Raw genomic sequence first — 56907 nt, forward strand, 5'->3', positions numbered from 1 at the left:
GAAGACCGGACACTCGGCAAACGAGGCGGGAGGGGAATTCTATGGATGCGCTGCTCGCGCAATATCTGCTCAACTGGCTGGTGTTGGCCAGTATCTATGCCTTGGTGGCCTTGGGGTTCAGCCTGCTGTTCGGCGTGCTCAATGTCATCCATTTCTCGCATGGTGACGTCTCGATCACCGCGCCCTTCGTCGCCCTGGCGATGATCCAGATCCTGACCGGCGGCATGCTGGGCTTCGATACCGTGCCGGCCGCCCTGATTGCCTGCCTGATCGCGATCGCCTTTGTCGGCCTGCTCGGCGTGCTGCTCGACTGGCTGGTGATCCGCCGCTTTCGCAACGCCCCGGCCATGATGGCCCTGGTCGCCACCGTGGCGCTCGGCACCGTGGTGCGCGAGCTAATCCGCACTTTCTATCCGCAAGGCAGCAACCCCAAGCCGTTTCCCGCTTTGGTGACGGGCGAAATCTCGCTCTTTGGCCTGACAGTACCGGCCTTCAGTCTCACCGTGATCGTCCTCTGCATCGCGATGGTGGCGGTCCTGTTTGCCCTGATGCGGCATACGCCGCTTGGCATGCGCATCCGGGCCGTCGCCGAAGACCGCAACACGGCGCGCCTGATGGCGATCAATCCGAGCCGGATGTTCGCCGCCACCTTCCTGCTCGCCTCGGCGGTCGGCGCTATCGGTGGCCTGTTCTATGCCAGCCATGCCGGCGTGGTGCGCTTCGATTTCGGCATCCAGCTCGGCCTGATCGGCTTTTCGGCGGCCGTGATCGGGGGCCTCGGCTCGATGCAGGGCGCCATCCTCGGCAGTCTCCTGATCGCCGGCATCGAGATGCTGGCGCAGGCTTTGCTGGCGGATGGAGCCTCCTATCGCCTGGTGTGCATTTTCGTCCTGGTGATCTGCGTGCTGGTGTTCAAACCCTCGGGCCTGCTCGGCAAGCCTGTCTTCGAGAAGGTGTGAGCCATGGCCGCCACCACGCATAATCTATCGCAGGCGCGCGCCGGCACTTCCTTCGGCGCCTTGGTTATCGTTCTCGGCGTCGAACTCATCGGGGCCGTTCTGCTCGGCACCTTGCTCCTGGCCGAACGGACCTCGATCATCGTCGCCCTGTTGGCCTTGCTCGGGGCCGGCTTCGCCGCCCTGCAGCTCAGGCCGCAGATCGAGGAGCATATCATCGTGGCCTTCCGGCGCTATCGCACCAGCGCCACCGTCCTCGGCATCGCCATCGTCCTGGCGTTTCCCTTCTTCATGCAGGGCAGCAGCTACGCGCTGCATCTGCTCATCGTTGCCCAGCTTTATTCGGTGCTGGCACTCGCCCTCAATTTCCAGCTCGGCAGCGCCAATATTCCGAACTTCGCAACGGGCGCCTCCTATGGCATTGGTGCCTATACTTCGGCGCTGCTGGCGATCAATTTCGGCATTTCCTTCTGGCTGACCCTGCCGATCTCGGCGGTGGTGGCGACCTTGTTCGGCTTTGCGCTCGGCTTCCCCTCCATGCGGACCAAGGAAAGCTACCTTGCCCTGGTAACCATCGCCTTCGGCATCGTCGTCCAGCAATTGCTCAACAACCTGTCGTGGACAGGAGGGCCCAACGGCCTGGTCGGCATTCCCGCGCCGACCTTCTTCGGGCATTCCTTCATCAAGCCCCTCTATGTCTTCGGCTACAAGCTGCCGAGCCAGGCCAATTTCTACTATCTCTCGGCGGCGCTGGTGGGTCTTGCCATCCTCTCGGCGGGACGCCTCCACCACAGCCGGGTGGGCCTGGCCTGGAATGCCTTGAGGGCCGACCCGCTCGCGGCGCGCTGCCAGGGCATCAACGTGGTCTGGTACAAGATCCTGGCCTTCGGCGTCGATGCTTTCCTCGCCGCCTTCGCCGGCACCGTCTACGCCTTCTATGTGAGCTACATTTCGCCCGACAACTTCACCTTCGTGGTGTCGGTCACCATCATGACCATGGTGATCGTGGGTGGCATGGACAACACGCTCGGCGTGATCATCGGTGCCTTCCTGCTGACGCTGCTGCCTGAAAAGCTCAGGGTGTTCTCCGACTACCGCCTGCTCTTCGTCAGCATCATCGTGATCGCCTTCTTGATCCTGCGGCCCCAGGGCCTCTTCCCGCAGCGCGCGCGCAACTATGGGGGCCAGCCATGAGGGAGCCGGTCATAAACCAGACGCTTCTGGAGACCCGGGACCTGACCATCAAATTCGGCGGGCTGACGGCGGTGGACGGGGTCGACCTCCGGCTCGATCGCTCGGAGATCCTGTGCATCATCGGGCCGAACGGGGCGGGCAAGTCCACCCTGTTCAACGTCATCACCGGCATCTACCGGCCCTCCAAGGGCACGGTGGCGCTGGAAGGACGCGACATTACCGGCAATCCCGCCCACCGCATCGCAGCCGCGGGCATCACCCGTACCTTCCAGTCGAGCCGGCTGTTCAACGACCTGACGCTGGTCGACAATGTGGTGATCGGCATGCATTGCCGCACCCGCACAGGCGTGCTCACGGCGCTGCTGCGTCCGGGCAAGGCACGCGCCGAACTCGACGAGGCTGCCGAGCGCGCGGGCGAATTGATCCGCTCCATCTCGCCCGACCTTTACGAACGGCGCCATACCTTGGCAGGCACGCTGCCCCAGGCCGACCGCCGCCGCCTGGAAATTGCCCGAGCGCTTGCTTCCGACCCGAAGGTGATCCTGCTCGACGAGCCTTCCTCGGGCATGGACGATCGCGACACCGATGCCTTGATGGCAAGCATCCGCTCCGTGATGGCCCGGCGAGCCGGCCTGTCCTTCCTGATCATCGAACACGACATGCGTCTGGTCAGGGCGCTGCCCGACCGGGTTGCCGTCATCGATTACGGCCGGAAGATCGCCGACGGCGACTTCCAGGAGGTGCGGCAGCTGCCGCGCGTCCAGCAGGCTTATCTCGGACACAAGGCCGGTCATGCTTGAACTCAAATCCGTCTCGACCAGCTATGGGCCGGTGCCCATGCTCCGCAATGTCTCGCTTCAGGTGAACAGGGGTGAACTCGTCTGCCTGCTCGGGCCGAACGGTGCCGGCAAGAGCACGACCTTCAATGCCATCTGCGGCCTCCTCAAGCTCGACACGGGCTCGATCGGCATCCTGGGCAAGGACGTGGCCGCGGTTGGCACCGAAAGGCTGGCGTCGCTGGGAGTCGGCTTCGTCCCCGAAGGGCGCCGACTCTTCCCGACCCTCAATGTGCGCGAGAATCTCAAGCTCGCCTTCGACGCTGCCAGATGCCGGGTACCGTTCGGGGACAGGCTGGAGGCGATGGCCGGCCTGTTTCCACGCATTCGCGAGAGGTTGACGCAGGGAGCGGGGACGATGTCGGGCGGCGAGCAGGCCATGGTGGCCCTGGCCCGCGCCTTGATCGGCGATCCGCAGCTGGTTGTGATGGACGAGCCCTCGCTCGGCCTATCGCCGAAGCTCATCGACGAATATTTCGACATCGTCGGGCGCATCCGCGACCAGGGCAAGACCGTATTGCTGGTCGAGCAGAATGCCGAGACCGCGCTGTCGATCGCCGATCGCGGCTATCTGCTGGTGCGCGGCCAGATCGCAGCGAGCGGTACCAGCAAGGACCTGCTCGCCAACGACACGGTACATCACCTCTATCTCTAGATCGGCTTTGACCAGTCCGGATCGTCGTGCTGCGGCTTTTCCGAACCCGTGCAGCGGAATTCCATATTTTCCAGCGCCGACGATTTCCGGAAGGATCGATCGGCGGAAGGCCGGGGTGACACCGGCTTCAAGACCAACAGGAGAGCGCGGATGGGCGTGGAGATCGATCCAAAGGTGCGCGAGAAATTCCTCGGCGGCATGAGCCAGGCCGCCTGCACCGTGAACGTGGTCTCCACCGACGGGCCGGCCGGCCGGGCAGGGGTGACCGTCTCGGCCATGGCCTCCGTCTCGGCGGATACGGATCTGCCCACCATGCTGGTCTGCGTCCACCATCTCAGCCCGGCGGCGGCCAAGATCGTCGAGAACGGCGTTTTGTGCGTCAACGTCCTGCGGGACGACCAGTCCTATATCTCGGATGTCTTCGCTGGCCGTTTTCGCGACGAGATCGGCGACAAGTTCGAATGCACCGAATGGGTGACCGCATCGACCGGCGCGCCGCGCATCGCCGATCCCTTGGTGGCGTTCGACTGCAAGCTCTTATCGAGCGAGAAGGTCGGCACGCACCACATCTTCTTGTGCGAAGTGCGCGATATCCATCTCTCCCGCCACGGTTCGCCGCTGATCTATGCCAATCGTTCCTATGGTTCGTCGAACCGGATCGAAGGGGCGAGTTCGCTGCGCGCGGGGCTGGCGGGCGAGACAGCCCGGCTGGTGATTGGCTGCTTCCACACGTTCGGGCCCTATCTCATGCCCTCGCTTATCCGCGAGATGGGCGGCATCGGCGTCAAGCTGATCGAAGGCGATCATCGGCGCCTGCGCGAAAGCCTGCTGGCGGGCGAGAGCGAACTGGCACTGCTTTATGATTTCGACCTGGGCGGCGAGTTCGAAAAGCTATCCTTGGGCGAGTTGACACCCTATGTCCTGCTCTCAGCCAATCATCCGCTCTGCCATCAGAGCGAGGTGGCGCCCGAGGATCTCGCCGCCGAGCCGATGATCCTGCTCGATGCCCCGCCCAGCCGGGACTATTTCACCGGCATTCTGGAAGACGCCGGCATCAAGCCGCTGATCGCCTATCGCTCGATCTCCTTCGAGATGGTGCGCGGCATGGTGGCCCATGGCCTGGGCTATTCGATCCTGGCGACCAAGCCGGCCTCGGACATGAGCTATGACGGGCTCAATCTGGTGACCCGCCCTCTGACCGGCAAGCACCGCGAGAACCGCATCGTGCTGGCCCATCGTGCCGAGCGCGAGCTTTCGCCTGCGGCCCGGCATTTCGCCGATCTGTGCGCGAAGCGTTTTGCAAAGCGGTGAGATAGGACGAAAGGCGCGACGCCGGTGGTCCTTCGCCCCGTTTTCGGGGAGAAGGAACGATGAGGGGTTGCGCGACCTTACAGATTGAACGCTTGCTGCTGTCCCTTAGCTCTATCCCGGTCCATTCCAAAAGGAATGGACGATAGCCGTAAACGGGGAGAGGCGGCACAAGCATCGTGCTTACCTGCTGGATTGATCATCTCGCTCTACCGTCATTTTAAAACGTTGCCTTCCTACGGCGTGATCAGGATGGCCCCGACGACCTGGCGGGCCTCGGCGGCTTCATGCGCTATGGCGATCTCATCGAGCGAGAAGCGTTGCCCGATATCCACGCTCACATGCCCCTTGGCGACTGCATCGAAGAAATCGGCCGCGTTGGCACGGAAGCTGGCGCTGTCGGCATTGTGGGCGAAGATCGACGGGCGGGTGATGAACAGACCGCCCTTCTTGTTGAGAAGGTCGAGGTCGATAGCGGGGGCCGGGCCGGAGGCCGCGCCATAAGAGACCACCAGCCCGAAGGGGGCGGCGCATTCGAGCGACTTGATCAGCGTATCCTTGCCGACGGCGTCATAGACCACGCGGGCTTTGCGGCCGCCGGTCGCCTGGAGGAAGGCCTCGGGCCAGGCGGGGTCGTTGAGATCGATCACCGCCTTGCATCCGGCGGCGAGCGCGGCCTCGCGCTTGCTGGGCGAGCCGGTGGTACCGATGACGGTCGCCCCCAGTGCCGTCGCCCATCGCGTGAGGATCTGGCCGACACCCCCGGCAGCCGAGTGGACCAGCAGGAGATCGCCCGGCTGGACTGCGTAAGTCTTGCGCAGCAGATATTGCGCCGTCATGCCTTTGAAGAACAAGGTCGCGGCCGCCTGGTCGCTGACCGAGGGAGGTAGGATCGCCAGCTTGTCGGCCGGGACATTGCGCCGATCCGCATAGGCACCCAGGCCCGCATTGATATAAGCAACCCTGTCGCCGGCCTTGAGGTCGCTGACGCCGGGGCCGACCGCCTCCACCACGCCGGCAGCCTCGAAGCCGAGCCCGCTCGGCAATTGCAGCGGATAGATACCCTTGCGCTGGTAGATGTCGATAAAATTGAAGCCGATCGCCGTGTGCCTGACCTGAACCTCGCCGGCGCCGGGCGCGGGCAGGTCCCGCGTCTCGAGCTTCATCACGGTGGGCGCGCCATATTCGCTGACGACGACTCTGCGTTGGACGGACATGAACGGTATCTCCTGAGTGGACGATATTGCGGTGTCGCCGTCCTTTATGATCTCACTTCATTTCGTGATAAATGGGGAGCTGATCGCTAGACTTGAAACGAATGGTTTCAAATTAATGGACCGCTTTACCAGCATGGGTGTGTTCGCCAGGGCCGTGGAGGCGGGGTCCTTCTCGGCGGCCGGCAACGCGCTGTCGATGTCCTCGCAGATGGTGGGCAAGCATGTACGCCTGCTGGAGGACCATCTCGGCGTCAAGCTGATCAACCGCACGACCCGGCGCCAAAGCGTCACCGAGATCGGGCGCAGCTATTACGAGCGGGTTCGCACCATCCTGGCCGAGGTCGAGGCGGCCGAAGTGCTGGCTGCCGAGACGCGCGGCACCCCGCGCGGTCAGATCCGGGTGAACGCCCCGGTGACCTTCGGCGCGCATGAACTCGCCAATGCCCTGCCGGACTATCTGGCTGCCCATCCCGAAGTCGATGTCGAGCTCACACTGTCCGATCGCGTCGTCGACCTCATCGACGAGGGGTATGACGCCGTGTTTCGCGTTGGCCCTCTTGCCGATTCGAGCCTGATAGCCCGGCCACTGCGGCCCATGACGTTCACTGTCTGCGCGGCGCCGGCCTATCTTGCTGCGCATGGCCATCCCGAAAAGCCGGCCGACCTCGATAAGCATGAGAGCCTCGGCTTCATGCATGGAAATACGCGTGACCAATGGCGTTTTGCCGGTCCCGAAGGCTTGGAGACGGTCGAGCTGTCCTATCGCTTCCTAGCCAATAATGGCCAGGCCCTGCTCACGGCCGCATTGGCCGGCCTCGGCATCATGCTCCAGCCGGCGTCCCTGGTGCGGAGCGACATCGAAGCCGGACGCTTGATCCGGCTGCTGGAGGGCTACGAGCCCCCATCTCGGGTCATGAACATCCTCTATGCTCCGGACCGCCGCATCACCCCGAAGCTGCGCTCTTTCGTCGACTTCGCCATCGCCCGTTTCGGGTGAAGGCAGCACAAATCCTTGTACATCTTGCTTTAAGACGCGATCGGGAAGTGGCACGCGACCTTGCGACCGGGGCTGTAGTCCCGCATCTGCGGGCGCTCCGAACGGCACAGGTCCTGGGCGACCGGGCATCTGGGGTGGAAGCGGCAGCCCGGCGGCGGGTTGAGCGGGCTTGGCACATCGCCGGTGAGGATGATGCGCTTGCGCGTTCCGCTCGGCGTGGTCTCCACGATGGGAACCGCCGAAATCAGGGCCTGGCTGTAGGGATGGGCCGGCGTGGCGAACACCTCTTCGGCCGGACCTTCCTCGACGATGGAACCCAGATACATCACCGCGATGCGGGTCGAGACCTGGCGGACGACAGAGAGGTCATGGGCGATGAAGATATAGGTGAGGTTCAGCTTCTCCTGCAGGTCGGCGAGCAGGTTGACGATCTGTGCCTGCACCGAGACGTCGAGGGCCGAGACCGGCTCGTCCAGAACCACAAGGTCCGGATTGAGCGCGATGGCGCGGGCAATGCCCACGCGCTGGCGCTGGCCGCCGGAGAACTCGTGCGGATAGCGCATGACGTGATCCGGGAGCAGCCCGACGAGATCGAACAGCTCAGCCACGCGCTTGGCGATCTGCGCCGACGACAGTTTGGTGTGGATGCGCAGCGGCTCCGCCACCAGATCGCCGACGCGCCGCCTCGGGTTGAGCGAAGCCGATGGATCCTGGAACACCATCTGCAGCCGGCGCCTCAGCGGCCTGAGCTTGGCCAGCGACGTGCCGGTAATGTCTTCGCCTTCGAAGATGAGCTGGCCCTCGGAGATGTCGTAGAGCCGGACCAAGCAGCGAGCCAGCGTGGACTTGCCGCAACCCGATTCGCCGACGAGCCCGACGGTCTCCCCGTGTCCCACCGTCAGGGAAACATTGTCGACCGCATGGACTGTGCGCTTGCCCTCGGCGGAAAAGCGGCTGCCGATCGAGAAGCGCTTGCCGAGCGCGCGCGTTTCGAGGATCGGCCGATTTTTTTCGATCATCTGTCCGCTCATGCTTGCGCCACCCGGAAGCAGGCGGCGGCGTGGGTGCCGCTGCCGAGGCTGGGCTTGTCCATCAGGCAGGGTTCGTAGCGCGCCGGGCAGCGCGGACCGAAGGCGCAGCCCTCAGGCAGCCTGAGCAGCGAAGGCGGTGAACCGGGAATGGCCGGCAGGCGGCGCGGCTTCTCGCCGGTCAAAGGCGGGATCGAACCCAGGAGCGCCCGCGTATAGGGGTGCCGCGGATCGGAGAACAATTCCGCCCGGCTGCCGCGCTCCACCACCCGTCCCGCATACATGACCATGACCCGGTCGGCGAGCTCGGAGACCACGCCCATGTCGTGCGTGATGAAGACGACGGCCGAATTATGGGTCGAGCGCAGCTTGCGCACGAGATCGAGGATGCCGGCCTGCACGGTAACGTCGAGCGCCGTGGTGGGCTCGTCCGCCACCAGCAGGGCCGGGTCGCAGGACAAAGCCATAGCAATCACAGCCCGCTGGCGCATGCCGCCGGAAAGCTGGTGGGGATAGCGCGACATCGCTTCGCGCGGATTGGGGAAGTTCACCTCCGCCAGCAATTCCTCCACACGCTCGAGCGCCTTGGCCTTGCTGATTTTGCGATGCGCCTGGATCTGCTCGGCGATCTGCCAGCCGATGGTGTAGACCGGCGTCAGCGCCGTCATCGGATCCTGGAAGATCATGGCGATCTCGTTGCCGCGCAGGCGCCGGAGTTCGCGCGCGGGCAGGCCCACCAGTTCGCGGCCCTTGTAGCGGATCGAGCCTTCGATCCTCGCGTTGGGATCGGTGATCAGGCCCATCACCGCCAGCAGCGACACGGTCTTGCCGGAGCCGGATTCGCCGACGACGCCGAGGATCTCGCCTTCGGCGAGGTCGAAGGAAACCCCGTCGATGGCGCGCACCAGGCCGTCATCGGTGCGGAAGGAAACCCGAAGATCGCGTACGGACAGCATCATGACGTCCTCACGCGCGGATCGAGAAGGATATAGACGAAATCGACCACGGCGTTGGCCACGACCACGAACATGGACGCATACATCACGGTTGCCATGATCATCGGCAAATCGAGGTTCTGCAGGGCGTCATAGGTGAGCTTGCCGATGCCATGCAGGCCGAACACCACCTCCGTCAGCAAAGCGGAGCCTCCCACCAGCGCGCCGAAATCGAGTCCGAACAGGGTGATGAAGGCAATCAGCGAGGTCCTGAGCGCATGGCGCAGCAGGATGCGCGTTTCCGACAGGCCCTTGGCGCGAGCCGTGCGGATATAGTCCTCCTGCAGGGATTCGATGATCGCCGCCCGCAGCACGCGCCCGTAGATGCCGATATAGAGCACCGCGAGCGTGACCCAGGGGATGACCAAAGTGAGGAACCAGCCCTTGGGATCGTCGAAGAAATTCTTGTAGCCGAGCGGCGGCACCCAGCCGAACAGCCAGGTGTCGTGATAGCGGCTCTGGGTGATCAGGTTCATCACCTCGCCCAGCCAGTAGACCGGCATGGAAATGCCGATCAGCCCCGCCGCCATCAGGAGCCTGTCGATCCAACTGTCACGCGTGGCGGCGGCGATCATGCCGATGATGACGGAGACCACGACCCACAGGATCGCCGCCCCGAACACCAGCGAGAGCGTGACCGGGATGGAGTCCAGTACCGCCGGCACCACCTTCCAGCCGCGATTGACGAAGGAGGTCAGGTCGCCGGTGACGAAGATCTTCTTCATCATCAGGCCGTACTGGACATAGAGCGGCTGGTCGAAGCCGAAATTGTGGCGCACGGCCTCCAGCACCTCGGGCGAGGCGTTGCGGCCGGCGATGCGAGCCGCCGGATCGGCACCGGGCGTGGCGAAGAAGATCAGGAAGACGATGACCGAGATGCCGAACATCACGAACAGCATCTGGCCGAAGCGGCGCAGGATGGCATAGATCATTAGTCGCGCCCCAGTCGAACTTTGGAACGCGGGTCGAGCGCGTCGCGCAGGCCATCGCCGAAGACGTTGAGCGCCATCACCGAAAGGGCGATCGCGATGCCCGGCGCCAGCGCCACCATGGGGCGCGTATAGAGCAGCGCCTGCCCGTCCTGGATGATGGTGCCCCAGCTCGCGGCGGGCGGCTGCACGCCGATCGACAGGAAGGACAGTGCCGATTCGGTCAGCATGTTCAGCGCCATCATCAGCGGCACGAAGACGATCAGGGTGGTGGTGATGTTGGGCAGGATGTCACGCCACAGGATACGCCGTCCCGGCACGCCCAGATTGATGGCGGCGAGCACGAATTCACTTTTGCGCAGCGACAGCACCTGCCCGCGAATGGGGCGCGCCACATAGGGCACATAGACGATGCCGATGATGATGATCGGCAGCCACAGACTGCCGGATTCGATCACGATCGGCCCGATCGAAATGCCCTGCGCGATGGTGACGATGGAAAGTGAAATTGCCAGCAGATAGATCGGAAACGCCCAGAGGACGTCGAGGAAGCGCGACAGGATCGTGTCGACGATGCCGCCGAAATAGCCGGCGATCAGGCCCGCGGCCGTGCCGAAGATCAGCGTGAAGATGGTGGCGGCCCCCGCGATCATCAGCGAAGAGAGGCCGCCATAGAGCATCCGGGCCATGACGTCGCGCCCCTGGCTGTCGGCGCCGAGGAAATAATTGCCGAGCCGCCAGGTCGGGCCGAGCGGCGTGTAGCCGAGCCCGAGCCCCTCTGTCGACTGCTCCATCACCGGTACCTCGGCGCCATCGATCTGGATGACGGCGTCGAGCGTGGAAGCGAACGGATCGACCCCGGCCCAGCGCGCATAGAGCGGTGCGCTGAGACAGGCAGCCACGATCAGCAGGAACAGCCCCAGGGATGCCATGGCCGCCTTGTTGCGTCTCAGCTTCACGAAAGCGAGGGCCCAGGGCCCTCGCGATCGGCGTGGCATGGCGACGACGTCATTCGCCACGGAGGTTTCCTCGAAGTGTGTCACTGAACCCAGGCCTGCGTGACCATCCAGTTGAACTGCGGGTTGAACTTGAAATTGCCGACGCGCTTGCTGACGAAGTCGAGGCGCTTGGGCGTGAAGAGGCCGACGGCCGGCGCCTTGTCGGTGATCTGCCTGTCGATCTCGGCCCACATCTTGTCGGCAGCCTTCTGGTCGGTGACACCCAGGTCCAGCGCCTTCTGCATCTTGGCGTCGATCTCCTTGTCGCAGAAACCGGAGATGTTGATCGAGGCGTCCGAGCCCTCACGGAAGGAGGCGCAGCCGAACAGGATGTTCAGGAAGTCCGAAGCCGCCGGATAATCCTTGTACCATTGGCTGACCGACATCTGCACCTTGTTGTTGGTGTTCTGGATGTAGGTGAACTGGATGTTGGTCGAGATCGGCTTGACGTCCGCGACATAGCCGATGCTGGTCAGCACGCTCTGCAGATAGACGCCGATGGAGCGCGAAATGGCAGTGTCCTCGACGATGATGGTGACCTTCTGGCCCTTGGTGCCGGATTCCTCGACGAGCTGTTTGGCCTTGTCGAGATCGGTGGCCGACCATTTGGCGCCGGGATTCTTGGTGAAGGGGCAATAGTCTTCATGGCCGGGGAAATCCGGCGGCAGGACCTGGCAGACCGGCGTGGCCAGCACCTTGCCGCCGAACAGCTTGACCAGCGTGTTGCGGTCGATCGCAAAGGCCACGGCCTGGCGGGCTTTCTCATTGTCGAAGGGAGCCAAGCGGGTGTTGAGCGGGGCGTACCACCATGCCGAAAGCGGCGAGATATGGAGCTGATCCTTGAATTTGGTGCCGAGTTCGCCGAGACGATCACTCGGCAGCGGATCGAACATCCAGTCCGCTTCCCCGTTCTGGATCGCGGTGACGGCGGCTTCCTCGGACAGGCCGAAATCATACTGCACCGCGTCGGGATAGCCGTCCGGCTGGGCCTGCTCGCTCCATTGCTTGAAATGGGGATTGCGCGAGAGCGTCATGCCCTTGTTGGGGTCGAAAGCCGAGATCATGTAGGGGCCGGTGCTGGGGATGGGCCGGGAGCCCATGTCTTCGGCCGGCGTATCCGCAGGCAGGATCACCGCATGCGGCAGAGCGAGCTTGTAGAGGAGCTCGGCATCCGGCTTGGTGAGATTGATGGTGATCGTGCCGGCGGCCTCGTCGGCGACGATGCCGCCTTCCAGCGTGCAGCTCTTGGTATCGGCCAGGCATTTGTCGGCCCCGACGATGCCGGCATAGAAGGTGCCGGAGGTCGGGCCGGAAATCTTGAAGATGCGCTGGAAGGAGGCGACGACATCCTTCACGCCGAGATCCTGTCCGTTCGAGAACTTGATGCCCTTGCGCAGCTTGAAGGCGAAGGTCTTGCCCTCATTGCTGACCGCGGGCAGGGCCTCGGCCAGATCCGGCACGACCTCGAAGCCGTCCTTGCCTTCCGCCTTGCGGAAGATGACGAGCCCGTCATAAACAGGCTGGTACATCTGCCAGCCCTGGTCGGTGTAGTTGATATGCGGATCGAGGGTTCCGGCTGCGGAGCGGGCCAGCAGGCGGATGGTGCCGCCGCGATGTTCCTTGAGATATTCGGCCTGTGCCGGCGCCAGCCAGGAGCCGGCCAGCAAGGCCGTGGCTGCAACAGCCAAAAGCAGTCTCTTCATTGTCGATCCCCTCTTCTTGACAGTTCAATTGTCGTGTTGATCCAGGAAGTCCCCGACCACCCGCATGCATCTTTCTTGTTCTTCCACATGCGGCATGTGGCTGGAATGCTCGAATATTTCCCAGCGCGATCCCTTGATGCCGTCCTTGTAGGGCTGCACGGTCGCGGGGGTGGCTTCGTCATGGCGTCCGGAGAGGATCAGCGTGGGCACCTCGACGGCGGGCAGGCGGTCGATGACGCTCCAGCTCTTCAACGTGCCGATGACATGAAACTCGTTGGGGCCGTTCATCACATTGTAGACGGTAGGATTGCGTGCCACCTGGGCGAAGCTTGCCGCCACCTCGGGCGGGAAGGGCACGACACGGCAGACATGGCGCTCATAGAAGACCATGGTCGCCTCATGATACTCCGCATCCTCCGTCGTGCCGGCCTCTTCGTGCCGGGTCAGCGTTTCCTGTATGTCGAGGGGCAGGTCGGCGCGCAGGCGGTTGGCTTCCTCCACCCACAATTTCATCGACGCCGGTGAATTGGCGATGGTCAGCGACTTCAGACCCTCAGGCCTGATCACGGCATATTCGGCACCCAGCATGCCACCCCAGCTCTGGCCGAGCACATGGAAGCCGGCACGAATGCCGAGATGGTCGACCAGGTTCTCGAGCTCGTCGATGAAGAGCGCTGGCGTCCAGAAATCGGCGCCTTTCTCCGGCAACAGGGTGGAATTGCCGCAACCCAACTGGTCGTAGTGGATGACGGCGCGTCCGTCGCGGGCGAGCAGCTTGTAAGCATCGACATAATTGTGGGCGACGCCCGGTCCGCCATGCAGGATCACCACCGGGGCCTTGGCGCTCCCGAGCTCGCCGCTGACCCGATACCAGGTCTCGTAGCCCTGGAAGCTAGCCCGGCCGTCCCGGCTGGTGATCTCAAGCGACATTGTGTTTCCCATTCTGGTTATGGACCCATTCTTCCAGCATCTGCACGCCGAAGGCCGTGGCGCCCTGCCGGCCCAAGGGACGGTCGCTCTCGGCCAGTTCCTTGCCGGCGATGTCGAGATGGACCCAGGGGCGGTCCTGCGTGAAATGGCGCAGGAAGGCGGCTGCATAGGGCGCGTCGCCGTCTTCCATGTCCTTGGCATGGTGCCTGAGGTCGGCGAAGGGCGAGTACAATCCCTCGTCATAGGCGCGGTCGAGCGGCAATTGCCAGAACCGTTCGCCGACCGTTTCTCCGGCTGCGATCATCTGGGAGGCGATGGCGTCATCGGTGCTGAACAGGCCGGCGAAGACCGACCCCAGGCCCCGCATCACCGAATAGGTCAGGGTAGCCAAGTCGACGATCACCGAGGGCTCGAAGCGCGAGGCGGCATAATGGAGGCAGTCGGCCAGGAGCAGGCGCCCCTCCGCATCCGTATCGAAGATCTCTACGGTCTGGCCCGAGGCCGTCGTGATGATCTCGCGCGGCTTGAGTGCGGTGCCCGAAGGCAGGTTCTCGGCGATGCCGAGCACGCCCACGGCATGGACGGGGCTGCCCTGCCGGGCAAGCGCCAGCAGGAGGCCGATCACCGCGGCCGCGCCGCCCATATCGGCCTTCATGTCGAACATCTGCGCGCCACCCTTGATGCAAAGGCCGCCGGAATCGAAGCAGACGCCCTTGCCGACGAAGGCGAGGGGCTGTTCGCCCGAGCCCTTGCCGCGATAGCGCAGCACGGCCACCCGCGGCGCGCGGGCCGAGCCGGAACCGACGGCCAGGAGCGCGTTCATGCCGAGCTCCTGCAGCCGGGCCGCATCGAGAATCTCGACCTCGATACCGGCCTGGCGCAAGGCCTCCAGATGATCGGCGAAACTGTCGGGATGAAGATGGTTCGGCGGCAGGTTGACCAGGGTGCGGGCATAGTCGACGCCATCGGCGATGGCATTGGCGCGGGCCAGCGCCGCCGTGAGTTCGGTCTTGCCGGCGCCGACAAGCTCCAGCCGCCAGGCTTGATCCACCTGCGCGACCGGACGCTTATTGCGCAGGTCGAAGCGGTAGCGGCGCAGCCGGACGCCGAGCGCGACGCGTGCCAGGATTTCCGCCCCGGATAGGCTGGCTTCGGTGATGGGATCGAGGACGAGCGTCGCCTCTCCGATGCCCTTGCTTTCCAGATGCGCGGCAAGCGCGCCGCCGGCTCGCGCCAGGGACAGGGCATTGAGCGCCCCGGCCTGACCCAGCGCCAGCACGATCACCCGCCGGACCGATACCGCGAGCGGTGCGATGATGTCGGTGCAGGTGCCAGATGCGGCGAGGGAGATCGGGTCGGAGCAGACCCGGTATAGAAGGCCGCCCATTTCGGCGTCCAAGGCCGCTGCCCGAGGGCCGAGTTCCTGCCCGGCAGGCTGCAGGACCACGATGGTGGCGGCTGCGGAGGAGATCCCGTCTGCCGGCTCGAACACGGGCACTGGAGATTGCGGCATCGGACGGAGGACTCCCTTATTGCAGCGACACGCGCGGGGACTGTCTCCTGGCGCATATCCTCGCTCCGGCGTACGGCCCTTGCCGTTCGATCCGAAGTTCTGGCCCATGCGCAGAGCCGCGACCGCCTTTGGCGACGGTGCGGTGCCGATGTCCCCTGTGGTCGCTTTGTCGTGACGACTTGGTCCTTCTTCGGTATCCTTGAAGACGGCAGGCGATCAAACGCCAATTTCGACCACGTCGGTTGACAAAAACTCATCTGACAATTCATCATCGGCGCATGGCACTCCCCTCACTCAATGGCATGCGCGCTTTCGAGGCCGCCGCGCGTCTCGGCAGCCTCAAGGAAGCGGCGGAAGAGCTGCATCTGACCCCGTCCGCCATCAGCCGCCACATCCGCACCCTCGAGACCACTCTGGGCCAGGAACTGTTCGAGCGCGGGTTTCGCCAGGTCACCCTGACGACGCGGGGGTCCTATTATGCGCGCTGCCTGTCGGAGGCCTTCGAGGCGATCTGGCGGGCCACGGACGATGTCAGCTTTCACGACGGCCCACGCCAGGGCAAGGCGCATCGCGTGCGGGTGCTATGCGTGCCCCCGGTGCTCAATCTGTGGCTGGCCGACCGGCTGCCGGGCTTTCGCCGCGAGCATCCCTCCGTGGATCTGGAGGTGATGACCTCGGGCAAGCGCGCCAATTTCGACTTGGCCATCGTCGACGAGTTCGACTACAAGGCCGGTCCCGCCTTGACGCTGCTGATCCCGCTGGTGCTGACGCCGGTTTGCGCACCGTCACTGCTGGAGGGCCCCCTGCCGCTGCGCTCGCCGGCGGATCTCATTCATCATCATCTGATACACGAATGCGAAACCACGCGATGGATGCGCTGGTTCGAGCAGGAAGGCGTGGCCTACAGCCCGCCTAAATCCGGCACCATCATGGATGATTGCACGCTGATCATGCGTGAAACCATCAACGGCGTCGGCATTGCCCTTGCCGACACCATGATGGCGCAGGATCTGCTGGAGCAGGGTCGGCTGGTCGCCCCGTTCCCCGCCCGCCATGTCTATCCGGCCGGCATCTATCTCTTTCGACGCCGAAGCGTGGGCAACAAGCAGGGCGCAAGCCTGTTCCAGGACTGGCTGCTGGCCGAGGTCGCCGAGCACAAACGGGCGATGGCGATCGCCTGAATCATATCAAATCGCCATGGACCTCATCTGCAGGACAATGGCGCGTGCCTCACGGCCGTGCTGGGCTGCAAGGCATGCCGGTCCTTCTGCGCTCAGCAACGCCGTATCGCGTGTCGCCAATTGGAGGGGGGCTTGCGTGACGGGCTTCAGGCTCCATGTCCCGCTGGCAGCGAAGACGATGACGAGGTCGTCGGGCGGTATTTCATAGTCGCTGGGGGCGGCCAGCACCTTCTGCGCGACGTGGCGCCAGCGCTGACGGCTGGCCATGACGTTGAAGACCCGCACGGGCCCTTTGACCGGCCTGCCGATGGGGGCAAGGCCGGTATCGAAGCGGAATGGCGCGAAGGGCAGGAGCCGATGCCTGGAGTGCCCGAAGTCGAGCTCCAATTCCTCGCCCTCGATCAGGGTGATCACCCGCTCCGCACCGGGAAAGCTCGAGAAGGCGCCGTCCTCGATGATCGGAGCGCTGCTGATCCTCACCTCGAAATCGTCGCGCGAGCCGGCTGGCGGCGAAAGATAGATCTCGTCGGTTTCCCCGCGCCCGTTCTTCCAGGGCAATGTCGCATAGGTGGTGCGGGCAAGGTGTTCGACGGCCATGACGGTCCAGTTTCGTTGGGGCAGGGATTTCGGTGGCGGCCGGCGCCGGTCAGGCCAGCCGATCGAGGAAGCGGAGGAGGCCCGGTGCCAGCGCCGCGCCTCGATCCGAGGCGATCGCTCCATCGGCGGCCAGATGAAGACGCCGGATGCCGCTGTCGGTTCTGCACAGATAGAAGCCGGCGGGCGGCCGGCAGAGCAGGGGGGAAAGGGTAAGCTGGGAGCCTGATGGGACGATTTCGGCCAGCCAGGGCGTGCCGAGCAGGGCATTGGCCGCCCGGAGGTCGCCAGCCCGTAGGAAGGCGCGAACCTGGCTGGACGAGCAGCGCTGGGCATTGGCCGAGACTTCCGGGACGCAGGTCACGCCGAAGCCGAGGGACCTGCCGAGATGGGTGAGCAGGTCGGCGTCGCCGGCTCGCGACCGGCCGAAGCGGAAGTCGTCGCCTGCGACGACGTGGCTGATGCCGAGAGCCTGCTTGAGGATCCTGTAGGCAAATTCCGCCGGTGTCAGCGAGGCGAAGGCTGCATCGAAGGTCGGCGAGAAGACGTAGTCGAGCCCCAGGGCGCCAAAGCGACGGGCCTTCGTCGCAGGGGTGGTCAGGCGAAAGGGAGAATCCGCCGCGCAGAAGAAACTGCGCGGATGGGGCTCGCAGGACATCACGGCGATCGGCAGGTCCCCGCCGGCAATGATCTCGGCGGCATCGAGCAAGGCCTGGTGGCCGCGATGGAAGCCGTCGAAATTGCCGAGCAGCAGCACGGCGCCGCGGTCGGGGTCTCCAGCGGGCAGGCAATCGGCGACGTGGCGCAAGCCGCCGTGGCCTGCCGGCTGCCATTGCTCATGCTGGATAGGCTGTGTCCATGTCATTGGGCAAATCCCCGGAAGCGGCCCTGCTTCGACGCTCGAAGGCTAGCGATCCGCCGTAAAGACGGGAATTCGCATTTTCCGAAACGCTGCTTTGGGAAAACCGTGGCATGCCGACGGGGCAAGGCCGCTGCTTGGACGGAGTCTCCTTGATGAGATGGGTTATCATGCTATATAGATAACCATAATAATTCGGATTTGGAGCTGACGACATGACGACCGCCCAGGCACTCAAGGCATTGTCGGGGGTCACCACCATCACGGGGACCCCGGAAGAGGTGCGCGACGGCCTCGGCCATCTCGGCGCCAAGGGGACGCAGGTCATCGCCGTGACGCTGGACCAGGTCAGTTCCCCGGCGGCGAAGGTGCTCGCCCATACGTTCGAGAGCATCGCCCCGCTCGTTGGCGCAATCATGGCCCGACGCGAGAAGGCCGCCCTCCAGTCGATCATCGAGGCCCTGGTGCCCCAGGTGCCGTTGCCCCAGCATATGCTGGCCGAAGCTCGGATGACGGCCGAGGCCCGCAAGGCCGTGCTGGAGGAAGGCGAATGGCTCACTGCTGCCCAGGTTGCGGAGGTGGCGGGGTTCAGCGCGACCAATCCCAGTGCCCAGCCCAACAAGTGGAAGAAGGACGGGCAGATCTTCGCCATCCGCCATCAGGGTATCGACTATTTCCCTGGCTATGGCCTGGACCCCTCGACCGGCTATCGGCCGGCCAGGCCGCTGGGCGAGGTGCTGAAGATCTTCGGCCAGGCCAAGGATGGCTGGGGCGCGGCCTATTGGTTCGGCTCCGACAACAGCTATCTGGGCGGGGAGCGTCCCCAGGACCTGCTGCTGAGGGAGCCCGACCGGGTCATCGCGGCGGCCCGCGACGAAATGGAGGGCGTGCTGCATGGCTAGGGGCGCGCTGAGGCTTGCCAAGGCACGCCCGCTGACACCCGCACCGCCATCACAGCTTGCCGCCAAGACGACACTGATGACCTGGCCGAAGGGCCAGGTCATCCACCGGATTCACCTCGACAGATACGGGGCCGCCCAGTTCAATCCGGGCATCGCCGGCAATGCCCGTTTCAGCCCGATCAAGAAGGAGGGGGGCGTGCCGATCCCAACCCTTTATGGCGGCACCTCCTTCGACTGCGCCGCCATGGAAACCGTCTTCCACGACGTTCCCTTCACCGCGCGCCTGAAGACGCTCGACAAGGCCAGGCTTGCCGGCCAGGTGCATTCCCGGCTTGAGCCGCGGCAGGATCTCCTGCTCGTCGATCTCAGCGCGACGGCCTTGCGCCGCCTCGGAGTACGCCGGACCCAGCTCATCGATACGGAAAAGGACCGCTATCCCGGCACGCGTGCCTGGGCCGCGGCCTTCCATGCGGCTCTTCCCGAGGCGCAGGGCCTGTGCTGGATTTCCCGGCAGGACGACCGCGCCCTCGCCCTCGTCCTGTTCGGCGATCGCCTTCCCGACGATGTCCTGGCTCCAGTGGGTGGGCAGCGTGTCCTTCTCGGCTCGGGCGAAGCCCTCACCGAGCTGACAGGGCTGGCCGACCGCATCGGCGTGAAGCTGGTCGCAGGCAAGGCCTGACGGCGGAGACGAGGGTCCTCCAGAAACAGGGGGTATCGCGTCCACCGGGAGCGGGGGAACTGCACTCCCGATGGACGCGAGAGCGGCTACCAGATGGTGTAGCCGCAATCGACGACGACGACGGCACCCGTCATGGCACTCGCGGCGTCGCTGGCCAGGAACAGGATGGCCGAAGCGATCTCGTCGGCGCGCGCCACGCGCTTCATCGGCGTCATCTCCATCCACACCGGGAACAGATCCGGCTTGTCGAAGCCGCCGCGCGACATCGGCGTGTCGACATAGGTCGGCGCCACGGCATTGACGCGTACGCCGTGGGGCGCCCATTCGCCGGCCAGCGATTTGGTCATGTGGTGCACGCCGGCCTTGGCGGCATTGTAGTGGACCTGGCGCTGGGGCTTGTTGGAGATGAGGCCGGACATCGAGCCCAGCGTAACGATGGAGCCCTTGCCACGCTGCAGCATCGCCCGCCCGAATTCGCGGCAACTCCAGTAGCAGCCGTTGAGGTCGACATCGATCACCTTGCGCCAGACCTCGTCGGTCATGTCCTCGCCGCCGGTATCTGGCCAGGCGATGCCGGCATTGGCGATCAGGATGTCGACGCCGCCATGGCGTTCATTGGCCTCGCGCGCGGCCCTGCCGACAGCATCGGCATCGGTGACGTCGAGCTCGACGGCATCGACGGTCCAGCCCTTGGCGGTCAGCGCCTCCCGGCCACTGGCGAGCACGGCCGGGTCGAGATCGGAGATCACCACCTTGGCGCCGGCCTCCAGCAAGGCCTCGGCGCTGGCGAGCCCAATGCCGCGGCCGCCGCCGGTGATGAAGGCCGACTGGCCGGATAGGTCGAATTTCTTCAAATACATCGCTGCAATATCCTCCAGACGAGAGAAGGGGCGATTTCTTCCAATCGACCTTCTCGCGAACTCTTTGTTTCGACGTGTTTTTCCTGATCGAGAAATCTATCGACTTCTCGATCAGGAAAATACTTGAGTGGTAGCGCCGTCACTTGACGGCGCCGAAGGTGAGACCTCGGACGAGCTGGCGCTGCGTGAGCCAGCCGAAGATCAGGATGGGGCCGATCGCCATCAGCGAAGCGGCGGAAAGCTTGGCCCAGAACAGGCCCTCGGGGCTCGAGAAGCGGGCGATGAAGGCGGTGAGCGGCGTGGCCTGCGTCACCGTGAGGTTGATGCTCCAGAACGCCTCGTTCCAGGACAGGATGATGGCCAGCAGCGCCGTGGAGGCGATGCCGGGCATGGTCATTGGCAGCAGCATCCACACGAATTGCTTGAGAGGGCCGGCGCCGTCCATGCGCGCCGCTTCCAGGATCTCCTTGGGCACGTCGCGAAAGAAGGTGAAGAGCATCCATACGACGATCGGCAGGTTGATCAGCGTGTAGAGGCCGGTCAGCCCCGCGAGCGAGTCCAGCAATCCCGCCCACTGAAACAGGAGATAGATCGGCACGAGCACGCCCACCGCCGGCATCATCTTGGTGGACAGCATCCACATCATCAGATCCTTGGCGCGGGGGCCCGGGAAGAAGGCGAGGGCGTAGGCCGCCGGCAGGCCGATGAGGATGCCGAGCACTGTCGAGCCGACCGAGATGATCACGCTGTTGGCGAAGAAGTGGAGATAGTCGGCGCTCTCCAGGATCTCCTCGAAATTGTGCAGGCTCGGCTGGAAGAACAGGATCGGGGGCGTGGCGATGGCCTGTTGCTCGGTCTTGAAGGCGGTGAGTATCATCCACAGGATGGGAAAGAACAGCACCAGAGTGAACAGCCAGCACAGCACGCTGACGATGATGCGACGGGTGAGTGAGACGGCCATCGATCAATCCTCCAGCGTGCGCGAAATCGTGCGCATGAGGAAAATGGCGACGAGGTTGGCGAGAACCACGGCGAGCATGCCGCCGGCCGAGGCGCCGCCGATGTCGGAATCGAGAAGGGCGGTCTTGTAGATCAGATAGGGCAGGGTGGTGGAGGCGTCACCCGGGCCGCCGGCGGTGGTGACCAGGATCTCGGCGAAGATCGAGAGCAGGAAGATGGTCTCGATCATCACCACGATGGTGATGGCCCGGTAGAGATGCGGCAGCATGATATGCGCAAACAGCCGCAGCCCGTTGGCGCCGTCCATGCGGGCGGCCTCGATCTGCTCGCGGTCGAGCGATTGCAGCGAGGTCAGCAGGATCAGGAGGGCGAACGGGATCCATTGCCAGGCCACGATGATGATCACCGATAGCAATGGATAGTCGCTGAACCAGTCGATGACCGGGAGGCCCAGGGAACGTGAGATCCAGGCGAACAACCCGTTCACCGGATGCATCAGCAGGTTCTTCCACACCAGGGCGCCGACCGTGGGCATGATGAAGAAGGGGGCGATGCACAAAAGGCGCGCCAGCCCGCGGCCGAATACCGGCTGATCAAGCAGGATGGCGCCGAGGACGCCGACCATCACTGTGATCGCCAGGACGCTCACCACCAGGATGACGGTGTTGAGGATGGCGTTCGTCAGCCCCGGATCCTCGAGCAGATAGCGGTAATTGTCGAGGCCGGCAAAACCGGTCTGGTCGAGATAGTTCAGATTATAGCGCTGAAACGACAGGTAGACCGTCAGTGCCAGCGGCACGATCATCCAGACGAAAAGCAACAGGACGGATGGCGCCAGCAGGGGACGCGTATCGACGCCGACGCCGCGGTGGCGAGCGAACAGGGCGACGGCCATGGAGCTCCTTTCGGATCGATCCTGGCGCGTTTGGCGATCCGGTCTGTGGTCCGGAAACGCAGTAACGCGACGAAACTGGGGGGTGGGACGAGCAAAAGCCCTTGCTCGGCCGCCTTTCTCCGGGGATTGGCGACGCGATCCCGATTGAGGCAGGATCGGGATCGCGCCGCCGAAGATGCGTTCCGGGAGAGAAAACGCATCTTGAGGGATTGCCGGGCGGTTCGCCCGGCAAGCTTGTTTCGGCCTATTTCTTCGGATAGCCGGCCTGGCGCATGGCGCGCTGGGTCAGCGACTGGGCCGCCGCCAGGCCCTGGTCGACCGTCTTCTTGCCGGCGATCACGGCGGCGAACTCCTGGCCGACCGCGGTGCCGATGCTCTGGAACTCGGGAATGCCGACGAAGGAGATGCCGCGATAGGGCACCTTGTCCTGGGTGGCGTCCGTCATGTTGGCGGTCTGGATGGTGTCCAGCGTCAGCTTGGCGAAGGGCGCGGCCTTGATGTAATCGGCATTGTCATAGGTCGATTGGCGCGTGCCCGGCGGCACGGTGACGATGCCGGAATAGTCGGCGACCAGCTTGATATAGTCGGGCGAAGTGGCCCAGTAGATGAACTTCTTGGCCGCATCGGGTGCTTTGGAGGAAGCCGGCACCGCCAGCGCCCAGGACCACAGATAGTGGTTGCCCTTGTTGAACTTGCCATAGGGCGGGTGGGCATAGCCGAGCTTACCGACAACGCTGCTCTGCTTGGGATCGTTGAGGAAGCCGGCCGAGACGGTGGCATCGACCCACATGCCGCATTTGCCGCTGGCGAACAAAGCAAGATTCTCATTGTAGCCGTTGGAGGCGGCGCCCGGCGGGCCATATTTCTTCAGAAGATCGACATAGGCAGTCAGGCCTTCCTTCCAGGCCGGCGTATCGAATTGAGGCTTCCACTCCATGTCGAACCAGCGTGCGCCATAGGAATTGGCGACCGGCGTGATCTGGCCGATATTCTCGCCCCAGCCGGGCTTGCCGCGCAGGCAGATGCCATAGACGCCGTGATCGGGATCATGGATCTTGGCGGCAAAGCCATCGATATCCTTCCAGGTCGGCTGCTCGGGCATGGTCAGGCCGGCCTTGTCGAACAGATCCTTGCGATAGAAGGTCATCTGGCTTTCGGCATAGAAGGGCAAAGCGTAGAGTTTGCCGTCATAGGACAGACCGTCGCGTACCGATTTGAGCACGTCGTCGAGTTTGTATTCGGCGGGCACGGCATCGAACGCCGTCAGCCAGTTGCGCTCGCCCCACATTGGCGCTTCGAACAGGCCGATGGTCATGACGTCATACTGGCCGCCCTTGGTGGCGATATCGGTGGTCAGGCGCTGGCGCAGGGTGTTTTCTTCCAGCACCACCCAATTCAGCTTGATGTCGGGATTCTTGGCTTCGAAATCCTTCGACAGCTTCTGCATCACCACCATGTCGTTGTTGTTGACGGTGGCGATGGTGAGCTTGGTTTCGGCCTGCGCCGGCAGGCCGGCGATGAACGCCGCCACCGCGCCAAGGCACAGTGTCTTGAGAGCTCGCATGGTTTCCTCCTCCTCCTTCTGGTGTCGTGTTCGACATCTCGATGCGCTGCAAAGTCGATGGTCGGCCCGTCCCTGGCACGAAGACAAGAGTCCCCGTGTTGCAGCATTGAAAAAATGCGCAAGCTTCATCCAAATTCGGGCAAGACAGGCGAGTTTTGGCAGCGATTGCTAGCGGGCCAGGCTACTTTCCTCCGGGTGTTGGTATTTTTCTCTCATATTTTTTCATAACATTCCAAAAGTTATCATGGAGATTGTTTAAGTCAACAACGAAGCTGCCGGCAGCGGGCGCGATCTGCTGTCATCCGGAGGGGGCTGGATTTCCAGGCGCATGGCGGCGGGTGACTACTCCTTTCCACGGGGTTTCGCACAGCCTTGACGAGGAGCGGTTTGCCTCCCGGCTTCAGAGCGGCGATGCTAGGAGAGATCGTTTTGTGAAAGGACCGCGCCTGGCGCGGAAGGGGAGATGATGTCCGGTTCCGACGACGGTGCTCTCGTCATGGATTTGTTGAGGGTACTAGCCGTCTTCGCTCTCGTCGCCGCCAACGGGTTTTTCGTGGCGGCCGAATTCTCGCTCGTCGCGGTTCGCCGCAGCAGGGTGGCCGAACTTGCCGCGTCGGGGCGGAGGAATGCCCGGCCGCTGTTGCGCGCCATCGACAATCTCGACGCCAATCTGGCGGCAACCCAGCTCGGCATCACCATCTCGTCCCTGGCCCTGGGCTGGATCGGCGAGCCGGCACTTGCCCACCTCATCGAACCGCTGCTCGGCTGGCTGCCTGGTGGGATCGCCACCGTCGGCGCGCACGCCATTGCCGTCGCCATCGCCTTCGTGATCATTACGGCTCTCCACATCGTCCTGGGCGAGCTCGCGCCCAAGAGCCTGGCCCTGCAGCGCAGCGAGGGAACTGCGCTATGGATCGTCAGGCCGCTGGGATTGTTCCTGTTCCTGCTGCGCCCGGCCATCCTCATGCTGAACGGCCTCGGCAATCTGGTGCTGCGGGCGTGTGGATTGCAGCCCGGTTCCGGAGAGGAATCGCTGCATTCGCCCGAGGAACTCAAATTGCTGGTCCGGGCCAGCCAGGATGCCGGCATCCTGCAGGATGCCCAGGAGGAGGTGATGGTGCGCGTGCTCAGCATCGGCGGGCGCCGCATCAGCGATATCATGACCCCACGGCGCGAGATCGACTGGGTCGATATCGACGACGATCCCAAGGAGACGCTGCGCATCATCCGCGAATGTCGTCACGACCATCTCCTGGTGGGGCGCGGCAATATCGACGAGCCGCTTGGCATGATCGTCAAGCAGGACCTGCTCGACCGGGTACTGGATGGCGAGAGGCTCGATCCGCTTGCCGCCATCCGCCAGCCGATCATCGTGCATGAGGCCATGCCGATCTTCCGGGTGCTCGACCAGTTCAAGCGGACCCCGATCAGGCTTGCCCTCATCGTCGACGAATATGGTGGCCTCGAAGGCATCGTCACCCAGACGGACCTGCTCGAGGCGATGGCGGGCGACATGCCCGAGGTCGAGGGGGAAGAGCCCGATATCGTCGAGCGTCAGGACGGCTCCCTGCTGATCGACGGCATGATGCCGGCCTATGCCGCATTCGACCGGCTGCAACTGCATACGCGGCCGCAGGACCGCGACTTCCACACCATTGCCGGCTTTGCGCTCTCGCAGCTCGGCCACCTGCCGGATGTCGGCGAGCAGTTCGATTATGGCGGCTGGGTGTTCGAGATCATCGACATGGACGACCGCCGCATCGACAAGCTCCTGGCGCGCCGGGTGGACAGGGCCGAGCCGTGAGGGTGGAAGCCACATAACTCAGATCGCGACGATTAAGGCGCGTCTTGCCTTCTCCACGGAGTGATGCAGCACATTACGGGCAATCAGCCGGAATGACGGCCTTCGTGCCGAGCGACTTCAGTTCGTCGATCGAAGCGATGCCCATTAGCGCCAGCGTGATCGAGACTTCCCGGGTGAGGATGTCGATCACGTCGGCGACCCCGGCCTGACCCGCGGCGGCGAGGCCATAGGTATAGGCCCGGCCCAGCATGACACCGTCGGCGCCGAGCCCGATGGCCTTGATGATGTCGGCGCCGCGGCGAATGCCGCCATCGAGCATCAGGCAGAAGTCGGGACCAACAGCCCGGCGGATGGCGGGCAGGGCTGCGATGGTACTCGATGCGCCGTCGAGCTGGCGTCCGCCATGGTTGGAGATCACCACGCCGTCCAGGCCGATCGCCTTGGCCCGCTCAGCATCCTCGGGGGCGAGAACGCCCTTGACGACCAGCCTGCCCTGCCAACGCTCGCGCAGCCAGGCCATGTCCTTCCACGACACCGTCTTGTCGATGTGACGCGAGAGATTGGCGGCCTGTTCGAGCGCGCCGCGCCCGAATTCGCGCCGGTGCTCGATCGCCCGGACGCTGGGCATGCCGCCCGCGGCCACGTCGAGAAGCCAGCCCGGCTTGCGGGCGAGGCCAAGGAAAAGCCCCGGCGTCACCCGCGTCAGCGAACGGAAGCCGTTGCGGACGTCGCGTTCCCGGATGCCGGTGATCGCGGTGTCGACGGTCACGAACAGCGTGTCGGCGCCGGCGGCGCGGGCTCCTTCCAGGAACTCCTCACAAAGCGAGCGGTCGTCGAGCATATAGAGCTGGAAGTGGAGCACGCCCTTGCTCGCTCGCCTGACATCGGCGAGCGAGGCGATGGAGAAGTTGGAAAGGCAGAGCGCGATCCCCGCCTCATGCGCCGCCAGGGCCGCCTTCTCCTCGCCTTTGCCGGCATAGAGGCCGAGGAAGCCGACCGGCCCCAGCATGAAGGGCAGGGGATAGCGCATGCCGAGATAATGCGTGGAGAGGTCCTGCTCATGCGGCTCCACCAGTACGTTCTGGCGAAGCGTCAGCCGGGCAAAATCGTCGCGATTGGCCCGAAGCGTATCCTCCTCGAAGGATCCGCCATCGATATAGTCGAAGAAGATCTTCGGGAGGCGGCGGCGGGCCGCCTCCCGATAGTCGTGCACGTTCACCAATTGCATGGAATTACGCCGTGATGGGATCGAGGGTGTCGAGGAACAGCGAGCAGGCGTTCAGTCATGAACACGCTTTGCTCCTGTATGAAGGTAACGGCTGCCCAGCGAATAGCGGCTGCCGACATAGGTGAAGGTGTTCACGGTCGCGACAACCGGCCCCGAGAAGGTCTTGCGGTGCAGGACGAGGCAGCTGTCGCCGGGGCGGATATGGAGCAGGCGCGCGGTTTCCTCCCCCGCCGGCAAGGCGCTGATCAGATGCTCCACCTCGGTGAGCGGCGTCGATTGCTGCAGATATTCGTAGGTCGCCGCAACCGTGTAGTCCTGGTCGAGATAGCCGCTGACCAGATCGGTGTTGACGTAGCGCTCCTCGAGCTGCACCGGCACGCCGTTCTCGAAATGGATGACGATCGAGTGGTCGACCGGCTTGATCGCCTCGAATTCGAAGGCGATCATCAGTTCGGGCGTGGGCTGCGATATGCGTTCGAGCGTGACGACCTCGGCGCGATGGCGGCTGCCGCGCGCCTTGATCTCGGTGGCGATATTGCTGATCTCGATGAGCGTCGATTGCGGTTTAGGCGGCGCCACGAAGGTGCCGACTCCAGGAATGCGGCGCAAATGCCCCTGCACCGTCAGCTCGCGCAAGGCCCGGTGCACGGTCATGCGCGAGACGCCGAGAGCAGCGACGAGGTCGTGCTCCGAAGGCAGCCGCGCATGGCGCCCCCATTTGCCGCTGGCGATGTTGCCGAGGACGAAGTCCTTGACCTTCTCGTAGAGGGGAGAGGCGGAGTCGGAAAGAACGTCCATGGTCCTGTCTCCTGCTTGGGGGTGTCGAGAAAGCCTGTCGGGTCATGCAATCGGGAAAATGAAGGCCTGCTAATCCGTGAGCTGGACGATGGTTTTCAGTTTCGCGCTTGGACCGGCCAGCAAACGCTCATAGGCCGCCGGGATCTCGTCCAGGGCTGGCAGGACTTCGCAGAGTTGTTCCAGCGCCCCTTGCAACTGACCCAGCAGCGAGGTGGCCTGCACAAGCTCGTCGTCGGCGAAGGCGTGGCAGCCGATCAAGGCGATCTCGCGTTCGACCAGCTGGGTGGGGTCGAGGTCCAGCCTGCCGTGGCCGATGCCGACCAGGCAGAGAGCCCCCGCGCCGGAGAGGAGGCCGAGCGTCGTGGCGATTGCCCCGGCATGTCCCGTCGCATCGATGGCATGACGCAGTCGCCGCTCCCCAAGCGCAGCGGCGATGTCGTCGGCCGCCAGGTCGACCCGCCTGCCTCCGCTCAGGGCGGACACCAAGTCGGCGCGCGCGGCGTTGGGTTCGCTGAGCAGAATGGGGCCATCGTGCAGATGGGCGAGCAGCAGGGCGCACAATCCTCCGATCGTGCCGCAGCCGACCACGAGGACCGGCTCGCCGCGCGATGCGGCGAGGCGCCGTACCGCGTGCAGCGCCACTGCCAGCGGCTCGGCCATGGCGGCGATCCGCGGCGGCAGCGAAGGCGCGTGCGGCACGAGTAACCGGGCCGGCAATTGCACGGCATCCGCAAAGCCTCCGTCGCAGGCCTCGCCGACGAAGCCGAGATTCTCGCAGACATTGTGCCGCCCGTCGGCACAGGCGGCGCAATTTCCGCACCAGAATCTCGAATCTGCGACGACGACATCACCGACCGCAAACCCGCTCACACCCTCACCGATCGCCGTCACACGGCCGCAGAACTCGTGGCCTGCAACCGAGGGGCGGCGGGTGATCCATTGGCCGGTCCGATAATTGTGCAGGTCCGAGCCGCAGATGCCGGCGGCCCTGACTGCGAGATTGACATGGCCGGGCGGCGGGGAAGAGGGAGCCTCGACCGCCTCCACGCGCAGGTCCCTGACATCGTACAGCCGGACCGCCTTCATCGCTCAGCCGCCCTTCTTCTTCAGATAGGCCTCGCGGATCGGCGAGACGGCATTGGCATGGGAGGAAAAGCCCTCATAGAGCGCCAGCTTGTGGGAGTGGCGGGCGAATTCGGCATAGGCCGGCGCGGTGACATAGCCGATCGAAGAACGCTTGACGAAATCGGTCACCGAAAGCGGACCGTAGGTGCGGGCCCAGCGGCTGGTCGGGAGCACGGCATTCGGCCCGAGCGAGAAATTGGCGATGCTGACCGGCGTGTGCGTCCCCATCAGGATCTCGGCGGCCTCGGTGATGTGGCCGAGATGGATGAAGGGCTCCTCGGACAGGATTTCCAGGTGCTCGGGCGCATAGTCATTGACGAACTGGTAGCTCTCCTCGATCGAGGAGGTCAGCACCACGCCGCCGGTGCTGCCCGTCAGCACGGCCTTGGAGAAGGTGACGCGCTGCTCGGTCATGCGGGCCCAATGCTCGGGCAGCGCGGCGAGTGCCTCTTCGGCAACCCGGCGGCTATGGGTGACCAGATAGGCCGAGGAATCCGGCCCGTGCTCGGCCTCGATCAGCAAATCGAGTGCGGCGAGGCCGCCATGCACGGTGTCATCGGCTAGGATCATCACCTCGGAGGGACCGGCCGGCAGGCCGGTATCGATGACGCCCGACAATAGGCGCTTAGCGGCAACGACCCAGGGGCTGCCGGGGCCGACGATCTTGAGGGCCGGCTTGACGGTCTCGGTGCCATAGGCGACGGCCGCGACCGCCTGTGCGCCGCCGACCTTGTAGACGGTCTCCACTCCCGCGAGCCTCGCGGCGACCAGCGTGGCCGCATCGACCGAGCCGTCGGGCGCCGGCGGCGTGACGATGGCAAGGTTGGGAACGCCGGCGACCACGGCCGGAACCGAGGTCATCATGGTCACGGACGGGAAGGAACCCTTGCCGCGCGGCACATAGAGGGCGACCGACTGGATCGGGGTGAAGCGGTCGCCGGCATAGGCGCCCGGCCGGATTTCCTTCAGCCACATGGCCTCGGGCTTCTGCTCCTCATGGAAGCGGCGGATATTGTCGATGCCGAAGGTGATCGCCTGGATGACGTCGCCATCGACCTGCTTGAAGGCGGCATCGAATTCGGCCGGCGTGACCTTGAGGTTGGCCTCGGTCACCTCGGCCCTGTCCAGTTCCCGGCCGAAGCGGGCCAGCGCGGCATCGCCCTCGGTCCTGACCGCCTCGAGGATCGGCGCGACCTTCTCGATGAATTTGGAAATGTCCGTTTCCGAACGGCGCAACAGGGCGGCCTTCTCCTCCGCGCTGAGGCTGGCATAGTCGTAGAAGCGGGCTGAGGTCATCGTTCTGTCCTGGATACGCGGCCGCTGGCGGCCTTTGACGTCATTTGGATTTGAGGAAGATGTCGAGGCCGACGAGCCGATCGAGCAGCGCGATGGCGAGGCCGGCGCAGGCGATGAAGACGACGGAAATGGCGGCGAGGTCCGGCGTGATGATGGAGCGGATGGAGTTGTAGATCTGCACCGGCAGCGTGACGGAACGCGCATCCACCAGCAGCAGGCTGACCAGGAACTCGTTGAGGGCGAGGATGAACATCAGGAGCGAACCGGTGATGATCCCCGGCAGCACCGCGGGCAAAGTGATGTAGATGAAGCGCTGCAAGGGCGGCGCACCGCAATTGGCCGCAGCCAGTTCCAGGTCCGGGCTGAGATTGCTGGCGCTGGCCGTGACCGCCCAGATCATGAAGGGCAGGTTGATCACGCAGCAGGCGATGCCGACGGGCCAGAGCCGGCCGAGCACGCCGAGATTGCCGAAGACCAGCATCATGCCGATGCCCGAGCCGATCAGCGGGATGGTGAAGGGCAGGAGCAGATAGACCTGGATCGAGCGCTCGAAGCGGATCCTGTATTTGGCGAGCGCGATGCCGGCCAGCGTGCCGACGGGCACCGCGATGAGGGTGCAGATCGTCGCCACGATCAGCGAGCGCACAAAGGCCTGGCGCAGATCGGTTGCCTGGGCGATGGCACCGTACCAGCGCAAGGAGAAGCCCTCGGGCGGGAAGGTGATGATGTTGCCCGCGGTGAAGGAGGCACCCAGCACCACGATGGTCGGCGCCGACAGCATCACCAGCGCCGCGATCACGAAGCCCCAGATCACGATGGACTTGCTGGTGCTGCCGGTCATTTGCGTTCTCCGCTCATCGCCAGCGTGCCGGCGCCGAACAGCATGAACACCACGCCGACGAGAATGGAACCGACCGCCACCAGCATCAGCGACAGCGTGGCGCCCAGGCCCTGGTCAGAGGTGCGGAAGAACTGGTCGTAGATGGCGTTGGCGATGAAGTCCTGCGTGCCGCCGCCCAGGATGGCGGGCACCGCGAAATCGGTCAGCGAGAGGGTGACGACGACGAGGCCGGCGCCGACGAGGCCCGGACGGGCGAGGGGCAGGACGATATGGCGGAAGGTCCGCACCCAGCCCGCGCCGAGCGAACTGGCAGCGGCTTCCAGTTCCGCCGGTATCGCCGTCAGGGCCGGCGCCAGCATCAGCACGGCGAAGGGCAACATGTATTGGACCAGGCCGAAGAGGACGGCGGGATAGTTGTAGAGCAGGCGCATGGGCGCCACGCCGACCAGGCCGAGGGCCTCGTTGACCATGCCCTGATTGCCCAGGATGATCAGCCAGCCATAGGCGCGCACCACCTGGCCGATGAAGAAGGGTAGGAACAGCGCGACCAGAAGGAACTTGCGCAAGCCGGAGGACGGCGTGCGCACCATCAGATAGGCATAGGGGAAGGCCAGGATCAGCGTGGCTGTCGTCACGATGACGGCGCCCATCAGGCTGCGCCCGGCCACGGCGGTGAAGAAGCTTTCGCTCACCACGCGCTGGTAGTTGGCGAGCGTGTAGTTCTCCGACATCAGGAAGGTGCTGGTGTCGAGGACGCGCAGGCTGGCATCGCCCATCTGGATCAGGCCGAGCACGAGAAGGCCGACCAATACGAGCGCGGGCAGCAGCATCAGATAGGGCAGCCCGGCCTTGAAGCTCGACGGCCACACCAGGGCAGCCAGGCGCTCGAGCGCATCCATGATGCGCCAGGTCAGGGGATAGGCGGCACGCGAAGAGCGCATCCTGTCGGTCCTCGATGGAATCTGCCTTCTCCCCTTGTGGGAGAAGGTGGCCGAACGTAGCGAGGTCGGATGAGGGGAGATACGCAACCTTGCAAGGTATCTGCCAACACCCCTCATCCCCCTGCCGGGACCTAAGGCACTTCCATGGGAAGTGCCAGATCCCGCGAGGGGAGAAGGCTGGTTTGTCTCACCCCTGCATGATTTCCTTGAACTTGGCGAACCACTTGCTCTCGTTCTCTACCTGCGTCCGCGACGAGATGCGGATGAGGTGCTTGAAATCCTCTTCCTTGGTCGGATAGGCGGGGTTGTTGACGAGATCGGCCGGCGGGGTGAGACCGGGTACCACGCCCGGCAGGCCCAGGCCGTCGAGCCAGATCTGCTGGGCGTCCTTGGTCAAGGCGTGGTTGATGTACTGCTTGGCCCAATAGAGCTCGTTCTCCGGCAGGCCTTTGGGAATCCACAGCCCGTCCGTGTCGAACTTGGCGCCTTCCTCCGGCACCACCCAGGCGAGGTCGATGCCGTTCTTCTTGGCCTCGCGCGCATTGGTGGAAATGGTGCAGGCCGCGTCGATCTCGCCCTTCTGGAACCAGGTGGTGAAATCGGGATCCTCGCCCAGCAAGGGCTGCTGCTCCTTCACCTTGGCGATGAAGTCCCAGGCCGCCTGCATGTTGGCCGGAATATCCTCCAGCTTGCCGCCGCCGGCGATCTGGGCAGGGAAATGGAAGCCGATGCCGTCATTGTAGAGCGCGATGCGGCGCTTCAGCTTGGGATCGAGCAGATCCTTCCAGGATTTGGGCGCTCCGTTGGGGAAGGCCGATGGCCGATAGGCCAGCACATAGACATAGCCATAGGTGTTGACGATCGGATAGCCGTCGAGGCCGACGGGCTTGGCAAGCTCGGTGGTGTTCTTGAGGTTGGGCAGGTCGGAAAGATCCTCGGTCACGCCGCGCAGCGCCGATTTGGTGGCATTGGTGGTGGTGTCCCAGTTCACATGGATCGGCGGGGTACGCTTCTGGGCCACGGCTGCCCACAGCTTGGGCTGGATTTCGTTGTCCTCGGTCAAATCGTGGCGCACGGCGATGCCGGTCTTCTTGGTGAAGCTGTCCGAGACACCCGCCTTCAGGGCTTCGACCCAGCTGCCGCCCCAGGCGCGCACGATGATTTCGGAGGGCTTTTCGGGCTCGGCGGCCATGGCCCGGCCCGTGCCCAACGCGGCCGTCGCGCCCGCCGCCAGCAGGGAGGCGAGCAAAGTGCGCCGGCGGATCTCAACCGACAGGAACTGATCTTGTGACATCACTGGTTCTCCTCTGGATCGGACCTTCTCGGGTCACTTCTTGGACTTGGCGTCACTTCTTGAAGACATGCATATCCTTGGCATTCCATCCCAAGCTGACGGCCTCGCCCGGGTCGAATTGCTGATGCGCGATGGGATCGTGATCGAAGACCCGCAGCAGTGCGCCGTCGAGAGCCGGAACCCGTATTTCGTAGACGATGCGCTCGCCCTCGAAGATGGAATCCTCGACCACGCCGTCCACGATGGTCTCGAGGCCCTGCAGCTTCGCCGCGCTCGGCGCGATCCGGACCTGCTCGGCCCTGACCGCGCCCTGGCAGGCCTGTCCGGGAGCCGGCGGTTCGGCGGGATTGGCTGCTACGCCGACCAGGCTGCGACCCGCACTGGTGAAGGCCAGGGTGGAGGCTGTCGCGGCACCGGCGACGCCCTCGATGAAATTGGTGACGCCGATGAAATTGGCGACGAAGGCGTTGGCCGGCGTCCGGTAGGCGTCAAGCGGGCGGGCCTTCTGCTGGATCTGGCCGCCATTCATCACGATGATCTCGTCGGAGACCACCAGGGCCTCGCGCTGGTCGTGGGTGACGTTGATCGTCGTCACCCCGAGCTCCTTCTGGATACGGCGGAACTCCAGCTGCATTTCCTCGCGCAGCTTGCGATCGAGGGCGGCCAGCGGCTCATCGAGCAGCAGGAGGTCGGGCTCGAACACCAAAGCGCGGGCGATCGCCACGCGTTGCTGCTGGCCGCCCGACAATTCGTTGATGCGGCGCGCGCCATAGCCGCCGAGGCGCACGAGCTCAAGATAGCGCTCCACCTTGGTGGCGATGCCGCGGGCATCGTGGCGGCGCATCTTGAGGGGAAAGGCGACGTTTTCGGCGGCTGTCATGTGGGGGAACAGCGCCAGCCTCTGGAACACCATGCCGATGGCCCGCTTATGCGCCGGCACGGCGCTGACGGGCCGGCCGTTGATGAAGATCTCGCCGCGGGTCGGCGCGTCGAAGCCGGCCACCATGCGCAAAAGCGTGGTCTTGCCCGAGCCGGACGGGCCGAGAATGGTGAGGAATTTTCCCTTGGGCAGGTCGAAGGATGCGCTTTTGACCGCATGGACATCGCCAAAGACCATGGCGACGTCCTTCACGGACACGGCAAAGGAGCTCGCTCCGCCAGACAGGCGGCTGCCGAGGGGCGCAGATTCCATTTCGTTCCCCTGTCTTCCCGGGTTGCCGCGTTCGGTCCCGCAGGCCGAATTCACGGCAGCACGAAGCTGTCTATACAGCTACATACAAATACGGTCAACGCTGTCTGCGCAATTCTTGCCCGCACCGCTATTGTGACTAATTATTGTGCAGTGCATGAAGATCGAAGCTGAAGCGATCAAAGCGCTTTGCGATGAGACGCAATCACCTGAATCGCAAAGACGTGTCGAAACGCGACGTTAAAATGGGCAAGCGTTCGCCCGTGAACGCGCCTTGCTCCCGGAATCAGATGGAGGCGAGATAGCCGCCATCGACCGGGATGCAATGGCCGGTGACATAGGCCGCGGCATCCGAACACAGGAACACCGCGACGCCCGCTATATCCGCCTGCTCGCCGAAGCGCCGTTGCGGGATCTTCGCCAGCATCTGCCCCTGCCACGCCTCGTCCTGGTAGAACACCTCGGTCATGGCCGTGCGGAAATAGCCGGGCGCGATCGCGTTCACCCGGATGTGGTGAACAGCCCATTCGGCCGCGAGGGCGCGGGTGACCCCGAGCAGGCCGGATTTGGAGGCGCCGTAGGGAACCGCGGTGGGAATGCCGACGAAGGAGGTGAGGGAGCACAGATTGACGATAGCTCCGCCTTGGCCCCCACCATCAGCTCCGGCCATGATCCGGCCGGCTGCCTGCGAGCAGAAGAAGGCGCCCTTGAGGTTGGTCGAGACGATGCTGTCCCACAAGGCCTCGTCGACGTCCAAGGATGGGCGCACGGTCTCGACGCCGGCATTGTTGACCAGGATGTCGAGGCCGCCGAGTGTCTCGGCCGCCTGGCCGATCACGGCGTTGCAGTCTTCGACATCTGCGACATCCTGGGCCAGGGCGACGCAGCGGCGCCCCGTTGCCTCGACGAGTTGGCGGGTGCTTTCGAGATTCTCCAGCCGGCGTGCCGTCACGGCGACATCGGCGCCCGCCTCGGCCAGGGACACGGCGATGGTCTGGCCGATACCTCGGCTGGCACCGGTGACGATGGCGCGGCGGCCGGTGAGGTCGAAAATCGGGCGCGACATGGTGCTCCTCTCGCCATCGGGCAAATGCGATCGCCGGCTGCTCTGCAATCGGGTCGGTGAAGGCTGACTTAATTTCATCAGACAAAATCGCGCGGATCGCAAGGTGCCTGGCTTGCAGGGATGAACCCCAGGGGACGGTAGAGGCATTTGCCAGGCGGTGTGCGGCGCCTATAGTCCGCGCCAACGCGACATCGTGATGGTCCGGGAGGGACAGATGGATTCGACTGAACTGCGCGCCATGCAGGCGCCGATCAAGGAGCGCTATCGCGCCGACCCGACGACGGCGCTGATCACCCTGAAAGCCAAGGGCTCGATCGATGGCGAGGGCATTGCCTGCAAGGTTGAAACCGGGCGGGCGCTGGCGACCGCCGGCCTGCATCCGGCGACTGGCGGATCCGGGCTGGAACTGTGCTCCGGCGACATGCTGCTGGAAGCCCTGGTGGCCTGTGCCGGCGTGACGCTGAAATCGGTGGCGACGGCGATCGACCTGCCTCTCAAGGCCGGCCAGGTCAGCGCCGAGGGAGACCTCGATTTTCGCGGCACGCTGGGCGTCGACAGGGAGGCGCCGGTCGGCTTTGCCGAGATCCGGCTTCGCTTCGACGTCGACACCGAGGCGCCGCAAGAACGGCTTGACCAGTTGCTGAAGCTGACCGAGCGCTATTGCGTGGTGTTTCAGACCATCAAGAACGGCCCGAAGACCAGCGTGTCGCTGCACCGGATGGCCTGACGCGCGGGATTCTCCTCAACCGGACAGGGAGAGGTTTGCCTCCAGCAGGCGGCGGGTGGCCGGCTCCCTGGCTTGCCTGGTGATAGTGCCGGACGGCAGGTTTTCCACCAGGCGCCCCTTGTCGAGCACCAGGATGCGGTCGCAGAAGGACTGCACCACCGCCAGATTGTGGCTGATGAACACATAGGTCAGGCCGAGCTGCTGCTTGAGGTCAAGCAGCAGCGCCAGAATCTGGGCCTGCACGGAGACGTCGAGGGCGGAGGTCGGCTCGTCCAGAATCAGGCATTCGGCCTCGACGCCGAGCGAGCGGGCGATGTTGATGCGCTGGCGCTGGCCGCCGGAGAATTCATGCGGGTAGCGCTCGGCCGCGTCGGGGCTCAGTCCCACCAGGCGCAGGAGCCGGGACGTGCGCTCGCGTGCGTCCTCACGGTCGGCGGCGATGCCCAGCCGCAGCATCGGCGTTGCAATCTGGACGCCGACGCGTCGGCGCGGATTGAGGGCCGAGGACGCATCCTGCAGCACGAGCTGGAGACGGCGGCGCAGGGGTCGGCGCGCCTGGTCGGACAGCCTGTCGATCCTGGCGCCGCCGAACAGGATCTCGCCACCGTCGGGCTGGTCGAGGCCGGTCAGCAGGCGCCCGATCGTCGACTTGCCCGAACCGGAGGCGCCGATGATGCCGACGATCTCGCCGCGTTCGATCGCGAAATCGACATCCTCGACGGCGACGACTTCGTGCCGCGGGCCGAACAGGCCGGTGCGCACGCTATAGCGGCGGGTGAGGCCGCGGACCTGGAGGAGGGGAGGTGCCGCCATCGCTTATCGTCCGGCTGCGCGGGCCAGGATGGCCGGCCGATCCTGCCCGCTGATCACGCTGGGCATGGGGCGGGGCAGGGGATGGTCCAGGCGTGGCACCGCGTCAATCAGTGTCGCCGTGTAGGGATGTTGAGGTGCCGCAAGCACCCGCGCGGTCTGCCCGGTCTCGACGATGCGTCCCTGCTGCATGACCGCGATGCGGTCGCTCAGGAACGACACCACGCCGAAATCATGGGTGATCAGCAGGATGGCGGTGCCATAGCTGTCGCGGATCCGCGACAGCAAGGCCAGGATCTGCTTTTGGGTGGCTGTGTCGAGCGCCGTCGTCGGCTCGTCGGCGATGATGAGCTTGGGGCGGCTGTTGATCGCCATGGCGATCAGCACGCGCTGGCGCATGCCGCCGCTCAGCCTGTGCGGATAGGAGGCCATGACGCGTTCGGCCGCTTCGATGCCGACTTCGCCAAGCCAGCGCACAGCTTCGCGGCGGGCCTCGCTGCGGCCTAACCCGTTGCGGAAGGCGATCATGTCGGCAAGCTGCCGGCCGATGGTGGATGTCGGGTTCAGGGAGGTCAGCGAGCTCTGGACGATGAAGGCGATGTCCTGGCGCAGGATGCGCTGGCGGTCGCGCGTGCCGGCAGCGAGCAGATCCCGGCCCTGGAAGAGGATGCGCCCTTGCGTAATCCGGGCGGCAGGACGCGGCAGCAGGCCGACGATGGAGGCCGCCGTCATGGTCTTTCCCGAGCCGGACTCGCCGACGAGGGCGAGAATCTCGCCGGCCTGGAGATTGAGGTCGACGCCCCTGACGGCCTTGATGGTGCGGCGGGGTGTGGTGATGGTGACGTGCAGATCTGCGAGGCGCAAAAGATCCGAAGGGCCTGGCGACGCTTGAACCTTGTGATGCGCAATGGGGGCAATGATCGACATGGCCGCTCCTTCAACGAGTGCGATTACGCGTGGTGATGAGGATCCAGCCAGTTCCGCAGGCCACTGCCGAGCCAGTTGAAGGCCAGCGAGACGACGATGATGGCGACGCCGGGAACAATCACCACATGCGGCGCGCCCTCGGCGAACACGCCGACGCCATCCACGGTCATCCGCCCCCAATCGGCCGAGGGTGGCTGGATGCCGAGTCCGAGAAAGCTGAGGCCGGAGGAAAAGCCGATCATCGGCCCGATCAGCGTGGTGGCGTAGATGATGGCGGGCGAGAGCACGTTGGGCAGGAGCTCGCCGAACAGGATGGCCGTCCGGCCGGCGCCGAGCAGGCGCGCCGCATCCAGATATTCGCGCCCGGTTTCCGCCAGCACCGCGAAATAGACCACGCGCGTCATATAGGGAACCAGCGACAGCGCGATGGTGGCGATGATGGTGGTGAGGCCCGGGCCGAGCATGGCGGCGATGGCGATCGCAAACAGGATCATCGGAAAGGCGAAGAGCACGTCGATGCCGCGCATGATCACCTCGCCCAGAGGCTTGCGCGCGAAGCCGGCGGCGAGGCCAAGGCCAAGGCTGACGATGAAGGCGATGGCGACCGGGACGATGCTGGCGATCAGGGACAGGCGCGCGCCCCAGATCAGGCGGGAGAGGATGTCGCGCCCCTGGCCGTCGAGCCCGAGCAAATGGCCCGGCGTGCCGGGCGGTGCGAGCCGGAGGGCGCCTTCGCCGATGTCGGGATCATAAGGCGAGATCAGGGGCGCCAGGGCTGCCAGGCCGACCACCGCGACGATGATCGCAAGGCCGATGACGCCGCGATTGATCCAGCGTCGCCGTATGGGCGCGTCGGTGGGGGATGGCCCGAGGGAATTCGAGGCTTGGGAGAGCGACATCAGGCTCTTGCTCGCGGATTGAGCCAGACCAGGGCGAGGTCGACGATCAGGTTGATCACGATGAAGGTCGCGGCAATCATCAGGACGCCGGTCTGGATGACCGGGATGTCATGGGCGGTGATGGCGTTGTAGAGCTGGGCGCTGAGGCCGGGCCAGGCGAACACGGTCTCCACGAAGATGACGCCGCCGAACAGCGTGCCGAATTGCAGCCCGCCGATGCTGACGATCGGCGCCAGGATATTGCGGGCGATCTGGGTGAACAGCAGCCTCGGCGTCGACATGCCGGCCGAGGCGAACATCCTGGCATAATCGGCATTGAGCGCGTCGATGACGCTGGCGCGCGTCAGGCGCATGATGATGGCGATGGCGAGCACGGCGGCCGAGAAGGCCGGCAGGACGAGATGGGCGAGAAGATCGGCCAGGGAATGGGAGCCCCTGAGATTGTACATGCCCGATGAAGGCAGCCAGCGCAGCTGCTTGGAGACCAGCCAGATCAGCATGATTCCGAGCCAGAACACCGGCGTCGCCGCGAGGCCCTCGCTGATTGCGGCCGCCAGCCGGTCGAACCAGCCCCCGGCCCGCAGGCCGGAGAGCACGCCGAGCAGGACGCCGACAGTCAGCGCGATCACCAGGCTCGCCAGGGCCAGGATGAAAGTGTTGACATAGGCGGGGACAAGGATGTCGAGCACCGGCACATGCATGGTGATCGATGTGCCGAAATGGCCGCCCAGCAGGCCCCACAGCCAGGCGCCATACTGGACGAGGAAGGGTCTGTCGAGGCCGAGATCGCGGCGGATCTGGTCGGCGGTCTCGCCCGAGGCGTCGCGGCCGAGCATGATCGCCACCGGGTCTCCCGGGCTGAAATAGACCACCAGGAAGACGAGGAAGGTCACCAGCACCAGAATGGCGAGCGAGGCGACTGCGCGGCGTGCGATGAGGGCGATCATCCCAGCACCCCCGGCCTATTGCTTTTCCTTCAGCCAGACATGGCTGAGATCGTACCAATCCTGGGCGGGGGTGGCGAAGCCGCCGACATTCTTGCCCACGGCATAATGGGTGCGCTCGTAATAGATCGGCAGCTTGCCGACATCGGCGGCCAGGATCCGGTTGGCTTCGCGCCATTTGTCCCTGATGTCCTCGGCCTTGACGGCGGTGATCGCCTCATGGACCGCCTTGTCGAACGCCGGATTGTTGTAGTTGCCCGTATTGCCGCTGCTCTGGCTGTGGGCGACGATGTAAAGCCAATAGGGCGTGAGAAAACCCCATTCCATCGAGGTCAGGGCAACCTCGGGGCCGCTCTTCTTGTTGCGGGCCAGGAAGCTGTTCCAGTCATAGGAGCGGATCTCGAGCTTGATGCCGGCCTTGGCCGCGTCGCGCTGGATCCATTCGGCCACCGGCTCGCCGCCGGCATAGATCTCCAGGAGGCCGCTGACACCGTCGGGGTGGCCGGCTTCGGCCAGCAGCTGCTTGGCTTTCTCCACATCGTGCGGATAGTCGCGGAAGGAGGGGTCGAAGGCATCGCTCCCCGGGTTCAGGATGCCATAGGCAGGCCCGGCCGTATCCTTGAGCAGGTCGCGCGCCAGCCCGGCCCGGTCGATCGACAAAGCGAGCGCCTGGCGCACGCGCGGATCCTTGAAGGTCTCGTTGGCGGTGTTGAAGGTGTAGTAATAGACCGAAGGCAGGTCGACATTGTCGACGCTGAAGCCCTCCGCCTTCAGCTTGGCCACGCTGTCGCGCGGCGGCCAGGAGATGATGTCGACCTCGCCGGTCTCCAGCGCGGCGACACGGGCATTGCCGTCAATGATCGGCCGGAAGATGATGCGGTCGAGGAAGGGCTTGTCGCCCCAATAGCCGTCGAAGCGCTCGATCTCGACCTTCTGGCCGCGGACCCGTTCGACGAAGCGATAAGGGCCGGTGCCGACGGGATGCTCGGCATAGCCGTCATTGCCGTATTTGCGGATGGCCGTGGGGCTGGCAATGCCGCCCGAGCCGCCGCTGCCCTGGGCGAGCATCCGCAGGAAGGGACTGAACGGCTCGGCGAAGGTGAGGACGACGGTGTGGTCGTCGGGCGTGTCGATCCGGCTGAGCGAGGAATAGGTATAGGCGAGGTTGGCGGCGCTGATCTTGTCGTAGAACTCGAATTTCGGATCCCAGCCGCGGCGGATGTTGAAGGCTACGGCCTCGGCATTGAAATCGGTGCCGTCATGGAACTTGACCCCGCGGCGCAAATGGAAGGTGTAGACCCGCCCGTCCGGCGAGATCTCCCAGGATTCGGCCAGGGCCGCCTTCAAGGGCGGCACCTTCACCTCAGCGCCGGATTTCGACAGGTCCTCGGTCACCAGCGCCTCGTGGATGTGACGGGCGATGCGAAAGGTCTCCCAGCCGCCTTCCCGGCCTGGATCGAGATTGGTGATCTCGGCGTTCTGGGCGACGATCAGCGTGCCGCCATATTTGTCGGCGTCGTCGGCGAGGGCCGCGCCATGAACGAGGGCGAACAGGGCGCCGGCGAGGCTCAGCCTGAGGCCCAGGGAAACGAACCGCATCGTAATCTTCCATTCATTCCAGTCAGAGGAGCGGACGCGCCGGGCAACGGTGCGTCGCGGCAGGCGGAAGGCCGGGGGCGATCCGCCTGCCTGATGTCGGCGTCAGAAGTCGCCGATGCCGCCGCCCGGCGGGCCGACCGGCGGTTTTTCCCGGGGCAGCTCGGTCACCAGGGCCTCGGTGGTGACGATCAGCGAGGCGATCGAGGCGGCATCCTGCAGGGCGGTGCGTACCACCTTGGCCGGATCGACGATGCCGGCCTCCAGGAGATCGACGAAGGTCTCGGTCTGGGCGTTGAAGCCGAAGGTCGCCGACTTGTTCTCGGTGATCTTGCCGACCACGATCGAGCCCTCGACGCCGGCATTCTCGACGATCTGGCGAATCGGCGCTTCCAGGGCCTTCAGGACGATGTTGATACCGGACTGGACGTCGGCGTTCTCGCTTTTGAGCTCGGCAACGGCGGTCTTGGCCCGCAGCAGCGCAACCCCGCCGCCGGGCACGATGCCTTCGGCGACGGCAGCGCGGGTGGCGTTGAGCGCATCGTCGACCCGGTCCTTCTTCTCCTTGACCTCGACCTCGGTCGAACCGCCGACGCGGATCACCGCGACGCCGCCGGCGATCTTGGCCAGGCGCTCCTGCAGCTTCTCGCGGTCATAGTCGGAGGTGGTCTCCTCGATCTGCGCCTTGATCTGGGCAACGCGGGCGCTGATGTCCTTCTTCTTGCCGGCGCCGTCGACGACGGTGGTGTTCTCCTTCTCGATTCGCACGCGCTTGGCGCGGCCGAGTTGGGAGAGCGTGACGTTTTCGAGCTTGATGCCGAGATCCTCCGAGATCGTCTCCCCGGCGGTGAGGACGGCGATGTCCTCCAGGATGGCCTTGCGGCGATCACCGAAGCCCGGCGCCTTGACGGCGGCGACCTTCAGCCCGCCGCGCAGCTTGTTGACCACCAGGGTGGCGAGCGCCTCTCCCTCGACGTCCTCGGCGATGATCAGCAGGGGCTTGCCGGTCTGCACCACTGCTTCGAGCACCGGCAGCAAGGGCTGGAGCGAAGAAAGCTTCTTTTCGTGGATGAGGATGTAGGGGTCCTCGAACTCCACCACCAGCTTCTCGGCATTGGTGACGAAATAGGGGGAGAGATAGCCGCGGTCGAACTGCAGGCCCTCGACGACGTCGAGCTCGGTCTCCAGGCTCCTGGCTTCCTCGACGGTGATCACACCCTCATTGCCGACCTTGTCGACGGCGGTGGCGATGATGGCGCCGATCGAGCTGTCGCCATTGGCCGAGATGGTGCCGACCTGGGCCACTTCCTCGGACGACTTGACCTTCTTGGCGCGCTTTTCGATATCCTTGATCGCGGCCGTAACGGCGAGGTCGATGCCGCGCTTGAGATCGAGGGGGTTGAAGCCGGCCGCCACCGCCTTGGCGCCTTCGCGCACGATGGCCTGGGCGAGGACCGTGGCGGTGGTGGTGCCGTCGCCGGCAAGATCATTGGTCTTGGAGGCGACTTCGCGCAGGAGCTGGGCGCCCAGGTTCTCGAACTTGTCCTCGAGCTCGATCTCCTTGGCGACGGTGACGCCGTCCTTGGTGATTCGCGGCGCGCCGAACGATTTTTCGATCACGACATTGCGGCCTTTCGGGCCGAGCGTGACCTTGACGGCATTGGCCAGGATGTCGACGCCGCGCAGCAGGCGCTCGCGGGCATCGGAGGAGAATTTGACGTCTTTTGCTGCCATGGTTGAATTCCTTCGGGCCGGGCGGTGACGAAAGCGCTCCGGGCCTCTCTGACTGTGAAAAGGGGGGAGGGGACGTCAGGCAATGATGCCGAGGATGTCCGCTTCCTTGAGGATGAGCAGGTCCTGGCCGTCGATCTTGACTTCCGTGCCGGACCATTTGCCGAACAGCACGCGGTTGCCGGCCTTCACGTCCAGCGGCTGAAGCTTGCCGCTTTCGTCGCGCGCGCCGGGGCCGACGGCGACCACCTCGCCCTCCTGGGGCTTTTCCTTGGCGGTGTCAGGTATGATGATGCCGCCCTTGGTTTTCTCGTCGCCTTCCAGGCGACGCAGGACCACGCGATCATGGAGCGGTCGAAAGCTCATGGATTCTACCTCAGATTGATTGAAGCACCGCGATCTGCCGCCTGATTCAGGCGGGTTTTGCGGCTTGAACCCATGCTAGGGCGGGTCAAGCGCCGTCGTCAATAAAAAGAATACAAAATATATAGACAATATGTAATTGATGCGTAATCATACCTCCATCGGTTGCCGGACGCAGCCTGCGGCGACAGCAGACGCGGCCATCCCGGCGAACCAAACTTCCCCCAAAGCGTTTTGCGATTCGACGGGCTCACCAAGAACCGCAAAGACGCGCCGAAACAATGAGTTAGAGCAAAAAAGCGTTCAGTTATGAACGCGCTTTGCTCAAGAAATGGATGACGTACGTCGTGTCCGCCGAACCGATCATTTTGAACGGGTTCACCATGAACTCGGTTTCCCATGTCAATTACGGGCTGTGGCAACACCCCGAGGATGAGACGTACCGTTATACCGATCTCGACTATTGGATCGAGCTCGCCCGGATCCTCGACGAGGGTCGCTTCGACAATCTGTTCATCGCCGATGCGCTGGGATTGCTCGACGTGCATGGCGGCAGCGCCGAGGCCTCGCTGCGAACCGGCACGCAATCTCCCCTCGGCGACCCCCTGCTCCTGGTTTCGGCCCTGGCGGCGGCCACGCGCGATCTCGGTTTCGGCATCACCGTCTCGACCAGCTACGAAAAGCCCTATCTGCTCGCCCGCAAATTCACCACGCTGGATCATGTCACCCGCGGGCGCATCGCCTGGAACGTGGTGACCTCCCAGCTCGACAGTGCCGCGCGCAATCTGGGGCTGGAGGCCCAATACCCTCACGACGAGCGCTATGACCGCGCCGACGAATTCCTCGAAGTGGCCTACAAGCTCTGGCAGGGCTCGTGGGAGGACGATGCCGTCCTGCGCGACCGCGGCAGCGCGGACCACCCCGAAGGGCTCTATAGCGATCCCTCCAAGGTGCATGGCATCGGCCATCGCGGCCCTTATTACACCGTTCCCGGCCCGCATCTTTCCGAGCCCAGCCCCCAGCGCGTGCCAGTGATCTTCCAGGCCGGCGGCTCGCCGCGCGGACAGGCTTTCGCGGCGCGCCATGCCGAGGTGGTCTTTGTCGCCGGGGCCGACGCCGCCGGCATCCGGCGCAATGTCGCCGGCATCAAGGAACTGGCCCGCGAGGCGGGCCGGGCGCCGGGAGCCATCCGCTTCATCAGCGCTCTTGCCGTGGTCACGGCAGGGGATGACGAAACGGCCCGCACGAAGTTCGACGATTATCGCCGCCATTACAGCCTGGAAGGCGCCATCACCCATTATTCGGCGAGCACCGGCATCGATTTTGCCGGTCACCCCCTCGATGAGCCGCTGCGCTATCGGGACACCAACGCCAACCGCTCCCTGTTGCGCATGTTCGACGACCCGGCTTCGGGCAGGCGCTGGACCCTGCGCGAGGCCTTCCTGCCCGATGGCGGCTTCGGGCGGGTGAAGGCGCTGGTGGGCGGGCCGGCCCGGGTCGCCGACGATCTCGACGCCTGGCTCGCCGAGACCGATACCGACGGCATCAATCTCATCCATATCGTCAATCCCGGTAGCTTCCGCGATTTCGCGCAGCATGTCGTGCCTGAGCTCGACCGGCGCGGGCGCCTGCGCGAACGCCGGACCGGGGCACTGCGCAGCCGCCTGTTCGGCACCGATTCCCCGCAGGTGCCGCCTGACCATCCCGCGGCCCGCTTCGCCTTCCCGGCAGCCCAGACGGCGGAGGCCCGGTCATGAGCGCCGATGGAACGCGGGCAGGCCTGAGCAGGGAGGAGCGGTTTCGGCTCTGGGTTGAGGCGGCCGAGCAGGTCGCGGCGGAACTGCAGCGGACGGGGGCGGCGCGCGATGCCGCCGGTGCCGATCCGGTGGCGGAGATCGATTTGCTGCGCAAGGCCGGACTGCTGACGATCTTCCTGCCAGAAGCGGTTGGCGGGGGCGGTGCCAGCACCCGGCAGGTGCTGCAGATCATCCGCATCCTGGCCAAGGGCGACACCTCCATCGCCCAGATCGCTACCTACCATCTGTTCGGCACGGCCCTGGGCCGGAATGGCGCGAACCAGGCGCTGTTTGCCCGGCGCGCGGAGGGCTTCCTCCGGCAGGGCTGGTTCCATGGTGGCGTGGCCCAGGCCGCCTATGAGCCGCTCATCAGCGCGACGCCGCAAGGCACGGGCTTCGTGCTCAACGGTTCCAAGCCCTTTGCCAGCGGTGCGGCGGTGGCCGACACCCTGCATGTCTGGGTGCGGTTCGCGCCGGGGACGGAGATCGGCGGGGGCGATGCCGGCGGCCATATCGGCCAGTTCGTGGTGCCCAATCCCGCGCCGGGCCTGAGCTTCGGCCATGACTGGGACAATATGGGTCAGCGCCTGACCGTCTCCGGCAGCGCCAGTTTCGACAATGTCGCGGTGAGCCTGGACGACCTCGTCGCGCATCGCCGCGAGGACGCCCCGCAGACGCCGGCCGAGACCCTGCATGTGCCCATCATCCAGCTCGCCTTCGGCGAACTCTATCTCGGCACGGGGCTCGGCGCCTTCGAGGAGGCGCGAGACTATATCCAGACCCGGTCGCGGCCCTGGCTTTCCTCCCCGGTCGCCAAGGCTAGCGAGGACAACGCTGGTGGTCGAGCGCTTCGGCCGGCTCTCCGTCGCGCTGGCCTCGGCCATCGCCCTGTCGGATGCGGCGGGTGAGGCGGCCCAGCGCGCGGTGGAACGCGGGAGCGCTCTGACCGAGCAGGAGAGAGGCGAGGTCGCCGCCATCGCCTACCAGTCGAAGGTGCACTCGACCGAGGTGGCGCTGGAGGTCACCTCCCGCCTGTTCGAGCTGATGGGCGCGCGGGCCACCACCAGGGCGCTCTCCTTCGATCGCTACTGGCGCAATGTGCGCACCCACTCGCTGCACGATCCCGTGCACTACAAGGTCCTGGAAGTGGGCGACTACGCCCTCAACGGGACGGTTCCTCCACCCACCTATTATTCGTGAATGGTTTGAACGATGTCCGTTTCATCACCGCCGATTGCTGCCAAGAAACCCTTTCTGCTCAATGGCTTCGGCATGGCCGTCGTCGGCCACGTCTCGGCGGGCCTGTGGCGCCATCCCGACGACCGGGCCGACACCTACACCAACATCGACTACTGGATCGGCCTCGCCAGGCTGCTTGAGGAAGGCGGCTTCGACGGGCTGTTCCTGGCCGATGCGCTCGGACACCTGGACGTCTATGCCGGCACGCCCGATGCCTCGCTGCGCACCGCCGCCCAATCCCCGGTCAACGATCCTCTGCTGCTGGTCTCGGCCATGGCGGCGGCAACCCGGCATCTGGGCTTCGGCATCACGGTGTCGACCACCTATGAGCAGCCCTATCTGCTGGCGCGTAAGTTCACCACGCTCGACCACCTCACCAAGGGGCGCATTGCCTGGAATGTCGTCACCTCCGTGCTGGAGTCGGCCGCGCGCAATCTCGGCCTCGAACGCCAGATCGATCATGACGAGCGCTATGACCGCGCCCAGGAGTTCGTCGACGTTGCCTACAAGCTGTGGGAAGGGTCGTGGGAGGAGGATGCGGTCATCCGCGATCGCAAGCGGGGGATCTATACCGATCCTTCCAAGGTCCATGCCATCCATCATCGCGGCACCTATTTCACCGTGCCGGACGCGCATCTGTCCGAGCCGAGCCCCCAGCGCACGCCCCTGCTCTACCAGGCCGGCACCTCGACGCGCGGGCGCGAATTCGCGGCGCAGAATGCCGAAGTCGTCTTCCTGGGCGGTACCAATTCGCCGTCGATCCGCCGGCGTATCGAGCAGATCCGCTCGCGCGCCGTCGAACTCGGCCGGGCGCCCGACGCCATCAAGTTCATCACCGCCATCAGCGTGGTGACGGCTGAAACCGACGAGGAAGCCGAGGCGAAATATCGCGACTATCTCTCCTACACCAGCGTGGAGGCGGCGCTCGCTTTGTTCTCGGCCTGGACCGGGGTCGACTGGTCGCAATATCCCCTCGATCATCCCATCGAATATATCGAGACCAATGCCGGCCGCTCGGCTTTGTCCAGCCTCACCAGCATCGATGCCGACCGGCGCTGGACCGTGGGCGATGTCGCCGACTATATCGGCGTTGGCGGCATCCATCCCACCCTGGTCGGTGGGCCCAAGAAGGTTGCCGACGCGCTTGAGCGCCTTGCCGACGAGACCGGCATCGACGGCTTCAACCTTGCCTATGCCATCAGCCCCGGCTCCTTCGAGGATTTCATCCGCTTCGTCGTGCCCGAGCTTCGGCAGCGCGGCCGCATCCGCGAGCGGCCGGTGACGCCGGTGACCCTGCGCGAACGCTTCCAGGGCGATGGCCAGCGCCGGCTGCGCGAGAACCATCGCGGCGCCTCCTTCCGCGACTTCACCCGTTTTGTCCCCACGCGGGACGTGCCGGCCGCGACCGCGGCCGAGTGACCCCCATTTGCCGACAGTTTTGAACAAGGACGAGACAAAGTGGCCTATGACGCAACCGTGAGCGCCCTGCGCGATACGCGCAGGGATGCCGCCATCGAGATCTATGCCGGCCTTTCGGAGCCGGAGTTCGCGGAGTGGCGCAGTCGCGCCGAACGTGTCGCCGCCGAACTCGCGGCCAGTGCGCTCGAACGCGACCGCGCCAACCAGGATCCGTTCGAGGAGATCGGGCTCCTGCGCAAGGCTGGCCTTCTCGGCCTTGCCGTGCCGCGAGCCCTGGGTGGCGCCGGCGCCAATCTCGCGCAGGCGCTCGAGATCAGCCGTATCATCTCTGCAGCGGACGGCTCGATCGGGCAACTGATCGCCTATCACTATTCCAACGGGGTGTGGAGCTACATCCTCGGCACGCCCGAACAATGGCAGGGCACGGCTCGCGGCGTTGCCGAGGAGGGCTGGTTCCAGGGCGGCGTCAGCAATCCGCGCGATCCCAAGGCCGAACTGGAGAAGACCGCGAACGGCTATCTGATCAGCGGCCGGCGCACCTTCGCCACCGGCGCCTCGATCGCGCAGATCCTCACCGTCACCGTGTGGGACGGCGAGAAGCGGGTGCATTTCCAGGTCCCGCCCTCGCGCAAGGGCATCAGCTTCGAGGGCGACTGGGACAATCTGGGCCAGCGCCTCACCGCGAGCGGCTCGGTGATCTTCGATCGAGTGGAGGCGACCGACGCGGACCTCCTGTCGGGTCTCGACCACTATGTCGGCGATGTCGAGCAGCGCGACGGGCTGCGCGTGCTGTTCAGCCAGCTGATCTTCGTCAATTTCTATCTTGGCATTGCCGAGGGCGCGCTCAAGGCTGCGGCCGCCTATGTGCGCAGCCATGGCCGGCCCTGGCCCGAGTCGGGGCTGGAAAGGGCTACCGAGGATCCCTACCATCTCCAGCTCTTCGGGCGCCTGTCGGCGGGCATCGCCGCTGGCGTGGCCCTGGCGGACAAGGCCGCGGCCCTCTATCAGGCGGCACTGCTGGCCGGCCCGGCGCTGACGGCGCAAGCGTGGGGCGAGCTTGCCCTTCTGATCGACCAGGCCAAGGTCATCGCCACCAAGGTCTCGCTTGAGGTCACCGCCGATATCTATGAGGCGACGGGCGCCCGCTCGACAGCCAACAAATACGGTCTCGACATCTATTGGCGCAATGTACGCACCCATACGGTGCATGACCCGGTGTCCTATCGCCTGCGCGAAATCGGCGAATTCGCGCTCAACCAGACGCTGCCGAAGCCTCGCGTCTTCACTCCGCCGGCGAAGGCCTGAGCGCCATGTCGCTGCACGCCGTAGACCTCCCGGCCGTCAGGGCGCCGAGCCCGGCACCGGCTCGGATAAGGGTTCTGGAAGGGACTTCGGAGCTGATCCAGGCCGCCCGGCTGTTCCGCACCGCCATGGTGGGGCTACCGAATTTCGGACCGATCGATGCTGGCTTCATCGCCGACATCTATGAGCCGGGTCGCACCCTCGGCGCCTTCACATCAGGCACGCTGGTGGGTACGGTCAATTCCTATGCCAGCACCTTGACGGTGCCGGGTGGCGGACGCCTCGCCCATGCCGCCGTCACCCATGTCGGCGTGCTGCCAACCCATACCAGGCGGGGCATCGGAACGGCCCTCCTTGAAAGGCAATTGGCGGAGGCGCGTTCGCGCGGCGATGCCGTCGCCACGCTGCGGGCCTCGGATGCGCGCATCTACGCCCATTTCGGCTATGGCATCGCCAGTTCGCAGGTCAGTTTCGACCTCGCCGCCGAAGGAGCGCGTCTGCGCCCCGAGGTGCCGCGTGGCGGGCCGGTGCGGTTCGTCGACCCGGACGAGGCTTGGTCCCTGCTGCCCGCCATCTATGCCCAGGCCGGCACTGAGCGGGCCGGCACCATCGCCCGCTGGCGCGGCTGGTGGCACTTCCAGCGCTTGCGCCAGGACCTGTCCAAGGCGCCGGCCTATGTCGTGGTGGTCGGGGAGGAAGGACGGGAGAGCGGCTATGTGCGCTATCACCCGATCGGCCTCGACGAGTGGTTCGCCGGTTCGGATCGCACCCTGGTCGTGGACGATCTGGTCGTGGCCGACGATGCCGCCTATGGCGCACTGGTCGCCCATCTTCTCAGTGTCGATCTGGTGCATCGCATCCTCTTCCCCGGCCGGCCGGTGGATGACGCCCTGCCATGGCTGTTCGAAAACCATCGGCAGGCGCGTGTGACCGGCCAGCGCGACGAAACCTGGCTGCGTCTTCTCGATGTGCGCCTGGCGCTGGAAACGCGCCGCTATGGCGGTGAAGGCGAGGTGGTGCTCGCCGTCAGCGACCCCCTTTTCGCCGAGAACAATGGCCGGTTCCGCCTCTCGGCGCAGGGTGCGGTGCCGACAGACGCTCCGGCGCAGGCCGAGCTCGACATCGCCGCCTTGGCAACGACCTATCTCGGCGGCACGCGCTGGTGGCAACTCGCCAGGGCCGGCCGGGTCAAGGCCGAGAGCGAGGCGGTGCTGTCCACGCTCGATGCCTTGTTCGCCACGTCGGCGCAGCCCCATGCCGGCACCGTCTTTTAGGCCTTTCGCCATGGCGAAGCGGCCTTCGTCCTTTCTTCGATACATCAGGAAACAGACTATGAAATCCCGGCATTTCGCTCGTTCTAGGCTGCTCGGCTCCGCGTCGCGCTTTACGGCCGCCCTGCTGCTGACGGGCGGCCTCGCTCTCGGCGCTGCACAGGCGGCTGACGACGTTCCGTATGGCGGGACGCTGCGCATCGCCTCGCTCGACCCCGATCTCGACGCCTTCGATCCCTTGACCGGCTACAGCACCGATTCCTGGGAGATCCTGCGCGCGGTGACACGCCAGCTCGTGACCTATCCGGGCGCACCCGGCGACATCAAGGACGACACCAAGCTGGTGCCTGACCTTGCCGAGTCCTGGGACGTCAGCCCCGACGGTAAGACCTACACTTTCCATCTTCGCGATGGCATCAGCTACTCCGGCTCGACCACGCGCAAGATCACGGCGGGCGATTTCGTCTACGGCATCAAGCGCTTCTGCGATCCCAACAAGCAGGTCGCAGCCATCAACTATTTCAATCTCGCCTTTTCCGGCTTCGCCGACTACTGCAAGCAGTTCGCCAAGGTGCCGACGGGCGATCTCGCCGCCACCAAGGCCTTCACCGACACGCATGACATCGCCGGTGTCTCCGCGCCCGACGACAGGACGCTGGTGCTGCGCTCGGACTCCAAGAACTATGATTTCCTCAACATCCTGTCGATGAACTTCGTCACCCCGCTGCCGCCGGAAATCGCCTCCAAATATTTCCCGGATTCGCTGGAGTTCAGGAAGAACCTGCCCTCGAGTGGTCCCTACTACGTCGCAGCCTACGACCAGGGCCAGAAGCTCGTGCTCAAGAAGGTGGCCAACTACAATCATGCCGCCGATCCAGCCCGCAAGGCCTATGTCGATGAGATCGTCGTCGACTTCACCACCAATACCGAAGACGCCGTGGTGCAGAAGATCCGTGCCGGTGAAGCCGACCTGTCGCTCTATCTCGACGTGCCGCCTTTGGCCGCGATCCGGCAGTATCAGGCGCAGAAGAGCCCCTATCTGCATGCATCCAACAGCGGCTCGGCCAATTTCATCACCTTCAACGCCCGGCCGGAAGCCACCGGCCCCGGCGCCACCGCCCTGCGCAAGCTCGAAGTGCGCCAGGCCCTGGCCTATGCGGTGAACAAGGCCCATCTCGTCCAGCGTCAGGGCGGCTCGATCGCCGCTCTCCCGCTCGGCCAGATCATCACCTCGACCATCCTGGGCTACGAGCCCTTCGATCCCTACGCCACCCCGAAGAGCGCGGGCGATCCGGCCAGGGCCAAGGAACTGCTGGCCAAGGCCGGCTATCCCGACGGCGTGACGCTGGATGCTGTGTACCAGACCACGGCGCAGACCCAGGCCATCGCGGTGACGCTCAAGGAAGACCTGGCTGCGGCCGGCTTTACCCTCAACCTCATCCCGGTGCCGAGTTCGCAATACCGGTCCTACATCCAGGACCCCAAGAGTCATTGGGATGTCTTCCTGGGGGCAGCCTTCGCACCCGACTGGCAGGGGCCGAGCACGCGCATGCTGCTTGGAGGCTGGCTGAATTCGGATGCCTCGCCCTGCGGCACCGGCAATACCCATGCGGTCTGCTATTCCAACAAGGAGCTCAACCAGCTGGCGGCCGAGGCCTTCCCTTCCGATGATCCAGGCCCGATCTGGGCCAAGGCCGATCGCCTCGTTTCCGCCGACCTGCCCTGGATCCCCCTGTTCGAGAAGCGCAAGGTCGCCATCACCTCCGATCGCATTGCGCTGTGGAACTGGTCATCGCTCGCCGTGCATGCCGACATCACCAACATTGCCCTGCGTAAGTAGCGACAGGGGGCAGGAGAGGCGGCCATGGCGATTTTCGCGGTCGACAATCTGGATGTGAGCTTTGGAACGCGCCGGCATCGCATGGAAGTGGTGCGCGGCGTCTCCTTCGGCGTCGAGGCCGGCAAGACCCTGGCCATCGTCGGCGAATCCGGCTCCGGCAAGAGCGTGTCGCTGCTGGGGGCCACCGGCCTGCTGCCGCCCTCGGCGGTGGTGACGGGCAGTGCGCGCCATCGCGGCACCGAGCTTCTCGGCCTGTCGGCGGGCCGGTTGCGTCGCCTGCGAGGCGCGCAGATCGGCTTCGTCTTCCAGGATCCGCTCTCCAATCTGCATCCGCTCAAGACGATCGGAAGCCAGATCGGCGAGGCGATCACGGCTCATCAGCGCGTGGGGCGGTCGGCCCTGCGCACGCGCATCCTCGATCTGCTCGACGAGGTCGGCATTCGCGATCCCGCCCGGCGCATCGACGACTACCCTCATCAGTTCTCCGGCGGCATGCGCCAGCGCGTGATGATCGCCATGGCGATCGCGCTCGGCCCGGACTTGCTGATCGCCGACGAGCCGACGACGGCGCTCGACGTGACGGTGCAGGCCGCCATCCTCACGCTCCTGCGGCAATTGCAGGAGCGCCATGGTATGGCCCTGATCTTCGTCAGCCATGATCTCGGCGTCGTCAACGATATCGCCGACGACGTGGTGGTGATGCGCAGGGGAAGCGTGGTGGAGCAGGGGCCGGCGGCGCGCATCTATGGTGCACCGAAGGAGCCCTATACCAGGCTGCTGCTGGGAGCGGCGCGCCACGGCCTGGCCCTTGGCTCCGCGGTGCCGGTCGAGACCGCTCCCCTGTTGACGGTGGAGGGGATTTCCCGACGCTTCCGCCGGGGCGGCAAGGCCGAAGGCACGCTGCAGGCGCTCGATCGCGTTTCCTTTGCCCTGCGCGAGGGAGAGATCCTGGGGGTGGTCGGCGAGTCCGGTTCGGGCAAGTCGACCATCGGCCGGATCGTCGTCGGACTGGACAGGCCGGACGAAGGCCAGGTCAGGCTCGGCGACAGCGTCTATGCCCACGCCGGCGCCATGACCCTCACCAGGCAGCAACGTTCCGCCATCCAGATGGTTTTCCAGGATCCCTATGGCAGCCTCAATCCGAGGCGACGGATCAGTGCCATCCTGGCGGAGCCCTTCATCATCAACACGGATCTGTCCGCACCGCAGATTCGCTCGCGCATCCGCGACCTCGTCGAGGTGGTCGAGCTGCCCCAAGACGTGCTCGATCGCTATCCCGCCCAGCTTTCCGGCGGGCAGCGCCAGCGCATCGCGATCGCCCGCGCGGTGGCACTGGAGCCGCGCGTGATCGTGGCCGACGAACCGGTATCGGCCCTCGACATCACCACCCAGGCCAGGATCATCGCGCTGCTGCGCTCCCTCAGAAGCCGGCTCGGCGTCTCCATCCTGTTCATTTCCCATGATCTGGGCGTGGTGGCCGATCTGTGCGATCGCGTGCTGGTGCTGCAGGCCGGCCGCATCGTGGAGGAGGGGGCGACCGCGCAGGTCTTCCGGCGTCCCGGGCAGACCTATACGCAGGCGCTCATCGCAGCCATTCCGGGGCAGAAGGCGAGGGATCTCAACCGGCATGAAAGGCTGGTCCTGCATGGTTGAGGCGACCCGGACTTTTACCGAGGGCCCCGAGCAGGTTTCCTCCCGCCTTGAACTGAGGCGGCCGCCTAACGGCCTATGGGCGGTGCTGGCGGAGCCATCCGTGCGCTTCGGCGGGCTGTTGGTGCTCGCGGTGGTGGCTGCGGCGCTGCTGGCACCCCTGGTGGCGCTCTGGCTCGGCCACGGACCGACGGAGCAGTTCAGCGACATCGCCCTGTCGGAGGATGGTTTGCCGATCGGGCCGAGCTGGGCCTTTCCGCTCGGCGCCGACGGCGATGGCCGCGATGTCCTGGTCCGCACGCTCTATGGCGCGCGCGTTTCCCTGCTGGTTTCCATCCCCGCCACGACGCTCGCCATGGTGGTGGGAACCTCGATCGGCCTGATCGCCGGCTATTTCGGCGGGCTGGCGGACCGGGTGATCTCGCAGGGCATCGACGTGGCCTTGTCCTTTCCGTTCGTGGTGACGGCGCTCAGCCTGCTGGCGCTCAACCGCGGCGCCAGCGGCCAGCCGATCGCCGATCCCCTGCTGGTGGTGGTGCTGATCATCGCCCTGTTCTCCTGGACCTATTTCGCCCGCCTGACGCGGGGGCTGGTGCTCTCGCTTCGGCACAGTCCCTTCGTGCAGGCGGCGCAGACGCTCGGCGCGAGCCGCCGGCGTATCTTGATCCGGGAGATCCTGCCCAATGTCGCGCCGGTCGCCCTGGTCTATTGGGCCGTGCAACTGCCCAACAACATCGTGGCGGAGGCGACTCTGTCCTTCCTGGGGGTCGGCATCCAGGCTCCGACGGCGAGCTGGGGCAACATGATCGCGGATGCGCAACGCTCCTCGCTCTACCAGCTGCAGCCCTGGTTCCTGCTCGGGCCAAGCATCGCCCTTTTCCTGACGGTGGTGGGCTTCAACACGCTGAGTGCGGGCCTGCGCAACATCCTCGATCCCCATCGGCGCTGAGAGACGGATCATGCTGCGCTTCATTCTCGGCCTGGCCTTCAGGGCGGTCACCACCTTGGTGATCGTCCTCGTCATCGCCTTCTTCATCACACGCCTCGCCTACCAGAATCCGGCGGTGATGCTGGCGCCGCGCAATGCCAATCAGCAGGCGATCGATGCAGTCGCCCATGCGCTGCGCCTCGACGAGCCCTGGCATGTCCAGCTCTGGCAATATCTCTATCGCGGTCCGGACATCCAGGGGGCGGCGATGGGGCTCGCGCACTGGCCGCCGGGTCTGGGCTATTCCTTCCGCAAACAGACGGGCGTCACCGAGCTGATCCTCGACAAGGTGCCCGTGACCTTCTCGCTCGCTTTGGGAGCGCTGGTGATCTGGATGGCGGTCTCGCTGGTGCTGGGGATCCTGGCGGCGCGGCGGCCCGGCTCCCTGCTCGACCATGCTCTGGCGGCCATCGCCTATGTCGGGCTGTCGGTTCCCACCTTCCTGAGCGGGATGTTGTTGTCCTTCTTCCTGTTCTACCAGCTCTCGACCGTGGGCATCGACTGGTTCCCGAGCAGCGGCTACGTGCCCTTCTTCGACAATCCCTTCGAATGGGCTCGTCATCTGGCCTTGCCCTGGCTGACGTTGGCGATCGCGGAGATCGGCATCTTCCAACGTGTGGTGCGGGCGGCCATGCTGGACGTATTGGGAGCGGACTATATTCGCACGGCCCGGGCCAAGGGCCTGAGCGAATGGCGCGTCCAGGTCGGCCATGCGCTCAAGGCCGCCCTCAATCCCATCATCACCCTGGCCGGGCTGGAACTGGCGGTGATCATGGGCGGGGCGATCGTGACCGAGCAGATCTTCGGCCTCGACGGTGTCGGCAGGCTGGCGATCAATGCCGCGCTGGACGGGGATTTTCCCGTGGTGATCGGCACCACCATCTTCACCGCGGCGATCTTCGTGGCCTGCAACTTCCTGGTCGATGCCATCACCAGGCTGCGCGACCCGCTGGCGGCAGCCGGATGAGCGGCCGATGGGCATCCTCACGGTCGGCTTGGGAAGCGCTCGATGATTTCAATATATTAAGTCTATAAATTTAGTTGACATATAATCGGCAAACGTGTGTGCTCTGACCAGGCCTCGACAGACGGGCTGAGATCAAAGCTGGACCGACACGATGACGACTTCCTCCACGCCGCTCGGGCGCCGCTCGCTTCTGAAAATGGGCTCGGCCCTGGCTGCCGCCGCAGCCTTGGGCGGCACTGCCCGGGCCGACGATGCCGCCAAACCGGAAGCGGCCAAGCCTGAAGCGGGATTGCCCTCCCTCAAGGGTAAGACCATCGCGATCAGCGTCGCGGGTACCGACCATTTCTTCGACCTGAAGGCCTATCAGGCCCAGGTCGAGACCGTGAAGGAACTCGGCGGTACGCCGATCGGGCTCGATGCCGGGCGCAACGACAAGACGCTGGTCAGCCAGCTGCAGACGTTGGTGACGCAAAAGCCGGATGCGGTGATCCAGACGCTCGGCACCCTCTCGGTCGTCGACCCCTGGCTGAAGAAGCTGCGCCAGGCCGGCATCCCGGTCTTTTCAGTCGACCTGCCCTCGACCAACGTCATCAACACGGCGACCTCGGACAATTTCTCCCTGGGTGCCCAGCTCGCCTTGCAGCTGGTCTCCGATATCGGCGGCAAGGGCAATGTCGTCGTCTTCAACGGCTTTTCGGGCGTTCCTGTCTGCGAGATCCGCTACACCCAGCTGCGCAACGTCCTCAAATATTATCCCGAGGTGAAAATTATCCAGCCCGAGTTGCGCGACGTCATCCCCAACACGGTGCAGGACGCCTATGCGCAGATCACCGCCCTGCTCAGCAAATATCCGGACAAGGGGTCGATCTCGGCGATCTGGTCGGCCTGGGACATTCCCCAGCTCGGCGCCACCCAGGCCCTGATCGCCGCAGGGCGCAGCGAGATCCTCACCTATGGCGTCGACGGCACCCCCGAGGTGCTGGCGCTGGTCAAGGATCCCAAGGCGCCGGCCGGTGCGGTGGCGGCCCAGCAGCCCTCGGTCATCGGCCGCCAGGCGGTCTTGAACCTCGCCCGCTATCTCAACGGCGATACCACGCTGCCCT

52 protein-coding genes (1 of these 52 only partly in view) are annotated in these 56907 nt (G+C 65.0%); 22 read left to right on the forward strand and 30 right to left on the reverse strand.

Features of this window, described 5'->3' with window-relative positions; translation table 11 throughout:
• Positions 1-41 precede the first annotated feature (41 nt).
• From AB4037_RS11420 to AB4037_RS11440, 5 genes are all read left to right on the forward strand, one after another.
• Positions 42-959 (forward strand): branched-chain amino acid ABC transporter permease, encoded by a 918-nt coding sequence (locus AB4037_RS11420; protein ID WP_434959956.1) that lies wholly within the window; start codon positions 42-44, stop codon positions 957-959.
• 3 nt (positions 960-962) lie between these two features.
• A complete protein-coding gene (locus tag AB4037_RS11425; RefSeq protein WP_441771592.1) occupies positions 963-2150 on the forward strand; it encodes a branched-chain amino acid ABC transporter permease in 1188 nt (395 codons plus the stop codon).
• Positions 2147-2950: an ABC transporter ATP-binding protein gene (locus AB4037_RS11430; protein ID WP_434959958.1), complete on the forward strand. Its 804-nt coding sequence runs from the start codon at positions 2147-2149 to the stop codon at positions 2948-2950. Before AB4037_RS11425 ends, AB4037_RS11430 begins: the two co-directional genes overlap by 4 nt.
• A complete protein-coding gene (locus tag AB4037_RS11435; RefSeq protein ID WP_434959959.1) occupies positions 2943-3641 on the forward strand; it encodes an ABC transporter ATP-binding protein in 699 nt (232 codons plus the stop codon). The genes AB4037_RS11430 and AB4037_RS11435 overlap by 8 nt, the downstream gene beginning before the upstream one ends.
• Before the next feature lie 150 nt (positions 3642-3791).
• Positions 3792-4952 carry a LysR substrate-binding domain-containing protein gene (locus tag AB4037_RS11440; RefSeq protein ID WP_434959960.1) on the forward strand — a complete coding sequence of 387 codons (1161 nt, stop codon included), beginning with the start codon at positions 3792-3794 and terminating at the stop codon, positions 4950-4952.
• A gap of 233 nt (positions 4953-5185) precedes the next feature.
• Here AB4037_RS11440 and AB4037_RS11445 read toward each other — a convergent pair whose 3' ends face one another.
• Positions 5186-6166 carry a quinone oxidoreductase family protein gene (locus AB4037_RS11445; RefSeq protein ID WP_441771593.1) on the reverse strand — a complete coding sequence of 327 codons (981 nt, stop codon included), beginning with the start codon at positions 6164-6166 and terminating at the stop codon, positions 5186-5188.
• 115 nt (positions 6167-6281) lie between these two features.
• On the opposite strand from AB4037_RS11445, the gene AB4037_RS11450 reads away from it, so the two are divergent.
• A complete protein-coding gene (locus AB4037_RS11450; RefSeq protein ID WP_441771594.1) occupies positions 6282-7163 on the forward strand; it encodes a LysR family transcriptional regulator in 882 nt (293 codons plus the stop codon).
• 29 nt (positions 7164-7192) lie between these two features.
• Here the strand turns inward: AB4037_RS11450 and AB4037_RS11455 are convergent, their stop codons facing one another.
• The 7 genes from AB4037_RS11455 to AB4037_RS11485 are packed head-to-tail and all read right to left on the reverse strand — an operon-like array spanning position 7193 to position 15259.
• Positions 7193-8182, reverse strand: a complete 990-nt coding sequence (locus tag AB4037_RS11455; protein ID WP_441771595.1) for an ABC transporter ATP-binding protein — start codon at positions 8180-8182, stop codon at positions 7193-7195.
• Between the two features lie 8 nt (positions 8183-8190).
• Positions 8191-9150, reverse strand: a complete 960-nt coding sequence (locus AB4037_RS11460; protein WP_434959964.1) for an ABC transporter ATP-binding protein — start codon at positions 9148-9150, stop codon at positions 8191-8193.
• The gene (locus AB4037_RS11465; RefSeq protein ID WP_434959965.1) at positions 9147-10118 is read right to left on the reverse strand and encodes an ABC transporter permease; all 972 of its coding nucleotides are present in this window, start codon (positions 10116-10118) and stop codon (positions 9147-9149) included. The genes AB4037_RS11460 and AB4037_RS11465 overlap by 4 nt, the downstream gene beginning before the upstream one ends.
• The gene (locus AB4037_RS11470) at positions 10118-11134 is read right to left on the reverse strand and encodes an ABC transporter permease (protein ID WP_434959966.1); all 1017 of its coding nucleotides are present in this window, start codon (positions 11132-11134) and stop codon (positions 10118-10120) included. Before AB4037_RS11470 ends, AB4037_RS11465 begins: the two co-directional genes overlap by 1 nt.
• Before the next feature lie 20 nt (positions 11135-11154).
• On the reverse strand, positions 11155-12816 hold the full coding sequence (locus tag AB4037_RS11475; RefSeq protein ID WP_434959967.1) for an ABC transporter substrate-binding protein: 1662 nt from the start codon (positions 12814-12816) through the stop codon (positions 11155-11157).
• A gap of 24 nt (positions 12817-12840) precedes the next feature.
• Entirely contained in the window at positions 12841-13746 is a 906-nt protein-coding gene (locus AB4037_RS11480; protein ID WP_441771596.1) for a proline iminopeptidase-family hydrolase, read from the reverse strand.
• Entirely contained in the window at positions 13736-15259 is a 1524-nt protein-coding gene (locus tag AB4037_RS11485) for a leucyl aminopeptidase (RefSeq protein WP_441771597.1), read from the reverse strand. Before AB4037_RS11485 ends, AB4037_RS11480 begins: the two co-directional genes overlap by 11 nt.
• A 278-nt stretch (positions 15260-15537) precedes the next feature.
• Here AB4037_RS11485 and AB4037_RS11490 point away from each other — a divergent pair, with 278 nt between their 5' ends.
• Positions 15538-16440 (forward strand): LysR substrate-binding domain-containing protein, encoded by a 903-nt coding sequence (locus tag AB4037_RS11490; protein ID WP_441771598.1) that lies wholly within the window; start codon positions 15538-15540, stop codon positions 16438-16440.
• Between the two features lie 6 nt (positions 16441-16446).
• Here the strand turns inward: AB4037_RS11490 and AB4037_RS11495 are convergent, their stop codons facing one another.
• Complete coding sequence (locus AB4037_RS11495) at positions 16447-17037, reverse strand: HutD/Ves family protein (protein WP_441771599.1); 591 nt, start codon at positions 17035-17037, stop codon at positions 16447-16449.
• 49 nt (positions 17038-17086) lie between these two features.
• Positions 17087-17899, reverse strand: coding sequence for a hypothetical protein (locus AB4037_RS11500; RefSeq protein ID WP_441771600.1), 813 nt, complete (start codon positions 17897-17899; stop codon positions 17087-17089).
• A gap of 209 nt (positions 17900-18108) precedes the next feature.
• On the opposite strand from AB4037_RS11500, the gene AB4037_RS11505 reads away from it, so the two are divergent.
• Positions 18109-18795 carry a hypothetical protein gene (locus tag AB4037_RS11505; protein ID WP_441771601.1) on the forward strand — a complete coding sequence of 229 codons (687 nt, stop codon included), beginning with the start codon at positions 18109-18111 and terminating at the stop codon, positions 18793-18795.
• Positions 18788-19474, forward strand: a complete 687-nt coding sequence (locus tag AB4037_RS11510; RefSeq protein ID WP_441771602.1) for an RES family NAD+ phosphorylase — start codon at positions 18788-18790, stop codon at positions 19472-19474. Before AB4037_RS11505 ends, AB4037_RS11510 begins: the two co-directional genes overlap by 8 nt.
• An 86-nt stretch (positions 19475-19560) precedes the next feature.
• On the opposite strand, the gene AB4037_RS11515 is transcribed toward AB4037_RS11510, so the two are convergent.
• The 4 genes from AB4037_RS11515 to AB4037_RS11530 form a co-directional block, all read right to left on the reverse strand.
• Entirely contained in the window at positions 19561-20334 is a 774-nt protein-coding gene (locus AB4037_RS11515; RefSeq protein WP_434959974.1) for an SDR family NAD(P)-dependent oxidoreductase, read from the reverse strand.
• A gap of 139 nt (positions 20335-20473) precedes the next feature.
• Entirely contained in the window at positions 20474-21295 is an 822-nt protein-coding gene (locus AB4037_RS11520) for a carbohydrate ABC transporter permease (RefSeq protein ID WP_441771603.1), read from the reverse strand.
• Between the two features lie 3 nt (positions 21296-21298).
• Positions 21299-22189, reverse strand: a complete 891-nt coding sequence (locus AB4037_RS11525) for a carbohydrate ABC transporter permease (protein ID WP_441771604.1) — start codon at positions 22187-22189, stop codon at positions 21299-21301.
• A gap of 244 nt (positions 22190-22433) precedes the next feature.
• Positions 22434-23753: an ABC transporter substrate-binding protein gene (locus tag AB4037_RS11530; RefSeq protein ID WP_441771605.1), complete on the reverse strand. Its 1320-nt coding sequence runs from the start codon at positions 23751-23753 to the stop codon at positions 22434-22436.
• Between the two features lie 466 nt (positions 23754-24219).
• Between AB4037_RS11530 and AB4037_RS11535 the strand changes: the two genes are divergently transcribed.
• Entirely contained in the window at positions 24220-25557 is a 1338-nt protein-coding gene (locus AB4037_RS11535) for a hemolysin family protein (RefSeq protein WP_441771699.1), read from the forward strand.
• Positions 25558-25630: 73 nt separating this feature from the next.
• Here the strand turns inward: AB4037_RS11535 and AB4037_RS11540 are convergent, their stop codons facing one another.
• The 9 genes from AB4037_RS11540 to AB4037_RS11580 all read right to left on the reverse strand — a co-directional run bounded on the left by AB4037_RS11540 (position 25631) and on the right by AB4037_RS11580 (position 35335).
• On the reverse strand, positions 25631-26785 hold the full coding sequence (locus AB4037_RS11540; RefSeq protein ID WP_441771606.1) for an alpha-hydroxy acid oxidase: 1155 nt from the start codon (positions 26783-26785) through the stop codon (positions 25631-25633).
• A gap of 51 nt (positions 26786-26836) precedes the next feature.
• Complete coding sequence (hutC, locus tag AB4037_RS11545) at positions 26837-27583, reverse strand: histidine utilization repressor (RefSeq protein WP_441771607.1); 747 nt, start codon at positions 27581-27583, stop codon at positions 26837-26839.
• Between the two features lie 69 nt (positions 27584-27652).
• Positions 27653-28669 carry a zinc-dependent alcohol dehydrogenase gene (locus AB4037_RS11550; RefSeq protein ID WP_441771608.1) on the reverse strand — a complete coding sequence of 339 codons (1017 nt, stop codon included), beginning with the start codon at positions 28667-28669 and terminating at the stop codon, positions 27653-27655.
• A 3-nt stretch (positions 28670-28672) separates the two neighbouring features.
• On the reverse strand, positions 28673-30004 hold the full coding sequence (gene hisD, locus AB4037_RS11555; RefSeq protein ID WP_441771609.1) for a histidinol dehydrogenase: 1332 nt from the start codon (positions 30002-30004) through the stop codon (positions 28673-28675).
• 40 nt (positions 30005-30044) lie between these two features.
• Positions 30045-30845: an ABC transporter permease gene (locus AB4037_RS11560; RefSeq protein WP_434959982.1), complete on the reverse strand. Its 801-nt coding sequence runs from the start codon at positions 30843-30845 to the stop codon at positions 30045-30047.
• The gene (locus AB4037_RS11565) at positions 30842-31786 is read right to left on the reverse strand and encodes an ABC transporter permease (protein ID WP_441771610.1); all 945 of its coding nucleotides are present in this window, start codon (positions 31784-31786) and stop codon (positions 30842-30844) included. The genes AB4037_RS11560 and AB4037_RS11565 overlap by 4 nt, the downstream gene beginning before the upstream one ends.
• 187 nt (positions 31787-31973) lie before the next feature.
• Positions 31974-33080, reverse strand: a complete 1107-nt coding sequence (locus AB4037_RS11570) for an ABC transporter substrate-binding protein (protein ID WP_441771611.1) — start codon at positions 33078-33080, stop codon at positions 31974-31976.
• Positions 33081-33132: 52 nt separating this feature from the next.
• A complete protein-coding gene (locus AB4037_RS11575) occupies positions 33133-34272 on the reverse strand; it encodes an ABC transporter ATP-binding protein (RefSeq protein ID WP_434959985.1) in 1140 nt (379 codons plus the stop codon).
• A gap of 283 nt (positions 34273-34555) precedes the next feature.
• A complete protein-coding gene (locus tag AB4037_RS11580) occupies positions 34556-35335 on the reverse strand; it encodes an SDR family NAD(P)-dependent oxidoreductase (RefSeq protein WP_434959986.1) in 780 nt (259 codons plus the stop codon).
• Between the two features lie 214 nt (positions 35336-35549).
• On the opposite strand from AB4037_RS11580, the gene AB4037_RS11585 reads away from it, so the two are divergent.
• Entirely contained in the window at positions 35550-36062 is a 513-nt protein-coding gene (locus AB4037_RS11585) for an OsmC family protein (RefSeq protein ID WP_434959987.1), read from the forward strand.
• Positions 36063-36077: 15 nt separating this feature from the next.
• On the opposite strand, the gene AB4037_RS11590 is transcribed toward AB4037_RS11585, so the two are convergent.
• The 7 genes from AB4037_RS11590 to groES all read right to left on the reverse strand — a co-directional run bounded on the left by AB4037_RS11590 (position 36078) and on the right by groES (position 43335).
• Positions 36078-36875, reverse strand: coding sequence for an ATP-binding cassette domain-containing protein (locus tag AB4037_RS11590; protein ID WP_434959988.1), 798 nt, complete (start codon positions 36873-36875; stop codon positions 36078-36080).
• A gap of 3 nt (positions 36876-36878) precedes the next feature.
• Positions 36879-37799, reverse strand: a complete 921-nt coding sequence (locus tag AB4037_RS11595; RefSeq protein ID WP_434959989.1) for an ABC transporter ATP-binding protein — start codon at positions 37797-37799, stop codon at positions 36879-36881.
• Positions 37800-37822: 23 nt separating this feature from the next.
• Positions 37823-38698 (reverse strand): ABC transporter permease, encoded by an 876-nt coding sequence (locus tag AB4037_RS11600; protein ID WP_441771612.1) that lies wholly within the window; start codon positions 38696-38698, stop codon positions 37823-37825.
• Positions 38698-39645 carry an ABC transporter permease gene (locus AB4037_RS11605; protein ID WP_322433053.1) on the reverse strand — a complete coding sequence of 316 codons (948 nt, stop codon included), beginning with the start codon at positions 39643-39645 and terminating at the stop codon, positions 38698-38700. The genes AB4037_RS11600 and AB4037_RS11605 overlap by 1 nt, the downstream gene beginning before the upstream one ends.
• Before the next feature lie 15 nt (positions 39646-39660).
• The gene (locus AB4037_RS11610; RefSeq protein WP_441771613.1) at positions 39661-41241 is read right to left on the reverse strand and encodes an ABC transporter substrate-binding protein; all 1581 of its coding nucleotides are present in this window, start codon (positions 41239-41241) and stop codon (positions 39661-39663) included.
• A gap of 102 nt (positions 41242-41343) precedes the next feature.
• Entirely contained in the window at positions 41344-42972 is a 1629-nt protein-coding gene (gene groL / locus AB4037_RS11615) for a chaperonin GroEL (RefSeq protein ID WP_441771614.1), read from the reverse strand.
• Positions 42973-43047: 75 nt separating this feature from the next.
• Complete coding sequence (groES, locus tag AB4037_RS11620) at positions 43048-43335, reverse strand: co-chaperone GroES (RefSeq protein ID WP_322433050.1); 288 nt, start codon at positions 43333-43335, stop codon at positions 43048-43050.
• Positions 43336-43667: 332 nt separating this feature from the next.
• Between groES and AB4037_RS11625 the strand changes: the two genes are divergently transcribed.
• The 11 genes from AB4037_RS11625 to AB4037_RS11675 all read left to right on the forward strand — a co-directional run.
• On the forward strand, positions 43668-45089 hold the full coding sequence (locus tag AB4037_RS11625; protein ID WP_441771615.1) for an NtaA/DmoA family FMN-dependent monooxygenase: 1422 nt from the start codon (positions 43668-43670) through the stop codon (positions 45087-45089).
• The gene (locus AB4037_RS11630) at positions 45086-46036 is read left to right on the forward strand and encodes an acyl-CoA dehydrogenase family protein (RefSeq protein WP_441771616.1); all 951 of its coding nucleotides are present in this window, start codon (positions 45086-45088) and stop codon (positions 46034-46036) included. Before AB4037_RS11625 ends, AB4037_RS11630 begins: the two co-directional genes overlap by 4 nt.
• Positions 45966-46328: an acyl-CoA dehydrogenase family protein gene (locus tag AB4037_RS11635; RefSeq protein ID WP_441771617.1), complete on the forward strand. Its 363-nt coding sequence runs from the start codon at positions 45966-45968 to the stop codon at positions 46326-46328. The genes AB4037_RS11630 and AB4037_RS11635 overlap by 71 nt, the downstream gene beginning before the upstream one ends.
• Before the next feature lie 12 nt (positions 46329-46340).
• Positions 46341-47786, forward strand: a complete 1446-nt coding sequence (locus tag AB4037_RS11640; RefSeq protein WP_441771618.1) for an LLM class flavin-dependent oxidoreductase — start codon at positions 46341-46343, stop codon at positions 47784-47786.
• Between the two features lie 39 nt (positions 47787-47825).
• Complete coding sequence (locus AB4037_RS11645) at positions 47826-49091, forward strand: acyl-CoA dehydrogenase family protein (protein ID WP_441771619.1); 1266 nt, start codon at positions 47826-47828, stop codon at positions 49089-49091.
• 5 nt (positions 49092-49096) lie between these two features.
• On the forward strand, positions 49097-50362 hold the full coding sequence (locus tag AB4037_RS11650; RefSeq protein ID WP_441771620.1) for a GNAT family N-acetyltransferase: 1266 nt from the start codon (positions 49097-49099) through the stop codon (positions 50360-50362).
• A 58-nt stretch (positions 50363-50420) separates the two neighbouring features.
• Complete coding sequence (locus tag AB4037_RS11655; protein ID WP_441771621.1) at positions 50421-52199, forward strand: ABC transporter substrate-binding protein; 1779 nt, start codon at positions 50421-50423, stop codon at positions 52197-52199.
• A 24-nt stretch (positions 52200-52223) separates the two neighbouring features.
• Complete coding sequence (locus tag AB4037_RS11660; protein WP_441771622.1) at positions 52224-53852, forward strand: dipeptide ABC transporter ATP-binding protein; 1629 nt, start codon at positions 52224-52226, stop codon at positions 53850-53852.
• On the forward strand, positions 53845-54798 hold the full coding sequence (locus AB4037_RS11665; RefSeq protein WP_441771623.1) for an ABC transporter permease: 954 nt from the start codon (positions 53845-53847) through the stop codon (positions 54796-54798). Before AB4037_RS11660 ends, AB4037_RS11665 begins: the two co-directional genes overlap by 8 nt.
• 10 nt (positions 54799-54808) lie before the next feature.
• On the forward strand, positions 54809-55804 hold the full coding sequence (locus AB4037_RS11670; RefSeq protein ID WP_434960002.1) for an ABC transporter permease: 996 nt from the start codon (positions 54809-54811) through the stop codon (positions 55802-55804).
• Between the two features lie 151 nt (positions 55805-55955).
• Positions 55956-56907: the 5' portion of a sugar ABC transporter substrate-binding protein gene (locus AB4037_RS11675; RefSeq protein WP_434960003.1), read on the forward strand. Its footprint extends 77 nt past the window's final position; only the first 952 of its 1029 coding nucleotides appear in the window; the start codon lies at positions 55956-55958; its stop codon lies off the right edge, out of view.

This window comes from Labrys sp. KB_33_2, from assembly GCF_052114505.1.
GTDB lineage: Bacteria > Pseudomonadota > Alphaproteobacteria > Rhizobiales > Labraceae > Labrys.

Coding starts and splice junctions, on each gene's coding strand:
- AB4037_RS11420 (WP_434959956.1), top strand. CDS start 42: ATGGATGCGCTGCTCGCGCAATATCTGCTCAACTGGCTGGTGTTGGCC.
- AB4037_RS11425 (WP_441771592.1), top strand. CDS start 963: ATGGCCGCCACCACGCATAATCTATCGCAGGCGCGCGCCGGCACTTCC.
- AB4037_RS11430 (WP_434959958.1), top strand. CDS start 2,147: ATGAGGGAGCCGGTCATAAACCAGACGCTTCTGGAGACCCGGGACCTG.
- AB4037_RS11435 (WP_434959959.1), top strand. CDS start 2,943: ATGCTTGAACTCAAATCCGTCTCGACCAGCTATGGGCCGGTGCCCATG.
- AB4037_RS11440 (WP_434959960.1), top strand. CDS start 3,792: ATGGGCGTGGAGATCGATCCAAAGGTGCGCGAGAAATTCCTCGGCGGC.
- AB4037_RS11445 (WP_441771593.1), bottom strand. CDS start 6,166: ATGTCCGTCCAACGCAGAGTCGTCGTCAGCGAATATGGCGCGCCCACC.
- AB4037_RS11450 (WP_441771594.1), top strand. CDS start 6,282: ATGGACCGCTTTACCAGCATGGGTGTGTTCGCCAGGGCCGTGGAGGCG.
- AB4037_RS11455 (WP_441771595.1), bottom strand. CDS start 8,182: ATGATCGAAAAAAATCGGCCGATCCTCGAAACGCGCGCGCTCGGCAAG.
- AB4037_RS11460 (WP_434959964.1), bottom strand. CDS start 9,150: ATGATGCTGTCCGTACGCGATCTTCGGGTTTCCTTCCGCACCGATGAC.
- AB4037_RS11465 (WP_434959965.1), bottom strand. CDS start 10,118: ATGATCTATGCCATCCTGCGCCGCTTCGGCCAGATGCTGTTCGTGATG.
- AB4037_RS11475 (WP_434959967.1), bottom strand. CDS start 12,816: ATGAAGAGACTGCTTTTGGCTGTTGCAGCCACGGCCTTGCTGGCCGGC.
- AB4037_RS11480 (WP_441771596.1), bottom strand. CDS start 13,746: ATGTCGCTTGAGATCACCAGCCGGGACGGCCGGGCTAGCTTCCAGGGC.
- AB4037_RS11485 (WP_441771597.1), bottom strand. CDS start 15,259: ATGCCGCAATCTCCAGTGCCCGTGTTCGAGCCGGCAGACGGGATCTCC.
- AB4037_RS11490 (WP_441771598.1), top strand. CDS start 15,538: ATGGCACTCCCCTCACTCAATGGCATGCGCGCTTTCGAGGCCGCCGCG.
- AB4037_RS11495 (WP_441771599.1), bottom strand. CDS start 17,037: ATGGCCGTCGAACACCTTGCCCGCACCACCTATGCGACATTGCCCTGG.
- AB4037_RS11500 (WP_441771600.1), bottom strand. CDS start 17,899: ATGACATGGACACAGCCTATCCAGCATGAGCAATGGCAGCCGGCAGGC.
- AB4037_RS11505 (WP_441771601.1), top strand. CDS start 18,109: ATGACGACCGCCCAGGCACTCAAGGCATTGTCGGGGGTCACCACCATC.
- AB4037_RS11510 (WP_441771602.1), top strand. CDS start 18,788: ATGGCTAGGGGCGCGCTGAGGCTTGCCAAGGCACGCCCGCTGACACCC.
- AB4037_RS11515 (WP_434959974.1), bottom strand. CDS start 20,334: ATGTATTTGAAGAAATTCGACCTATCCGGCCAGTCGGCCTTCATCACC.
- AB4037_RS11520 (WP_441771603.1), bottom strand. CDS start 21,295: ATGGCCGTCTCACTCACCCGTCGCATCATCGTCAGCGTGCTGTGCTGG.
- AB4037_RS11525 (WP_441771604.1), bottom strand. CDS start 22,189: ATGGCCGTCGCCCTGTTCGCTCGCCACCGCGGCGTCGGCGTCGATACG.
- AB4037_RS11530 (WP_441771605.1), bottom strand. CDS start 23,753: ATGCGAGCTCTCAAGACACTGTGCCTTGGCGCGGTGGCGGCGTTCATC.
- AB4037_RS11535 (WP_441771699.1), top strand. CDS start 24,220: ATGTCCGGTTCCGACGACGGTGCTCTCGTCATGGATTTGTTGAGGGTA.
- AB4037_RS11540 (WP_441771606.1), bottom strand. CDS start 26,785: ATGCAATTGGTGAACGTGCACGACTATCGGGAGGCGGCCCGCCGCCGC.
- hutC (WP_441771607.1), bottom strand. CDS start 27,583: ATGGACGTTCTTTCCGACTCCGCCTCTCCCCTCTACGAGAAGGTCAAG.
- AB4037_RS11550 (WP_441771608.1), bottom strand. CDS start 28,669: ATGAAGGCGGTCCGGCTGTACGATGTCAGGGACCTGCGCGTGGAGGCG.
- hisD (WP_441771609.1), bottom strand. CDS start 30,004: ATGACCTCAGCCCGCTTCTACGACTATGCCAGCCTCAGCGCGGAGGAG.
- AB4037_RS11560 (WP_434959982.1), bottom strand. CDS start 30,845: ATGACCGGCAGCACCAGCAAGTCCATCGTGATCTGGGGCTTCGTGATC.
- AB4037_RS11565 (WP_441771610.1), bottom strand. CDS start 31,786: ATGCGCTCTTCGCGTGCCGCCTATCCCCTGACCTGGCGCATCATGGAT.
- AB4037_RS11570 (WP_441771611.1), bottom strand. CDS start 33,080: ATGTCACAAGATCAGTTCCTGTCGGTTGAGATCCGCCGGCGCACTTTG.
- AB4037_RS11575 (WP_434959985.1), bottom strand. CDS start 34,272: ATGGAATCTGCGCCCCTCGGCAGCCGCCTGTCTGGCGGAGCGAGCTCC.
- AB4037_RS11580 (WP_434959986.1), bottom strand. CDS start 35,335: ATGTCGCGCCCGATTTTCGACCTCACCGGCCGCCGCGCCATCGTCACC.
- AB4037_RS11585 (WP_434959987.1), top strand. CDS start 35,550: ATGGATTCGACTGAACTGCGCGCCATGCAGGCGCCGATCAAGGAGCGC.
- AB4037_RS11590 (WP_434959988.1), bottom strand. CDS start 36,875: ATGGCGGCACCTCCCCTCCTCCAGGTCCGCGGCCTCACCCGCCGCTAT.
- AB4037_RS11595 (WP_434959989.1), bottom strand. CDS start 37,799: ATGTCGATCATTGCCCCCATTGCGCATCACAAGGTTCAAGCGTCGCCA.
- AB4037_RS11600 (WP_441771612.1), bottom strand. CDS start 38,698: ATGTCGCTCTCCCAAGCCTCGAATTCCCTCGGGCCATCCCCCACCGAC.
- AB4037_RS11605 (WP_322433053.1), bottom strand. CDS start 39,645: ATGATCGCCCTCATCGCACGCCGCGCAGTCGCCTCGCTCGCCATTCTG.
- AB4037_RS11610 (WP_441771613.1), bottom strand. CDS start 41,241: ATGCGGTTCGTTTCCCTGGGCCTCAGGCTGAGCCTCGCCGGCGCCCTG.
- groL (WP_441771614.1), bottom strand. CDS start 42,972: ATGGCAGCAAAAGACGTCAAATTCTCCTCCGATGCCCGCGAGCGCCTG.
- groES (WP_322433050.1), bottom strand. CDS start 43,335: ATGAGCTTTCGACCGCTCCATGATCGCGTGGTCCTGCGTCGCCTGGAA.
- AB4037_RS11625 (WP_441771615.1), top strand. CDS start 43,668: ATGACGTACGTCGTGTCCGCCGAACCGATCATTTTGAACGGGTTCACC.
- AB4037_RS11630 (WP_441771616.1), top strand. CDS start 45,086: ATGAGCGCCGATGGAACGCGGGCAGGCCTGAGCAGGGAGGAGCGGTTT.
- AB4037_RS11640 (WP_441771618.1), top strand. CDS start 46,341: ATGTCCGTTTCATCACCGCCGATTGCTGCCAAGAAACCCTTTCTGCTC.
- AB4037_RS11650 (WP_441771620.1), top strand. CDS start 49,097: ATGTCGCTGCACGCCGTAGACCTCCCGGCCGTCAGGGCGCCGAGCCCG.
- AB4037_RS11655 (WP_441771621.1), top strand. CDS start 50,421: ATGAAATCCCGGCATTTCGCTCGTTCTAGGCTGCTCGGCTCCGCGTCG.
- AB4037_RS11660 (WP_441771622.1), top strand. CDS start 52,224: ATGGCGATTTTCGCGGTCGACAATCTGGATGTGAGCTTTGGAACGCGC.
- AB4037_RS11665 (WP_441771623.1), top strand. CDS start 53,845: ATGGTTGAGGCGACCCGGACTTTTACCGAGGGCCCCGAGCAGGTTTCC.
- AB4037_RS11670 (WP_434960002.1), top strand. CDS start 54,809: ATGCTGCGCTTCATTCTCGGCCTGGCCTTCAGGGCGGTCACCACCTTG.